General features: G+C 70.1%; 55 protein-coding genes (1 of these 55 cut by a window edge). 30 read left to right on the top strand and 25 right to left on the bottom strand.

Features of this window, described 5'->3' with window-relative positions:
- The 6 genes from TSO221_RS05740 to TSO221_RS05765 form a co-directional block, all read left to right on the top strand.
- On the top strand, window positions 1-1,283 hold a 1,283-nt coding region (locus TSO221_RS05740), incomplete at its 5' end, for a cytochrome c-type biogenesis CcmF C-terminal domain-containing protein (RefSeq protein WP_199229395.1).
- Between the two features lie 19 nt (window positions 1,284-1,302).
- On the top strand, window positions 1,303-1,833 hold the full coding sequence (locus tag TSO221_RS05745) for a DsbE family thiol:disulfide interchange protein (protein WP_109117523.1): 531 nt from the start codon (window positions 1,303-1,305) through the stop codon (window positions 1,831-1,833).
- The gene (locus TSO221_RS05750) at window positions 1,830-2,318 is read left to right on the top strand and encodes a cytochrome c-type biogenesis protein (RefSeq protein ID WP_109117524.1); all 489 of its coding nucleotides are present in this window, start codon (window positions 1,830-1,832) and stop codon (window positions 2,316-2,318) included. Before TSO221_RS05745 ends, TSO221_RS05750 begins: the two co-directional genes overlap by 4 nt.
- Complete coding sequence (ccmI, locus tag TSO221_RS05755) at window positions 2,318-3,709, top strand: c-type cytochrome biogenesis protein CcmI (RefSeq protein ID WP_109117525.1); 1,392 nt, start codon at window positions 2,318-2,320, stop codon at window positions 3,707-3,709. Before TSO221_RS05750 ends, ccmI begins: the two co-directional genes overlap by 1 nt.
- A gap of 57 nt (window positions 3,710-3,766) precedes the next feature.
- Window positions 3,767-4,009 (top strand): hypothetical protein, encoded by a 243-nt coding sequence (locus TSO221_RS05760; RefSeq protein WP_109117526.1) that lies wholly within the window; start codon window positions 3,767-3,769, stop codon window positions 4,007-4,009.
- Window positions 4,006-4,287 carry a GNAT family N-acetyltransferase gene (locus TSO221_RS05765; RefSeq protein WP_109117527.1) on the top strand — a complete coding sequence of 94 codons (282 nt, stop codon included), beginning with the start codon at window positions 4,006-4,008 and terminating at the stop codon, window positions 4,285-4,287. Before TSO221_RS05760 ends, TSO221_RS05765 begins: the two co-directional genes overlap by 4 nt.
- Here the strand turns inward: TSO221_RS05765 and TSO221_RS05770 are convergent.
- The gene (locus TSO221_RS05770) at window positions 4,263-5,285 is read right to left on the bottom strand and encodes an ABC transporter substrate-binding protein (RefSeq protein ID WP_109117528.1); all 1,023 of its coding nucleotides are present in this window, start codon (window positions 5,283-5,285) and stop codon (window positions 4,263-4,265) included. The genes TSO221_RS05765 and TSO221_RS05770 overlap by 25 nt on opposite strands.
- A gap of 104 nt (window positions 5,286-5,389) precedes the next feature.
- The gene (locus TSO221_RS05775) at window positions 5,390-5,827 is read right to left on the bottom strand and encodes a hypothetical protein (protein ID WP_109117529.1); all 438 of its coding nucleotides are present in this window, start codon (window positions 5,825-5,827) and stop codon (window positions 5,390-5,392) included.
- Between the two features lie 160 nt (window positions 5,828-5,987).
- On the opposite strand from TSO221_RS05775, the gene TSO221_RS05780 reads away from it, so the two are divergent.
- From TSO221_RS05780 to TSO221_RS05790, 3 genes are all read left to right on the top strand, one after another.
- Entirely contained in the window at window positions 5,988-6,749 is a 762-nt protein-coding gene (locus TSO221_RS05780; protein WP_109117530.1) for an SDR family NAD(P)-dependent oxidoreductase, read from the top strand.
- A 69-nt stretch (window positions 6,750-6,818) separates the two neighbouring features.
- On the top strand, window positions 6,819-7,208 hold the full coding sequence (locus TSO221_RS05785) for an antitoxin Xre/MbcA/ParS toxin-binding domain-containing protein (RefSeq protein WP_109117531.1): 390 nt from the start codon (window positions 6,819-6,821) through the stop codon (window positions 7,206-7,208).
- A gap of 100 nt (window positions 7,209-7,308) precedes the next feature.
- Entirely contained in the window at window positions 7,309-7,539 is a 231-nt protein-coding gene (locus tag TSO221_RS05790; RefSeq protein ID WP_109117532.1) for a hypothetical protein, read from the top strand.
- Window positions 7,540-7,735: 196 nt separating this feature from the next.
- Here the strand turns inward: TSO221_RS05790 and TSO221_RS05795 are convergent, their stop codons facing one another.
- The 3 genes from TSO221_RS05795 to TSO221_RS05805 form a co-directional block, all read right to left on the bottom strand.
- Window positions 7,736-8,971 carry an argininosuccinate synthase gene (locus TSO221_RS05795; RefSeq protein WP_109117634.1) on the bottom strand — a complete coding sequence of 412 codons (1,236 nt, stop codon included), beginning with the start codon at window positions 8,969-8,971 and terminating at the stop codon, window positions 7,736-7,738.
- 64 nt (window positions 8,972-9,035) lie between these two features.
- Complete coding sequence (locus tag TSO221_RS05800) at window positions 9,036-9,317, bottom strand: hypothetical protein (RefSeq protein ID WP_109117533.1); 282 nt, start codon at window positions 9,315-9,317, stop codon at window positions 9,036-9,038.
- Entirely contained in the window at window positions 9,317-9,550 is a 234-nt protein-coding gene (locus tag TSO221_RS05805; RefSeq protein WP_109117534.1) for a hypothetical protein, read from the bottom strand. Before TSO221_RS05805 ends, TSO221_RS05800 begins: the two co-directional genes overlap by 1 nt.
- 143 nt (window positions 9,551-9,693) lie before the next feature.
- Between TSO221_RS05805 and TSO221_RS05810 the strand changes: the two genes are divergently transcribed.
- Complete coding sequence (locus TSO221_RS05810) at window positions 9,694-12,606, top strand: PAS domain S-box protein (RefSeq protein ID WP_109117535.1); 2,913 nt, start codon at window positions 9,694-9,696, stop codon at window positions 12,604-12,606.
- 29 nt (window positions 12,607-12,635) lie between these two features.
- Entirely contained in the window at window positions 12,636-12,869 is a 234-nt protein-coding gene (locus TSO221_RS05815; protein ID WP_109117536.1) for a plasmid stabilization protein, read from the top strand.
- Between the two features lie 359 nt (window positions 12,870-13,228).
- Here TSO221_RS05815 and rlmN read toward each other — a convergent pair whose 3' ends face one another.
- A complete protein-coding gene (gene rlmN, locus TSO221_RS05820) occupies window positions 13,229-14,398 on the bottom strand; it encodes a 23S rRNA (adenine(2503)-C(2))-methyltransferase RlmN (RefSeq protein WP_109117537.1) in 1,170 nt (389 codons plus the stop codon).
- 234 nt (window positions 14,399-14,632) lie between these two features.
- Window positions 14,633-15,166, bottom strand: a complete 534-nt coding sequence (locus TSO221_RS05825) for an invasion associated locus B family protein (protein ID WP_109117538.1) — start codon at window positions 15,164-15,166, stop codon at window positions 14,633-14,635.
- Between the two features lie 202 nt (window positions 15,167-15,368).
- Between TSO221_RS05825 and TSO221_RS05830 the strand changes: the two genes are divergently transcribed.
- Genes TSO221_RS05830 through TSO221_RS05840 form a run of 3 tightly spaced genes read left to right on the top strand, consistent with a single transcriptional unit; the run spans window position 15,369 to window position 17,522 of the window.
- Window positions 15,369-15,941: a sigma-70 family RNA polymerase sigma factor gene (locus tag TSO221_RS05830; RefSeq protein WP_109117539.1), complete on the top strand. Its 573-nt coding sequence runs from the start codon at window positions 15,369-15,371 to the stop codon at window positions 15,939-15,941.
- Complete coding sequence (locus TSO221_RS05835) at window positions 15,938-16,600, top strand: ChrR family anti-sigma-E factor (protein WP_109117540.1); 663 nt, start codon at window positions 15,938-15,940, stop codon at window positions 16,598-16,600. The genes TSO221_RS05830 and TSO221_RS05835 overlap by 4 nt, the downstream gene beginning before the upstream one ends.
- A gap of 4 nt (window positions 16,601-16,604) precedes the next feature.
- Window positions 16,605-17,522, top strand: a complete 918-nt coding sequence (locus tag TSO221_RS05840; protein WP_158284001.1) for a queuosine salvage family protein — start codon at window positions 16,605-16,607, stop codon at window positions 17,520-17,522.
- A 134-nt stretch (window positions 17,523-17,656) separates the two neighbouring features.
- On the opposite strand, the gene TSO221_RS05845 is transcribed toward TSO221_RS05840, so the two are convergent.
- Window positions 17,657-18,256, bottom strand: coding sequence for an RNA methyltransferase (locus TSO221_RS05845; RefSeq protein ID WP_109117542.1), 600 nt, complete (start codon window positions 18,254-18,256; stop codon window positions 17,657-17,659).
- 76 nt (window positions 18,257-18,332) lie between these two features.
- On the opposite strand from TSO221_RS05845, the gene TSO221_RS05850 reads away from it, so the two are divergent.
- From TSO221_RS05850 to TSO221_RS05860, 4 genes are all read left to right on the top strand, one after another.
- Window positions 18,333-19,460 (top strand): asparaginase, encoded by a 1,128-nt coding sequence (locus TSO221_RS05850; protein WP_109117543.1) that lies wholly within the window; start codon window positions 18,333-18,335, stop codon window positions 19,458-19,460.
- Between the two features lie 318 nt (window positions 19,461-19,778).
- Complete coding sequence (locus TSO221_RS34855) at window positions 19,779-20,030, top strand: hypothetical protein (RefSeq protein ID WP_146208718.1); 252 nt, start codon at window positions 19,779-19,781, stop codon at window positions 20,028-20,030.
- Window positions 20,031-20,096: 66 nt separating this feature from the next.
- A complete protein-coding gene (locus TSO221_RS34860) occupies window positions 20,097-20,696 on the top strand; it encodes a hypothetical protein (RefSeq protein WP_146208719.1) in 600 nt (199 codons plus the stop codon).
- Window positions 20,697-20,787: 91 nt separating this feature from the next.
- Window positions 20,788-22,041, top strand: coding sequence for a class I SAM-dependent methyltransferase (locus TSO221_RS05860; protein WP_109117545.1), 1,254 nt, complete (start codon window positions 20,788-20,790; stop codon window positions 22,039-22,041).
- Between the two features lie 190 nt (window positions 22,042-22,231).
- Here the strand turns inward: TSO221_RS05860 and TSO221_RS05865 are convergent, their stop codons facing one another.
- A complete protein-coding gene (locus TSO221_RS05865) occupies window positions 22,232-23,635 on the bottom strand; it encodes an ammonium transporter (RefSeq protein WP_109117546.1) in 1,404 nt (467 codons plus the stop codon).
- A gap of 532 nt (window positions 23,636-24,167) precedes the next feature.
- Here TSO221_RS05865 and glgC point away from each other — a divergent pair.
- The 3 genes from glgC (at window position 24,168) to lepA (ending at window position 28,913) form a co-directional block, all read left to right on the top strand.
- Window positions 24,168-25,451, top strand: a complete 1,284-nt coding sequence (gene glgC / locus TSO221_RS05870; protein ID WP_109117547.1) for a glucose-1-phosphate adenylyltransferase — start codon at window positions 24,168-24,170, stop codon at window positions 25,449-25,451.
- 12 nt (window positions 25,452-25,463) lie between these two features.
- Window positions 25,464-26,927, top strand: a complete 1,464-nt coding sequence (gene glgA / locus TSO221_RS05875; protein ID WP_109117548.1) for a glycogen synthase GlgA — start codon at window positions 25,464-25,466, stop codon at window positions 26,925-26,927.
- A gap of 183 nt (window positions 26,928-27,110) precedes the next feature.
- Window positions 27,111-28,913 (top strand): translation elongation factor 4, encoded by a 1,803-nt coding sequence (gene lepA / locus TSO221_RS05880; protein WP_109117549.1) that lies wholly within the window; start codon window positions 27,111-27,113, stop codon window positions 28,911-28,913.
- Between the two features lie 32 nt (window positions 28,914-28,945).
- On the opposite strand, the gene TSO221_RS05885 is transcribed toward lepA, so the two are convergent.
- The 3 genes from TSO221_RS05885 to TSO221_RS05895 all read right to left on the bottom strand — a co-directional run bounded on the left by TSO221_RS05885 (window position 28,946) and on the right by TSO221_RS05895 (window position 31,125).
- Entirely contained in the window at window positions 28,946-29,269 is a 324-nt protein-coding gene (locus TSO221_RS05885; protein WP_109117550.1) for a helix-turn-helix transcriptional regulator, read from the bottom strand.
- Window positions 29,266-29,622: a type II toxin-antitoxin system RelE/ParE family toxin gene (locus TSO221_RS05890; protein WP_109117551.1), complete on the bottom strand. Its 357-nt coding sequence runs from the start codon at window positions 29,620-29,622 to the stop codon at window positions 29,266-29,268. Before TSO221_RS05890 ends, TSO221_RS05885 begins: the two co-directional genes overlap by 4 nt.
- A 300-nt stretch (window positions 29,623-29,922) precedes the next feature.
- Window positions 29,923-31,125 carry a GGDEF domain-containing protein gene (locus tag TSO221_RS05895; protein ID WP_158284002.1) on the bottom strand — a complete coding sequence of 401 codons (1,203 nt, stop codon included), beginning with the start codon at window positions 31,123-31,125 and terminating at the stop codon, window positions 29,923-29,925.
- A 179-nt stretch (window positions 31,126-31,304) separates the two neighbouring features.
- Between TSO221_RS05895 and TSO221_RS05900 the strand changes: the two genes are divergently transcribed.
- From TSO221_RS05900 to TSO221_RS05910, 3 genes are all read left to right on the top strand, one after another.
- The gene (locus TSO221_RS05900) at window positions 31,305-32,174 is read left to right on the top strand and encodes a LysR substrate-binding domain-containing protein (protein WP_109117553.1); all 870 of its coding nucleotides are present in this window, start codon (window positions 31,305-31,307) and stop codon (window positions 32,172-32,174) included.
- A 217-nt stretch (window positions 32,175-32,391) separates the two neighbouring features.
- Complete coding sequence (locus TSO221_RS05905) at window positions 32,392-33,333, top strand: SH3 domain-containing protein (protein ID WP_247877927.1); 942 nt, start codon at window positions 32,392-32,394, stop codon at window positions 33,331-33,333.
- 103 nt (window positions 33,334-33,436) lie between these two features.
- Complete coding sequence (locus tag TSO221_RS05910; protein ID WP_109117555.1) at window positions 33,437-35,011, top strand: DUF3369 domain-containing protein; 1,575 nt, start codon at window positions 33,437-33,439, stop codon at window positions 35,009-35,011.
- Window position 35,012: 1 nt separating this feature from the next.
- Here the strand turns inward: TSO221_RS05910 and TSO221_RS05915 are convergent, their stop codons facing one another.
- From TSO221_RS05915 to rpmI, 5 genes are all read right to left on the bottom strand, one after another.
- Window positions 35,013-35,402 (bottom strand): response regulator, encoded by a 390-nt coding sequence (locus TSO221_RS05915; protein ID WP_109117556.1) that lies wholly within the window; start codon window positions 35,400-35,402, stop codon window positions 35,013-35,015.
- Between the two features lie 270 nt (window positions 35,403-35,672).
- Window positions 35,673-38,066: a phenylalanine--tRNA ligase subunit beta gene (pheT, locus tag TSO221_RS05920; RefSeq protein ID WP_109117557.1), complete on the bottom strand. Its 2,394-nt coding sequence runs from the start codon at window positions 38,064-38,066 to the stop codon at window positions 35,673-35,675.
- Window positions 38,067-38,082: 16 nt separating this feature from the next.
- The gene (gene pheS / locus TSO221_RS05925; protein ID WP_109117558.1) at window positions 38,083-39,150 is read right to left on the bottom strand and encodes a phenylalanine--tRNA ligase subunit alpha; all 1,068 of its coding nucleotides are present in this window, start codon (window positions 39,148-39,150) and stop codon (window positions 38,083-38,085) included.
- A gap of 88 nt (window positions 39,151-39,238) precedes the next feature.
- Complete coding sequence (gene rplT, locus TSO221_RS05930; RefSeq protein ID WP_109117559.1) at window positions 39,239-39,607, bottom strand: 50S ribosomal protein L20; 369 nt, start codon at window positions 39,605-39,607, stop codon at window positions 39,239-39,241.
- A 17-nt stretch (window positions 39,608-39,624) separates the two neighbouring features.
- Window positions 39,625-39,825, bottom strand: coding sequence for a 50S ribosomal protein L35 (gene rpmI, locus TSO221_RS05935; RefSeq protein ID WP_109117560.1), 201 nt, complete (start codon window positions 39,823-39,825; stop codon window positions 39,625-39,627).
- A gap of 428 nt (window positions 39,826-40,253) precedes the next feature.
- Here rpmI and TSO221_RS05940 point away from each other — a divergent pair, with 428 nt between their 5' ends.
- Window positions 40,254-40,658 (top strand): nuclear transport factor 2 family protein, encoded by a 405-nt coding sequence (locus TSO221_RS05940; protein WP_158284003.1) that lies wholly within the window; start codon window positions 40,254-40,256, stop codon window positions 40,656-40,658.
- Window positions 40,659-40,784: 126 nt separating this feature from the next.
- Here TSO221_RS05940 and pip read toward each other — a convergent pair whose 3' ends face one another.
- On the bottom strand, window positions 40,785-41,735 hold the full coding sequence (gene pip / locus TSO221_RS05945) for a prolyl aminopeptidase (protein ID WP_109117562.1): 951 nt from the start codon (window positions 41,733-41,735) through the stop codon (window positions 40,785-40,787).
- Window positions 41,736-41,867: 132 nt separating this feature from the next.
- On the opposite strand from pip, the gene nosD reads away from it, so the two are divergent.
- Window positions 41,868-43,112 carry a nitrous oxide reductase family maturation protein NosD gene (gene nosD, locus TSO221_RS05950; protein ID WP_109117563.1) on the top strand — a complete coding sequence of 415 codons (1,245 nt, stop codon included), beginning with the start codon at window positions 41,868-41,870 and terminating at the stop codon, window positions 43,110-43,112.
- 1 nt (window position 43,113) lies between these two features.
- Here the strand turns inward: nosD and TSO221_RS05955 are convergent, their stop codons facing one another.
- On the bottom strand, window positions 43,114-43,929 hold the full coding sequence (locus TSO221_RS05955) for a cytochrome c (RefSeq protein WP_109117564.1): 816 nt from the start codon (window positions 43,927-43,929) through the stop codon (window positions 43,114-43,116).
- Window positions 43,926-44,903, bottom strand: a complete 978-nt coding sequence (locus TSO221_RS05960; RefSeq protein ID WP_109117565.1) for a thermonuclease family protein — start codon at window positions 44,901-44,903, stop codon at window positions 43,926-43,928. The genes TSO221_RS05955 and TSO221_RS05960 overlap by 4 nt, the downstream gene beginning before the upstream one ends.
- A 68-nt stretch (window positions 44,904-44,971) precedes the next feature.
- Here TSO221_RS05960 and TSO221_RS05965 point away from each other — a divergent pair, with 68 nt between their 5' ends.
- A complete protein-coding gene (locus TSO221_RS05965) occupies window positions 44,972-46,384 on the top strand; it encodes a M48 family metalloprotease (RefSeq protein WP_247877928.1) in 1,413 nt (470 codons plus the stop codon).
- On the opposite strand, the gene TSO221_RS05970 is transcribed toward TSO221_RS05965, so the two are convergent.
- Window positions 46,365-47,420 carry a GNAT family N-acetyltransferase gene (locus TSO221_RS05970; RefSeq protein ID WP_158284004.1) on the bottom strand — a complete coding sequence of 352 codons (1,056 nt, stop codon included), beginning with the start codon at window positions 47,418-47,420 and terminating at the stop codon, window positions 46,365-46,367. The two genes, TSO221_RS05965 and TSO221_RS05970, sit on opposite strands and share 20 nt — an antisense overlap.
- Before the next feature lie 150 nt (window positions 47,421-47,570).
- On the opposite strand from TSO221_RS05970, the gene TSO221_RS05975 reads away from it, so the two are divergent.
- A complete protein-coding gene (locus TSO221_RS05975; RefSeq protein ID WP_109117568.1) occupies window positions 47,571-49,442 on the top strand; it encodes an adenylate/guanylate cyclase domain-containing protein in 1,872 nt (623 codons plus the stop codon).
- 77 nt (window positions 49,443-49,519) lie between these two features.
- Window positions 49,520-49,972 (top strand): PRC-barrel domain-containing protein, encoded by a 453-nt coding sequence (locus tag TSO221_RS05980; protein ID WP_109117569.1) that lies wholly within the window; start codon window positions 49,520-49,522, stop codon window positions 49,970-49,972.
- A 129-nt stretch (window positions 49,973-50,101) separates the two neighbouring features.
- Here TSO221_RS05980 and TSO221_RS05985 read toward each other — a convergent pair whose 3' ends face one another.
- The 4 genes from TSO221_RS05985 to fdxA form a co-directional block, all read right to left on the bottom strand.
- Window positions 50,102-50,989: an RNA polymerase factor sigma-32 gene (locus TSO221_RS05985; RefSeq protein ID WP_109117570.1), complete on the bottom strand. Its 888-nt coding sequence runs from the start codon at window positions 50,987-50,989 to the stop codon at window positions 50,102-50,104.
- Window positions 50,990-51,291: 302 nt separating this feature from the next.
- Complete coding sequence (locus TSO221_RS05990; protein ID WP_348770253.1) at window positions 51,292-52,113, bottom strand: hypothetical protein; 822 nt, start codon at window positions 52,111-52,113, stop codon at window positions 51,292-51,294.
- Window positions 52,114-52,233: 120 nt separating this feature from the next.
- Complete coding sequence (locus TSO221_RS05995) at window positions 52,234-52,734, bottom strand: CarD family transcriptional regulator (RefSeq protein ID WP_109117571.1); 501 nt, start codon at window positions 52,732-52,734, stop codon at window positions 52,234-52,236.
- 333 nt (window positions 52,735-53,067) lie between these two features.
- Window positions 53,068-53,406 (bottom strand): ferredoxin FdxA, encoded by a 339-nt coding sequence (gene fdxA / locus TSO221_RS06000; protein ID WP_109117572.1) that lies wholly within the window; start codon window positions 53,404-53,406, stop codon window positions 53,068-53,070.
- 240 nt (window positions 53,407-53,646) lie between these two features.
- Here fdxA and TSO221_RS06005 point away from each other — a divergent pair, with 240 nt between their 5' ends.
- Window positions 53,647-54,592 carry the 5' portion of a YbfB/YjiJ family MFS transporter gene (locus tag TSO221_RS06005; protein WP_109117573.1) on the top strand. The gene runs 254 nt beyond the window's last position, so only the first 946 of its 1,200 coding nucleotides appear in the window; the start codon lies at window positions 53,647-53,649; its stop codon lies off the right edge, out of view.

Consider the following 54,592-nt stretch of genomic DNA (forward strand, 5'->3'; position numbering starts at 1 on the left):
GCTGGGGCGGCTGGTGGTACTGGGACCCGGTCGAGAACGCCTCGTTCATGCCGTGGCTGGCCGGCACCGCGCTGCTGCACTCCTCCATCGTGGTGGAGAAGCGCGACGCGCTGAAGACCTGGACCATCCTGCTGGCGATCATCACCTTCTCGCTGTCGCTGATGGGCACCTTCCTGGTGCGCTCGGGCATCCTCACCTCGGTGCACGCCTTCGCCGTCGATCCGACGCGCGGCGTGTTCATCCTGGTGCTGCTGGCGCTGGCCACCGGCGGCTCGCTGCTGCTGTACAGCGTGCGGGCGCCGACGCTGAAGGCCGGCGGCGTGTTCACGCCGATCAGCCGCGAGGGCTCGCTGGTGCTGAACAACCTGCTGCTGTCCACGGCGACGGCCACGGTGTTCATCGGCACGCTGTACCCGCTGTTCCTCGACGTGCTGAATCTCGGCAAGGTGTCGGTGGGGGCACCCTTCTTCAATTCCACCTTCGTGCCGCTGATGATCCCGATGGTCGCCGCCATGGGCGTCGGCCCGTTCCTGTCCTGGAAGCGCGGCGACCTGCCGGGCGTGCTGGGCCGGCTGTGGGTGGCGCTGGTGGTGACCGCGCTGGCCGTGCTCTACGCCGTGTGGGCGGTGGGCGGCCCGGTGATGGCGCTGGTCGGCGTTGCCATGGGCGCCTGGGCCTTCGTCAGCGCGCTGGCCGAGTTCGCCGAGCGCATCCGCCTGTTCCGCGCCCCGGCCGGCGAGAGCTGGAGCCGCGCCGTCAACCTGCCGCGCAGCGCCTGGGGCATGACCATCGCGCACGCCTTCCTAGGGATCGGCATCATGGGGATGACCGCGACGTCCTCGTGGAACGCCGAGCTGATCAAGGGCATGAAGCCCGGCGACACCGCGACGGTGGCCGGCTACACGCTGCACTTCGAGAACGTCCGCCCCGGCTTCGGCGAGAACTACCGGGCCGAGGTCGGCACCTTCCGCGTCACCAAGGACGGCAAGGTCGTCACCACGCTGGAGCCGGAGCGCCGTTCCTACCCGGTGTCGCGCCAGACCACGTCGGAGACGGCGATCCACACCACGGCCTTCGCCGACCTCTACGTGGCGCTCGGCGACCCGGACTCGCAGGGTCTGTGGGTGGTGCGCATCTACCACCACCCGCTGCTGCCGTGGATCTGGATCGGCGCGCTCGGCCTGGTGTTCGGCGGGCTGGTCTCGCTGTCCGACCGCCGCTTCCGCATCGGCGCACCCGAGCGCCGCCGCAAGGGCGGCCCGGCCCTGCAGCCGGCCGAATAAGAAACGGAACCAAGAAACCATGCGCCGCCTGATCTACATCCTGCCGCTGCTCGTGCTCGCCGTGGTGGCCGCCTTCTTCTTCGTCGGCTTCAACCGCGACCCGAAGCTGGTGCCCTCGCCGATGATCGGCAAGCCGTCGCCGGCCTTCTCGGTCGCCGGCCTGCGCGGCAACGACGGCACGGTGGCGAACGCGACCTACGCGGGGAAGGTCACGCTGGTGAACTTCTTCGCCTCGTGGTGCGTGCCCTGCCGGGTCGAGCACCCGCTGCTGATGGAGCTGTCGCGCACCAAGGCGGTGAACATCGTCGGCGTCGACTACAAGGACAAGCCCGAGGACGCGCTGACCTGGCTGCGCCAACTCGGCGACCCGTACGGGGTGATCGGCGCCGACCGCGACGGCCGCGCCGCCATCGAGTGGGGCGTCTACGGCGTGCCGGAGAGCTACATCGTCGATAAGGCGGGCGTGATCCGCTACAAGCAGGTCGGCCCGATCACCGAGGACGTCTGGCGCACCGAGATGGCGCCGCTGATCAAGGAGCTGTCGCGGTGAAACGCCTGATTCTGGCCGCCGTGCTGGCGGCGGGGCTGGCCCCGGGGATGGTGACTCCGGCCTTTGCCGTGAACCCCGACGAGGTGCTGCCCGACCCCAGGCAGGAGGAGCGGGCGCGCGAGGTCAGCAAGGAGCTGCGCTGCCTCGTCTGCCAGAACCAGTCGATCGACGACTCCAACGCCGACCTCGCCCGCGACCTGCGCGTCATCGTGCGCGAGCGCATCAAGAAGGGCGAGTCGAACGAGCAGGTGCTGCAGTACGTCACCGACCGCTACGGCGACTACGTGCTGCTGAAGCCGCCGTTCAAGGCGACGACGCTGCTGCTGTGGGCCGGGCCGTTCGTCATCCTGGCGTTCGGCGCGCTGGGCACCGTCGTCTACCTGCGCAACCGCCGCGCCGCCGGGGGTGTGTCCGGCGACACCGCGCCATTGACCGAGGACGAGCGCCGGCGCCTCGACGCGCTTCTGCGCAAGGACGGGATCTGATGCTGTTCTGGATACTCGCGGCGGCGCTGACGGCCGTCGTGCTGCTGATCATCGTGCCGCCGCTGCTGAAGGCCCAGAAGGCCGAGGCCGCCGGCCCGTCGCGCGGCGCCTACGACCTGGAGGTCTACCGCGACCAGCTGACCGAGCTGGAGCGCGACCGCGGCCGCGGCCTGATCACCGACGCCCAGATGGAGGCCGCCAAGGCCGAGATCGCCCGGCGCATGCTGGCGCTCGCCGACGAGGCTAGGAAGGGCGCCGCGGGCGCCGGCCCGGTGAACCGCACCAAGGCGGTGGCGGCGCTGCTGGCGGTGGCGATCCCGCTGGGCGCGGTGGTGGTCTACCTGCCGCTCGGCCGGCCGGAGCTGCCGGCGCAGCCGCTGGCGTCCCGCGACCTCGCCGCCGAGGAGCGCCAGATGGCCGGCGGCCCGCCCGCCCCGGTGATGGAGGCGGTGCAGAAGCTCAAGAAGCACCTGGAGGACAACCCCAACGACGCGCAGGCCTGGACCCTGATGGGCCAGACCTACGGCAAGATCGGCCGCTACGAGCAGGCGGCGGAAGCGCTGAAGCGCGCCGCCGACCTGCAGCCGGGCAACCTGGACGCCAAGTCGGCCTACGCCGAGATGTCCACCGCCGCCAACGGCGGCACGGTAACCGAGGAGTCGCTGCGCGTCTTCCAGGCGATGCTGATCAAGGACCCGAAGGACTCCCGCGCCCGCTTCTTCCTGGCGCTGGCCCGGCTGCAGGCCGGCGATGCCAGGGGGGCGCTGGACGGCTGGGTGGCGCTGGTCGCCGACACCCCGGCCGACGCGCCATGGCTGCCGGTGGTGCAGGCCCGCATCAAGGAGGCGGCGACTGCCCTCAAGCTCGACGTCGCCAGCGTCATGCCGAAGCCGGCGCCGCCGCAGAACCACCCGAACGTGGATGGCCAGCAGGGCGGCAACGCCGACCAGGACCGGCAGATCCGCCAGATGGTGGAGCAACTCGACGCCAAGATGCGCGCCAACCCGCAGGATGTGGACGGCTGGCTGAAGCTGGCGCGCTCCTACACCGTGCTGGCCGACCACGACAAGGCGATCGAGGCCGCCAAACAGGCGCTCGACCGCGCGCCGACGCGGGTGGAGGTGCGCATCGCCTACGCCGACGCGCTGCTCGGCCGCGCGCCGGAGGACGGGCCGCTGCCGGCCGACGCCGTGGCGGCGCTGCGCGAGGTGCTGGCGCTCGACCCGGCCAACAAGGAGGCGCTGTGGCTGCTTGGCCTCGACGCCGCGCAGGGCGGCCGGCGCGACGAGGCGGCCGAGCTGTTGAACCGCCTGCTGGCGCAGATGGACCCGAAGGACCCCGACCGCGAGACCGTGCGCCAGCGCCTCGCGTCGCTGAAGAGCGGCGGCTGAGGGAACACCGGCGCGCCGCATCGGTTGTTGATCCTGGGGTAGACCGGGAGGAGCGCCATGGCGGACTCACGTTTCCAGTGGCCGATCAACGTGCCCGAGCCGATGGGCCGGGCCGTGGCCCGCGACATCGGCTTCGTCGAGGGCGAAGACTTCGTCAACGAGGGCCGGAGCTTCTGGTTCGACGGCATCGAGAAGGCGATGCAGTTCAACCGCGCGCTGGCCGACGAGCCGCACAGCGGCCGCGGCTCGCCCGACGACGCCAGGGTCGAGCCCGAAGACAAGACGGTGCCGCACCGGTGAGCGGGGCGGTCACCGACAACGCCGCCGCCAGCCGCTTCGAACTGGCCGAGGACGGCGCCGTCGCCTTCGCCGAGTACCGCGTGCGCGACGGGCATCTGGTCTTCACCCACACCGAGGTGCCGGACAGCCTGTCCGGCCGCGGCGTCGGCTCACGCTTGGCGAAGGGCGCGCTCGGCCTCGCCCGCGCGCGCGGGCTGCCGGTGGTGGCGGAGTGCCCGTTCATCGCGGGCTACATCCGCAAGCACCCGGAGTTTCAGGACCTGCTGGCCGCGTCGTAGAAGCTGAAGTCGAACAGCGTGTCCAGGTCCACCGGCGAGGCGAGCTGGCCGAGGCGCTGCTGGAAGTCCTGCATGCGCCCGGTCCCCTCGACGATGCCGCGCGGGTCGGCCACCAGCGTCGTGGCGTCCGAGGTCAGCGCCCGCTGCAGCACCTCCGGCTCGATCAGTCCCTTGCCAATGTACGCGCCGACGTGCTCCGCCGTGCGGGCGGGCTCGCGCTTGGCGAAGTCGGTCGCGCGGACGTGCAGCCGCACCAGCGCCGCCACCGCGTCGCGCTCGCGGGCGATGGCGTTCTCGGTGACGGCGACCACGGCGCCCGGCTGCCTGGGGAAGAGCTGCCCCGCCGGCACCAGGATGCGCGCGTCGGGCAGGCGCGCGCGCACCACCGTGAGGATCGGTTCGAGGATGGAGGAGCCGTCGACGGCGCCGGACAGCAGCGCCTGCTGCACGTGCTCCTCGCCCATGCCGATCACCTCGACCTCCGCCGCAGGTACCTTCGCCACCTCCTGCAGCCAGTAGCGCAGCACCGTCTCCGGCACCGAGCCGGCAGGCAGCGTGGCGATCTTCGCCGGACGGCCCTGCGCCCGGCGGAACGCCGCGAACCCCTCGGCCGGCGACGGCGCCCCGGCCACCGCCTGGGCCAGCGGGCCGCGGCCGATCAGCGCCACCTGATCGACGATGTTGGCGGCGACGATCTTCACCGGCACACCCTTGGAGCGGGCGATCATCGCCGGGCCGATGCCGACGTAGGCCACGTCAAGCGTGCCCGAGGCCAGCGCCTGGATCATCGCCGGGCCGGACTGGAACCCCGTGGTCTGCAGGTCCAGCCCGGCGTCCCGCGCCCAGCCCTCGCCGAGCAGCACGAAGAGCTGCGTCATCGGGATGATGGGGATGTAGCCGACGCGCAGCCGCGTCGCGGCGGCGACCCCACGCGGCGACAGGGCCAGGCCGCCCAGCGCGGCAGCAGCGGTCAGCAGGGTGCGGCGGGATAGGAGCATCGGCACGGCCTTTCACAAGCACGCCGCCAGAGGCGCGGTGAAAAGCACATTAGCGCACGTCGCAATGACAGGAAATCACAAGAATTTTACGATATTCAGACTCGCTACGGCACTGCCTTCAGCGCGATGTCCACCGTCTCCACCGCGCAGTCCGCCTTGGCGGTGCAATAGCGGTATTCGATGCGCAGCGCGCCGTCGTTGCTGTCGGCGTCGCCGAAGCGCACCTTGCCCGGCCCGTCCAGCGGTAGCGCGGCGCGCACGGTGCCGGCGCGGCCCTTGCCCTCGGCGCGCACGGTGGTCGGGAACTTCACGGCGATGTGCGGGCGCACCAGCGCCGGGGCGTCCACCCGCACCATCGGCGGCTCGATCCGCACGCCGTCGAGCGGATGCACGCTCAGCACCAGCGATTCGCGGTTGCCCTCGCGCTCCAGCGCGGCGCCGATGTCGGCGCTTTTGGTGCGCAACGACCATTCGCGCTCCGCCCCGGCCGCGGCGGCCGGCACGGCACCGGCCAGCAGCGCCGCAACCCACAGTGTCCGCATCGCCCCACCCCGCTTCACCCGTGCCCAAGCCGGCGATGATGGAACCCATCCGACGCCGAGCGCAAGCGACGGGGTGTCGCTGCCCCCCTGTGCCGGGTTCCGCCCGTCGTGCCGCCCTGCTACATAGAACGGCAAACCTGATAATCGGGAGGGACAGCGCATGCAGATCCAGGGACTTTCGGCCATCGTCACCGGCGGCGGCTCCGGCATGGGCGCCGCGACGGCGCGCCACCTCGCCCAGCAGGGCGCCAAGGTCACCGTGCTCGACGTCAACGAGGACGCGGTGCTCAAGGTGGCGCACGAGATCGGCGGCCTGGGGCTCGTCTGCGACGTCACCGATTCCGCTTCGGCCGAGCGCGCCTTCGAGCAGGCCCGCTCCGCGCACGGCGCCGCCCGCATCGCCGTCAACTGCGCCGGCATCGCCCCCGCGCAGCGCATCGTCGGCCGCGACGGCGCGATGCCGCTGGAGAACTTCCGCCGGGTGATCGAGGTCAACCTGATCGGCACCTTCAACATCCTGCGCCTGGCCGCCGCCGACATGGCGAAGCTCGACCCGCTGGACAGCGGCGAGCGCGGCGTCATCGTCAACACCGCCTCGGTCGCCGCCTACGAGGGGCAGGTGGGCCAAGCCGCCTACGCCTCGTCGAAGGGCGGCATCGTGGCGCTGACCATCTGCGCGGCGCGCGACCTCGCCCGCAGCGCCGTCCGCGTGATGACCATCGCCCCCGGCCTGATCGGCACGCCGATGCTGCTGACCATGCCGCAGGAGGTGCAGGACAGCCTCGCGGCCTCCGTCCCCTTCCCCAAGCGGTTCGGCCGCCCGGAGGAGTACGCCCGCCTCGTCCAGCACATCGTCGAGAACGAGATGCTGAACGGCGACGTGATCCGCCTGGACGGCGCCATCCGTATGGCCCCGCAATAAGTTATATGCTCTGATTGACCCGCGGGAGGGCACGCGGCCCTCCCGCCCTTCTTCATCGAAAGAGCCTCCATGCCCCCGAAGCCGTTGCGAAAGGCCGCCGCTGCTCCCGCCTCCCCCGAGGCGCTGGCGATCACCCAGGCGCTGCTGCGCGCCGCCGACCAGCTCGCCATGCCCGACCGGGTGCTGGCGAAGGTGATCGGGGTGCCGGACGCGACGCTCGCCCGCCTGCGCGGCGGCGAGGCGCTGCCCGAGGAGGGCAAGGCGCAGGAGCTGGCGGTGCTGTTCACCCGGCTGTGGCGCTCGCTCGACGCCATCGTCGACGGCGACGGCAAGGCGGCGCGCGAGTGGATGAACCACCACAACCCGGTGCTCGACGGCACGCCGATGGAGACGGTGCAGACCATCACCGGTCTGGTCGAGGCAATCCACTACCTCGATGCGCCGAAGCCGATTTTCTGAGGGAACCTCCGGGTGCACCGCAGCATTCTTTGACTCAGGTCAAAGCCGGCCCCTGGCGGCTCGGCCTATGCTGTTCGGCAGATAGCCACGAGGTGCACCGATGAAGCCGGCCCGTTCCCAGACCACCCGCCCCGCGTCGCGCACCCAGCGCGCCCTGGCGCAGATGGCGCCGGCGATCAGCAGCATCCTGATGGGCATGGCCTGCGTCGGCGGCGGCGCCGGGCTGGTGGCCTCCTTCCTGGAGCAGAACGGCGTGGGCCTGGCGTTGTCCGCCACCCTGCTGGTGGTCGCGGCGGAACTGTACTTCAGCAGCCGCCCGCGCGAGGCGTGAGGGCATAGTGGCACTGCTTCTGCCCCTCCCCCAGCCCCGCTGGGGGAGGAAGGGGCCCGCGCCGCAGGCGTGGGAAGGTGGGGGCAGCGGCGTAGGCGGCAGGCGTTGATTCTCGTACACGCCGCTGCCCCCACCCTCCCGCTGCGCGGGTCCCTCCCTCCCCCGCCTGAGGCGAGGGAGGGGGTGATAGGCTTGCTTACTTCAGGTTCCCCTTCGCCATGGCGCCCAGGCGCAGGCGGAGCGCGTTCAGCTTGATGAAGCCCTCGGCGTCCTTCTGGTTGTAGACGCTGTCCTCCTCGAAGGTCACGTAGTCCAGGCGGTACAGCGAGTTCGGCGACTGGCGGCCGACCACCGAGACGCTGCCCTTGAACAGCTTCAGACGCACCGTGCCGTTCACCACCTCCTGCGTCTGGTCAATCAGCGCCTGCAGCGCCAGGCGCTCCGGGCTCCACCAGTAGCCGCAGTAGATCAGCTCGGCGTAGCGCGGCATCAGCTCGTCCTTGAGGTGCGCCGCACCGCGGTCCAGCGTGATGCTCTCGATGCCGCGGTGGGCGGCCAGCAGGACGGTGCCGCCCGGCGTCTCGTAGATGCCGCGCGACTTCATGCCGACGTAGCGGTTCTCGACCAGGTCCAGGCGGCCGATGCCGTTCTCGCCGCCCAGGCGGTTCAGCTCGGTCAGGATCTGCATCGGCGACATCGCCTTGCCGTCGATCGCCACCGCGTCGCCGCGCTTGAACTCGACCTCGACGTAGGTGGGCGTGTCCGGCGCCTTCTCCGGGGCGACGGAGCGGGTGTACATGTCCTCGTCCGCCTCCTGCCACGGGTTCTCCAGGGCCTTGCCCTCGTAGGAGATGTGCAGGAGGTTGGCGTCGGTGGAGTACGGCGCCTCGCCGCGCTTGTCCTTGGCGATCGGGATCTGGTGCTTCTCGGCGTAGTCGATCAGCGTGGTGCGGCTGTTCAAGGTCCACTCGCGCCACGGCGCGATGATCTTGATGTCCGGACGCAGCGCGTAGTAGCCCAGCTCGAAGCGGACCTGGTCGTTGCCCTTGCCGGTGGCGCCGTGCGCGACCGCGTCGGCGCCGACGAGGTTGGCGATCTCGATCTGGCGCTTGGCGATCAGCGGCCGGGCGATCGAGGTGCCGAGCAGGTAGACGCCCTCGTACACCGTGTTGGCGCGGAACATCGGGAATACGAAGTCGCGCACGAACTCTTCGCGCAGGTCGTCGATGAAGATGTTCCCGGGCTTGATGCCCAAGAGCTCGGCCTTCTTGCGCGCCGGCTCCAGCTCCTCGCCCTGGCCGAGGTCGGCGGTGAAGGTCACCACCTCGCAGCGGTAGGTCTCCTGCAGCCACTTCAGGATCACCGAGGTGTCCAGACCGCCGGAGTAGGCGAGCACGACTTTCTTGATCTCTTTGCCGGGAGCGACGCTCATGGGAAGGCTCATGCACAAGGAAGGGGTATGGGGTGCCGGACCTTATCCCCGCCGCGTCCCCGAATCAATCGGCGTCGGAAACCGGCTCCGCCGCCCTGGCGCCGTCGACGAACGGCCAGCGCACGTAGGCGAAGACCCACAGCGCCACGATGTCCGCCCCGTTGATCAGCAGCACCAGCACCCACAGCGGGCTGCGCCCGGCCTTCGCCAGCATCCAGCCGCCGAACACCATCTTCAGCATCAGCAGGATCGCGATGATCAGGTTCGCCCACCACAGGTCGAGCGTCAGGATGGCCTGCCACGGCTCCCAGTAGACAGCGCGCAGGAGATCGGTCAGCGCGTCCATCACGCGGTCCTCCGCGGCTTGCGCACGCGCGGCGCTTTCGGCGGCAGCACCGGCCAGCGGCGCACCGTCAGCATCCCCCACACCAGCAGCAGCCCGACCACCGGCACGAACACCAGGAACGCCCACCACGGCGCGAAGCCGGCGCGCCGGCAGATCCGCGCCAGCGGCCACACCGCCAGCACGTTGAAGACGAACAGCACCAAGCCGGGATCGACGGCGAACTGCGCCTGCACGGACGGACCCTCCCTGAACGCCGCGCCTACATGCCTCGCCCCTCCCGGCTTGTCGAGGACGAAGTTGCGACCGCCGCGTGCCGCCCGTGCATCGCGAGGCCCACTGGTGCTACCATGCACGCTTTCCACCACACGCCCGCCCCGTGAACACCCTCACCGCGCCTCCGTCCCTGGCCGTCACCACCGCGCCGGCCGTCTTCGTCCGCTTCCGCATCGGCCTGATGGTGCTGGTGCTGCTGGCGGCGCTGGGGCTGACCGCCGCCGCCGTCACCGAGATCGTGCACGCCCGTGCCCAGGCTGACGACGAGGCGCTGCGCCATGTCCAGAACCTCGCCAAGACGCTGGAGCTGCACGCCCGGGGCACCTTCCGCACCGCCAGCCTGGCCGCCGCCGCGGTCACCGAGGCGGTGACCCCGCGCCCCGGCGCCGAACCGCCCGCCGACGAGGAGGTGCAGCGCCTGATGACGCGGCTGATGGCCGGCGACGGCGCCATCCGCAACCTGACGGTGGCCGACGCGGACGGCTGGGTGCGTCTGGACGCGGTGCCGCCGGTGCGCGGGATCCGCGTCGCCGACCGCGAGTACTTCAAGGCGCACCAGGGCCCGGAGGACCGCGGCCCCTTCGTCTCGGCGCCGATGATCAGCCGGGTCTACCGGGACTGGGCCATGGTCATCAGCCGGCGCGTCTCCGACCCCGCCGGCGGCTTCGCCGGCATCGTCTACGCCACCATCGACCTCAGCACGGTCCGGCAGTTCTACGCCTCGCTGGACGTCGGCCCGCAGGGCAGCGTCACGCTGTGGACGCCGGAAGGCTACCTGCTGGCCCGCCACCCGGAGAGCACCGAACCGCGGTTCAGCCCGTCGCAGCTCGCCGCCGCAACCCGCGAGGCCCTCGCCGGCCGGCGCGAAGGCGTGATCACCGGCCCATCGACGATCGATGGCGTCAACCGTGTCGCCGCCTTCCGCGCCGTGGAGGGGCTGCCGCTCTACGTCTCGGTGCGGCTGGCCGAGCAGGACTACCTGGCCGGCTGGCGCGCCTCGGCCCGGCAGTCCATGCTGGTGCTGGCCGCCGAGATCGCGGTGGTGCTGGCGCTGACCGCGCTGCTGCTGCGCTACCTGCGGCGGCTGGAGGCGACGGCGCGCGCGCTGCAGGACAGCGAGAACCGCGCCCGCGCCATCTTCGACAGCACCTTCCAGTACATGGCGCTGCTGGAGCCGGACGGACGCATCCTGGCGGTCAACCGCGCCGGCCTCGACTTCGGTGAGGAGCGCTTCGACGACGGCGATCTGTCGACCGTCGCGGGCTGCCCCGCCTGGAAGATGCGCGCGTGGCGCCGCCGCCCCGAATCGGTGGAGCGCATGCGCGACGCGGTGGAACGCGCGGCAGCCGGCACCCTGGTCCGCTTCGAGGCGGAGTTGCAGGGGCTGGACGGGGTCCACACGGTGGACTGCTCGGTCAAGCCGGTGCACGACGGCGACGGGCGCGTCGTCCTGCTGATCGCCGAGGCGCGCGACATCAGCGAGCGCAAGCGGATCGAGAACAGCCTGCGCCAGAGCGAGGCGCGGCTGCGCTCCTACCTGGACGCGGCGATGGAGGGGATCCTCGTCACCGACTGCACCGGGCGCTACGTGGACGCCAACCCCGCGGCCTGCGAGATCCTCGGCTACACGCGGGACGAGCTGCTGACGCGCAGCGTGCGCGACATCCTGACCGAGGCGCCGCGCACCGCGGACGGGCTGCCCGACATCTTCGCCACGCTGTTGTACACCGGCGAGTTCCGCGGCGAGACGGTGATGCGGCGCAGGGACGGCGAGCTCCGGCTGGCCGAGGTGACCGCCGTGCGGCTCGACGACGACCGCAACCTGAGCGTCATCCGCGACGTCACCGAGCGCCGCGCCGCCGAGGAGGCGCTGCGCACCAGCACCGCCCGCCTCGGTGCGCTGGTGCAGGCGTTGCCGGACATCGCCTTCATCCTGGACGGCGAGGGCCGTTACCGCGAGGTGCTGGCCGCGCACGACGATCTGGTAAGCGTCCCGCCCCGGCAGGTGATCGGCCGCCACATCACCGAGGTGCTGCCGCCCGAAGCCGCCCGCCGGATGGCCGAGGTGATCGCCCGCACGCTGCGCAGCGCCCAGCCGCAGGCGGTGGAATACGTCCTCCAGGTCCCGGCCGGCCGCCGCTGGTACGAGGCGCGCACCGCGGCGCTGCCGCCCGACTTCGGCTCGCGCTCCATGGTGCTGGTGCTGGCCCGCGACATCACCGAGCGCGTGCTGGCGGCGGAGCGGCTGGCCCAGGCCAAGGAGCAGGCGGAAAGCGCCAGCCGCATCAAGAGCAACTTCCTCGCCACCATGAGCCACGAGCTGCGCACGCCGCTGAACGCCATCATCGGCTTCTCGGAGATCATGGTGCACCAGGTGTTCGGCCCGATCGGCAGCGACCGCTACGCCGACTACGCCCGCCATATCCAGCAGAGCGGCAGCCACCTGCTGGAGCTGATCAACGACGTGCTGGACATGTCGAAGCTGGAGGCCGGCCGCTACACGCTGGAGGACCGCGTGATGAAGCTGGACGCGGTGCTGGACGCCTGCCTGACGGTCAGCACGGTGCCGGCGGAGGCTGGCGGCGTGGCGCTCGTCCCGGCGTTCATCCAGCCGCTGCCGCGCCTGCGCGGCGACGAGCGGGCGGTGCGGCAGGTGGTGCTGAACCTGCTGGCCAACGCGGTGAAGTTCACCCCGCCCGGCGGCCAGGTGACGCTGTCGGCGGCGCCGGCGCCGGGCGGCGGGCTGGATCTGGTGGTCGCCGACACCGGCATCGGCATCGCGCCCGAGGCCCTGCGGACCATCACCGAGCCGTTCCAGCAGGCCGACAACTCGATCAGCCGCCGCTTCGGCGGCACCGGCCTGGGGCTGGCGATCAGCCGCAACCTGGTGGAGTTGCACGGCGGCTCGCTGAGCATCGCCAGCGAGCCCGGCCGCGGCACCACCGTCACCGTGCGCTTCCCGGCGGATCGGGTGGTGCGGGAGGCGGCCCTTGAAGCGGCGGCTGACCCGGCCTAACCTTCCCTGCAAGCGGATGGAGGCGCGGCATGGGGCGGCAATTGCTGATCCGGGATCTGGACGAGATGGTGGTCGGCCGCCTGGAAGCGCGCGCCCAGTCGGCGGGAACCTCCCTGGAGCAGGAGGTACGCCGCATCCTGACCGAGGCGGCCGGCTCCAATCCCGACGATTTTCAGGCCATGTCGGCGGCGTGGCGGAAGCGCTTCAAGCCGTTGCCGGGGTTCGACGTGGTCGAGGCGATCCGCGAGGACCGTGACCGGTGAGGCTTGTCGTGGATGCAAGCGTAGCGGCGCTCTGGTTCCTGGACGAGCCTCTGAGTGAACGCGCGGCCGAACTCCCCAAGAACCACGACTTGTTGGCGCCCGCTCACCACACTTTGCACTTTTTTGGCCGTCATCCCCGCGCAGGCGGGGATCCAGGATGAGCCCCAACAGGGGCGACATGACTCATATAGCTCGTGGACGCGAGCACTGGATCCCCGCCTGCGCGGGGATGACGGTTTGGAACGATGATTGCCAGCCGCAAAAGGTGTTCGCGCGCTTAATCATGAGCATAGCGAGCAAGTCCAGGCATGACGATAAGGGTATGATGTACCAGTTCGTGCGCCTTGCGGTAACAGGCCTCACCCCGCCAGCTCTGCGTCCTTCTCGGCGATGACCTGCTGGATCTGCGCCCGCTCGGCCGCGCTCAGCTTCATCGACTCGCTCTTCAGCTGGCCGCACGCCGCCATGATGTCCTCGCCGCGCGGGGTGCGCACCGGGCTGGCGTAGCCGGCGTGGTTGACGATGTCGCCGAACACCTGGATCGCCCGGTCGGTCGAGCGCTCGTAGGGCGCTCCCGGCCACGGGTTGAACGGGATCAGGTTGATCTTCGCCGGAATGCCCCGCAGCAGGTTGACCAGCGCGCGGGCGTCGGCCGGGCTGTCGTTCAGGCCCTTCAGCATCACGTACTCGAAGGTGATGCGGCGCGCGTTGTTGACGCCGGGGTAGTTCCGGCAGGCGTCGATCAGCTCCCGCAGCGGGTACTTGCGGTTGATCGGCATGATGACGTCGCGCAGTTCGTCGGTGACGGCGTGCAGGCTGACCGCGAGGTTGACGTTCAGCTCCTCGCCGCAGCGCTTCATCATCGGCACCACGCCGGAGGTCGACAGCGTGATGCGCCGCTTGGAGATCGAGATGCCGTCGCCGTCCATGACGATCTTCAGCGCCTTGGCGACGTTCTCGTAGTTAAACAGCGGCTCGCCCATCCCCATCATGACGATGTTGGAGACCATGCGGCCGTCCGGCGGCGCCGGCCACTCGCCCAGGGCGTCGCGCGCCAGCATCACCTGCGCGACGATCTCGGCGGCGTCCAGGTTGCGCACCAGGCGCTGCGTGCCGGTGTGGCAGAAGCGGCAGGTCAGCGTGCAGCCGACCTGGGAGGAGACGCACAGCGTGCCGCGGTCCTCCTCGGGGATGTGGACGCTCTCCACCTCCTGGCCATCGGGCATGCGCAGCAGCCACTTGCGGGTGCCGTCCACGGACTTCAGGTCGCGCACCACGCTCGGGCGCAGCACCGCGTAGGCCTCGGCCAGCTTGTCGCGCACCGGCTTGGCCAGCGTGGTCATCACCGCGAAGTCGGTGGCGCCGCGGTGGTAGATCCAGTGCCAGAGCTGGCGGGCCCGGAACTTCTCCAGGCCGAAGCCGAGCATCTCGGCCTCCAGCTCTTCGCGCGAGAGGCCGACGAGGTTCTTCCGCCCGTCCGCGTCGATTCGCGGCAGGGGGGACAAGGCAGCGGTGCTGATGGCGTTCATGGCCGCATTACATAGGCCCGGACGCCCGAAGAGTCAAAGTGACGCAGGGAAATGTTTGCGGGCACCGGCACACGCGTCCCCAACCCGCATCCCCCTTCCAACCGTCATCCCCGCGAAGGCGGGGATCCATACCTTCCATGGCATGCCGCTTCGGACATTATGGATCCCCGCCTTCGCGGGGATGACGCTGTGGGGAGTGTCTGTCCCCCCGCGACGCCCGACAAAGGAAGGGGATCAGCGCTTCACGCTGCACGCCGTGTTGATGGCGTTGTAGGCGTCCGCCATGCCGTCCAGGCTGTAGCTGTCGGCGGTCTTGGTGCCGCGGCCCGACATGCCCTTCATCACCATGAGCTTGCCCTTGGCGTCCTTCATGGCGGCGACCAGCGCCTTGTCGGTGTCGGCATCGCGCGCCCAGGCGGTCTCGCCGTCGGTGAACAGCTTGAAGGCCTTGGGGCCGACGTCCACCGTCGCCTCGCTCTCCTTCTTGAAGGAGTAGCCGGCGATGAAGCTCACCACGTCGAAGCTCTTCTCGCCCGGGCGGTGCGTGACCAGCACGTAGATGTCGCCGCGCTTGGCGCCGGCCGGCTCCTTCTTCTTGGGCTGGCTGGACATGTAGCAGACCTTGTGCCCGCCCTCGTCGAGGGCGAAGGCGTTCCAGTCCTTGAACGAGCCCAGGGCCTTCGGGTCGGCCGCCAGGGCGCCGGTGGCAACGGCGGAAAGCGCCAGCGCCGCGACGGCGGCACGACGAACGGTGCGGGGAAGCGACATCGTTGTGCGACTGCGAATTGGTTTCGGGATGCCGGGACACTATCCGAATTCGGCGGCGGTTTGAAGGGGGTGGACGCACGTGATCCACCGATCGAAAGTGTGCGTACAAGCCGTCATGGAACGCGCCCTCTCATCCTTTTTTCCGAGCCCCGGCCGCCACGCGCGGCTTGTGTGCGGGCGCGCGTTCGCCTTCAATGCAGCCATGCAGGATCCGCTTCCCCCGGCCGCGGCGGCCATGTCGCCCGACGATCTGCTGCTCGCGGTCGGCCGTGCGCGCGACCGGGCGGCCTTCGCCGCGCTGTTCGGCCACTTCGCCCCGCGCCTGAAGGCCTACCTGCGCCGGCTCGGCGCCGACGCGCAAGGAGCGGAGGAGCTGGTGCAGGAGGTGATGCTGCTGGTCTGGCGCCGCGCCGAGACCTTCGATCCCGCCCAGGCCTCCGCCGCCACCTGGGTGTTCACCATCGCCCGCAACCGCCGCATCGACGCGCTGCGCCGCGAGCAGCGGCCGGAGATCGACCCCGACGATCCCGCCCTCGTCCCCGATCCGGTCGAGCCCGCCGACCGCACGCTGGAGACCGCGCAGGACAGCGGCCGGCTGCGCGCCGCCATCCGGGCGCTGCCGCCGGAGCAGGCCGAGCTGCTGCGCATGGCCTATTTCGAGGACAAGCCGCACAGCGCCATCGCGGTGGAGCGCGGGCTTCCCCTCGGCACCGTGAAGTCTAGATTGCGTTTGGCGCTCGACCGCCTGCGCAAGGCCCTGAGAGACCCGTCATGAGCCTTCCCCTCCACCATCCCGGCGACGCGTTGCTGATGGACTACGCCGGTGGGTGCCTGGGCGAGGCCGGCGGGCTGGTCGTCGCCACGCACTTGGCGCTGTGCCCCGGCTGCCGCTGCGCGGTGGCCGAGCTGGACGCGGTCGGCGGCGCGCTCCTGGAGGAGTTGGAGCCCGACGCGCTCGCCCCCGGCGCGCTCGACCGGCTGTTCGCCCGCCTGGACGAGCCGCCCCCGTACGAAGAACCGCCGACGCCGCCGCGCATCGCGCCGCCCGCGGTGCCTTCGCTGATCCCCGAGCCGTTGCGCCGCTACGTCGGCGGCAACCCGGCGGCGATGCGCTGGCGGATGATGGCGCCGGGCTTCCAATGCGTCGACATCCCGCTGTCGCGCGGCGAGCGGGCGCGGCTGATCCGCATGAAGGGCGGCGCCGCGGCGCCGCGGCACAGCCACGAGGGGCTAGAGCTGGCGCTGGTGCTCGACGGCGGCTTCAGCGACGCCCTGGGGCAATTCGCGCGGGGCGACGTGGCGGTCGGCGATGGCAGCATCGACCACAAGCCGGTCGCCGATCCGGAGGGCTGCCTGTGCCTGTCGGTGACGCTGGGCCGGCTGCGGCTGACCGGTGCGGTCGGGCGCTTCCTCAACCCGTTTATGCGGCTGTGACGCAGTGAGCTTCTTCAACATCGTCCGCGGCGCCTGCGCCCGCATCGTCCGCGACTCCCGGCACGTCCGCGTCGAGGCCGACCGCATCGAAGCCTACGCCCAGGCGCTGGCCCCGGCCCTCGCCGCCACGCCGCTGGCCCTCGACCCCGCGCTGCACTACGTCGAGCCGGAGACCGACCCGGAGGGCACCGCGGCCTTCGTGCTGACGCTGGATTCGGTGAACTTCGGCTCCGGCTGGTTCCCCGACATCGTCGGCCCGACCGCCTCGGGCTACGGCGCGATTGCCGGCCGGCTGGCGCGGCACTTCCGCGAGCACGGCGCCATCCCCGCCGACCGGCTGGCCGGCGCCACGCCGCAGGACGCGCTGGACCTCTTCGGCTTCGACCCGGCCAACCCGGCGGCGGTCGAGCTGGCCGAGCTGTATGCGCAGGCGCTGAGCGACCTCGGCGGCTTCGTGCTGGACAACCACGACGGCCGCTTCCTCGACCTGGTGAACGCCGCCGACGGCTCGGCCGAGCGGTTGACGACCATCCTCTGGCGCATGCCGCTGTTCGAGGATTCGCCCTTCTACAAGCGCGCGCAGATCACCGCCGCCGACTTGGCGCTGGCCGGCATCACCGCCTTCACCGACCTCGGCCGGTTGACGGCGTTCGCCGACAACCTGCTGCCGCACGTGCTGCGCCACGACGGCGTGCTGACCTACGATCCCGAACTGGCCGGGCGCATCGACCGCGGCGACGTCATCGAGTCCGGCAGCCGCGAGGAGACCGAGCTGCGCGCCGCCGCGGTGCACGCGGTGGAGCTGCTGGCGGCGGCGCTCAACACCCCGGCGGTGCTGATCGACCGCGTGCTCTGGCACCGCGGCCAGCAGCCCGAGTACCGCGCAAAGCCGCGGCACCGGACGAAGACCGCCTACTATTGAGGCTCTGCTGAGCGCCGACAGCCTATTTCACCACGAAGGCACGAAGACACGAAGGTGAGGAGCGCGCGCCCGCCGCCTTCGTGTCTTCGTGCCTTCGTGGTGACTCCCTTGCCCGGTTGCCGCCCCTCCCCCGCTCACTCCCGCGGGATCTCCCCCCGCCCCAGCGTCGCGGCGCGGCGGCGGCGCTCGGCGCGGTTGCGCACCTTCTGGGCGCCGTGCTTGTGGACCGGCGGGCCCTCGACCGGACCGCCGGTGCGCACCGGGCGCTCGGCGAAGCGGCCCAGGCTGATCATCCGGTCGTACATCACCAGCGCGCCCGCTACGCCGACGTTCACGCAGAACTTCATCGGGATCTTGATGATGAAGTCGCAGCGCTCCTGCAGCTCCGGCGACAGGCTGCCGCGCTCCGGCCCCAGCACGTAGGCGGCGCGCAGCGGGTGGCGGAAGCTCGGCAGCTCGACGGCGTCCTCGGTCAGCTCGACGCCGACCAGCATGCAGTCCTTCGGCAGCTTCAGGTCGGCCAGCCCGTCGTAGATGTAGAAGGGCAGATGCTCCGGCGCGCCCGAGGTGTCGACATAGTGCATCTCGCGGATGTCCGGCGCCGGATCGATGGCGAAGAAGAACGACGCGCCGAAAGCGTGCGCCGAGCGGATCAGGTTTCCGACGTTGCCCGGCTTGCTGATGCGCTCGACGCCGACGGCGAAGTAGCCGCGCGGGGTGCTGGCGGTATCCATGACACGGCCTAAAGTGAGATCCGAAATTCGGGGCCGCACCTTGCACCGGACCGGCGGCGGAGGCAAGTTCTCGCCCATGAGCCACGATCACCACCACGACGGCTGCTGCGGCGGCCATGCCCATGACCATACGCCGGCCGAGGGCCGCGCCGACCTCTCCGGCCCGGCCGAGGCGCCCATCGCCGTCGAGGTGACGCGCGGCGGCATGGTGGAGTCCCGCCACCGCGCGCACGCCGTCATCGTCGACGCCGGCGGCCGGGTGCTCGCCCGCTGGGGCGACATCGACCGGCCGACCTACGCGCGCTCCGCCGTCAAGGCGCTGCAGGCGATCCCGCTTGTCGAGACCGGCGCGCTGGACGCGTTCGCCCTCGGCGACGAGGAACTGGCGCTCGCCTGCGCCTCGCACGCCGGCGAGCCGGCGCACACAGACTTGGCGGCGCGCTGGCTGGCGCGCATCGGCTGCACGGTGGACGATTACGAGTGCGGCGCCCACCTGCCCACCGACGAGCCGACGGCGCACGCCCTGCTCCGCCGCGGCGAGGCGCCCAGCGCCCTGCACAACAACTGCTCCGGCAAGCACGCCGGCTTCCTGACCACCGCGCGCCACAAGGGCGAGCCGACCAAGGGCTACGTCCGCTGGGAGCACCCGGTGCAGCAGCGCATCCTCGGCGTGCTGGAGCAGATGACCGGCCAGGACCTCTCGCGGGCCCCCTGGGGCGTGGACGGCTGCGCCATGCCGACCATCGGCATTCCGCTGGGCGCCATCGCCTACGCCATGGCGCGCATCGCCGATCCGCAGGACCTGCCCGACCGCCGGGCCGAGGCGGTGACCCGCATCCGCACCGCCTGGGGCCGGCATCCTTACCTGGTCGGCGGCCGCGGCACCTTCGACACCCGGCTGATGCAGGCGGCCGGCGGCGCGGTTCTGACCAAGATCGGCGCCGAGGGCGTCGGCTGCGCCGTGCTGCCCGAGCAGGGCGTCGGCATCGCGCTGAAGGTCGAGGACGGCGCCGAGCGCGCCCGCCACGTCGCGCTGGCGGCGCTGCTGCGCGCGGCGGACGCGCTGACCGAGGCGCAATGGGCGGCGGCCGGGTCGCTGCTGGCCGAGCCGGTGACCAACCGCAACGGGCTGCGGGTCGGCGAGGTGCGGCCGGCGGAGGGATGGCCCGCGGCATTTCCCGGGTCGTCGCCGGAGAATGGATGACCGGAGTTCACGCACTGCGGACGCCAGTGGCAAAGACAGAGCCCAATGTTGCGGTGCCGCAACATCGGCAGGAGAACCGCTGCGACAAAGGCGGCGCATTGCTGATCGTGGACTTGGGCGGCAATCCGTCGCCGCTTACGCGACGAATTGAATCACCGTTGATTTTCAGCCTCTTGAAGCGTCCCCGATTGATTGCCACATACACAAGTATATGGAAATCTATGACTCCAGACGCGAGTCATATTAAGTGTTTACCCTTGCACGGAACAGGCTGCATCCTATAAGTAGGAAGCTTGAGATTCCGAGGGGACCGCAAGCATGTCCAGAAAACCCAAGGAGGAAACCGCCTTAGCCGCATCGCCGGCCTATCGGTTTCCGTCTCACTTGGTTGATGCCGAAAGCCAGGGGCCAGCTTACGACGCCTTCCGCTCCTACCCAAAGAGCAACTCCGCCAGCGCTTTCAGTGAGCAGACTGAAGGCTACCCGGTGATGAATGAAATTTCGGACGGCTTTGCCGCCATTGCTGGAAAAGCGATCGCGAGCATGAAGAAGCCCACATCCACGAAGTAAGCATTCTGTTATGACTGCTCCGCCGCTCGGCGGAGCAGTATTTTTTTGCCAAAAAAATGGTACACTATGAATTACGTGTCTGCTGACGAAAAGGACCAGCGCGCCGACTATTTGAATGCCGTGGCGGCGCGATCCATCGAGCATACATTGCAGTTTATAACGCTGGAACTCGGCATTGATCACAGGGCGACAGCGGCCAGATGCCTGTCGGTAGACCCAGCAAAGATCAATGCCACGGTCGATTATTATTACGACGACCTCCTCCATAACTACAAGAAATACAACGGCTATTATAAAAATGAGCGCCTTTCAGGGCGAGATAAGATGGCCGCACTCACTGCCATCGCAATTCTGACATTTCAGCCTATCAGGGTGACCAATTACGACGGCACATCGGCAGCGATGGCGATGACCAACGAGAATTTCGCATTGTTCTTTGCGTCCATCGTCCTTCATGTGGATCACAGAAAAACACTGGAAAGCCAGCATGTTCCGGTAATCCTGACACGGAACATGCTGCTGAATCTCAGGGACCTCGGCATCACGGCACGGGCGCGGGCGCGGCAGCAGAATCCCATGCAATCCACCGAGTCCTTGGCGGACTGGGTGATTCAGGCCATGCAACTCTACGCCCTCGCCTACGGTAAGATCGACCTTCGTCTCTGAGCCGAGCGCGCGGCCCGGTGAACTCGCTCGCCGTGGTCGGCGATGCCCCTGATCTTGTGGTCCTGCCCACGACATCGTACAAGTCGCTCCCATGAGCACCGACGACCTGCGCGCCCAGTACGAAGCCTACCCCTACCCGGCGCGCGACCCGGCGGACGAGAGGAAGCGTCTGGTCACCGGCTCCCCCAGCCACCTGGACGAGGTCAACCACTTCGTCTTCGGCGGCCGGCTGGACTTCGCCAAGCCGCTCGACGTGCTGGTGGCCGGCGGCGGCACCGGCGACGCGACGATCATGATCGCCCAGCAGCTCGCCGACGCCGGCAATCCCGGCACCGTCACCTACATCGACCTGTCCGACGCCTCGCGCGCCATCGCCGAGGCGCGGGCCAAGGCGCGCGGCCTGACCAACCTGCGCTTCCTGCGCGGCTCGCTGCTGGAGTTGGAGGGGCCCGATCAAGAAAAGCTGGGCAGCTTCGACTACATTGACTGCTGCGGCGTGCTGCACCACCTGGACAGCCCGCCGGCCGGGCTGGCCTCGCTGGAGCGCGCGCTGAAGCCCGGCGGCGGCCTGGGCATCATGGTCTACGCGCCGCTGGGGCGCACCGGCGTCTACCCGATGCAGGCGGCGCTGCGCGCCATGACCCAGGGGATGACGCCACAGGACAAGGTGGCGCTGGCCCGCCGGCTGCTCGGCGCGCTGCCGCAGACCAACTGGCTGAACCGCAACCCGTTCCTGACCGACCACCGCACGTCGGACGCCAATCTCTACGATCTGCTGCTGCACTCCTGCGACCGCCCCTACACGGTGCCGGAGCTGGCGGAGTTGGCCGAGGGCGCCGGCCTCGCCGTCAGCGCCCTGATCGAGCCGGCGCGCTACGAGCCGTCCACCTGGGTCAAGGACCCGCGCCTCCTGAAGCGGCTGGACGGCCTGTCCTGGCTGGAGCGCGCCGCCTGGGCCGAGCAGGTCAGCGGCGGCATGACCAAGCACATCGCCTACCTCGTGCGCCCCGACACGTTGGACGGCGCGGTGGCCCGCCCGGACGGGCCGGAGGCGGTGCCGGTGCTGCGCGACCTCGACGGCCCGGCAACGGCGAAGGCGATCCCGCCCGGCGGCGTGCTGGAGGCGGAGCTGGCCGGCGCCGTGGTGCCGCTGCCGCTGCCGCGCCTCGCCGGTCCGATGCTGGCGCGCATCGACGGGCGGACGAGCCTGGGCGACCTGCACGCGGCGGTGGCCGCGGCCACCGGCGGGACGCTGCCGTGGGAGACCTTCAAGACGCAGTTCGACCAGCTGTTCGCCGCGCTGAACGGCGTGGGGAAGATGCTGCTGCGGCGGCCGACGGCCTGACGCCTTGCCCCCCCACCCCATCCCTCCCCCGCTGTCGCAGGGGAGGGAACTTCGCCGATCTGCCCCCTCCCCTGCGCAGCGGGGGAGGGATGGGGTGGGGGCAATACCCCCCCAAAAAAGAAAACCGCCGCCGGGTGGGGCCCGGCGGCGGGAGTCAGGATAGGAGGAAACGCACCAGAACAAACCGACCTTAGTGAATGGTCTCGCCGTGCAGGGCGAGGTCCAGGCCGTCGCGCTCGATGTCCTCGTCCACGCGCAGGCCGACCACCAGGTCGATGGCCTTCAGCAGGACGAAGGTGACGACCGCGCACCAGCCGATGGTCCAGGCGATGCCCTGGAGCTGGATGATCACCGCCGAGGCGTTGCCCTCGAGCAGGCCCAGCGTGGTGTCCGGGGCGTCCTTGAGGACCGAGGCGAAGGCACCCTCGACGTTGGCGACCGACATCTTGGCGAACACGCCGGTCAGCAGCGCGCCGATGAAGCCGCCGACGCCGTGCACGCCGAACGCGTCCAGCGAGTCGTCGTAGCCGAGCATGCGCTTCAGGCTGGTGGCCGACCAGAAGCAGACCACGCCGGAGACCGCGCCGATGACCAGGGCGCCCTTGCCGTCCACGAAGCCCGAGGCCGGGGTGATGGCGACCAGACCGGCGACCGCACCCGAGATGATGCCGAGCACCGACGGCTTGCCCTTGGCGATCCACTCCGCGAACACCCAGGCCAGCGCGGCGGCGCCGGTGGCGACCTGCGTGACCAGCATGGCCATGCCGGCGCGCGGGCCCGCGGTCAGGGCGGAGCCGGCGTTGAAGCCGAACCAGCCCACCCACAGCAGCGAGGCGCCGATCAGCGACAGCACCAGGTTGTGCGGCATGAAGTTCTGCTCGGGGTAGCCCTTGCGCTTGCCCAGCACCAGGGCGGCGACCAGACCGGCCACACCGGCGTTGATGTGCACCACGGTGCCGCCGGCGAAGTCGAGCACGCCCAGGCTGAACAGGAAGCCGTTCGGCTGCCACACCCAGTGCGCGATCGGCGCGTAGACGACCAGCGACCACAGCGCGGTGAAGATCAGCAGGGCCGAGAACTTCATGCGGTCCGCGAACGCGCCGGCGATCAGCGCCGGGGTGATGATCGCGAACGTCATCTGGAACATGAAGAAGACCGGCTCGGGGATGGTGTTGGTCACCGCCGCGGCCAGCCCGTCGCCGATGACGAAGGGCTTCGCCATGTCCATGCCGCCGAGCAGCAGGCGGTCGAGGCCGCCGACATAGGCGTTGCCGTTGGTGAAGGCGAGGCTGTAGCCGATCACGAACCACAGGACGGTGATCAGGCAGGTGATGGCGAAGCTCTGCATCACCGTGGCCAGCACGTTCATCTTGCGGACCATGCCGCCGTAGAACAGCGCCAGGCCGGGGATGGTCATCAGCAGGACGAGCGCCGTCGAGGTCAGCATCCAGGCGGTATCGCCGTTGCTGATGGTCGGCGCCGGGGCCGCCGCCGCGGCGGCCGCCGCGTCTTGCGCAAGGGCTTCGCCAGGCAGGCCGGCCAAGCCCAGAGTCACCGCCATGATCGGTGCAGCGAGAAGTGTCAGACGGCTCATCGAGGCTCCTCTCTCAAAAAAACGCTCCGGCCCGGTCGGTCCCTTCGTGCGTCGGGCGGGGCTCAAGCTCGCCGTTCCAACTACAAGTTCCGTGCCAACCGCTAAGCCCTGGGAATCGCTGGATTCCGCACGGCGCGCCGATTGACGGGACTCGCGGCGACTCCGGTGCCGCACCCGCGATATGCACAAATCTTGAGCAGCCTCCGATAACCATGGACTCCTTGCCGAGCCTGGAGATTCTCCATCGAAGGGAGTAGGCGGAGGGGCGGAGCATGCCCCTGTCGGCCGATCCGCCGCTTGTCTGCCGTATTTTTGTGCAGAATTCTGCCCGCGCGCCGCCCTGAAATGAGGCACTCCGCTCCGCGCCCCCGCCGGCCGGCGCCTCTGGCCCGCCGGCTGGATCTGTGGCACGGTCAAGGCCTAGGCCGGTCGGCGGAGCCCTTGACCTTCCTCCGATCGGCCGTCCTCGGACTGGCATGCCACGCGCGGCGCAGATCATAAGAAGACGAACGACGACAAAGGGGTGCATCCTATGCCCGACAAACGGGATCTGCGTCTGGCTCCGCGGCGCGCCGTGGCGCTGGTGCTGGCGGGAGGGCGCGGCAGCCGGCTGAAGCAGCTCACCGACCGGCGCGCCAAGCCGGCCGTCTATTTCGGCGGCAAGTTCCGCATCATCGACTTCGCGCTTTCCAACTGCATCAACGCGGGCTTCCGCCGCATCGGCGTGCTGACGCAGTACAAGTCGCACAGCCTGCTGCGCCACCTGCAGCGCGGCTGGGGCTTCCTGCGCGGCGAGATGAACGAGTTCGTCGATCTCCTGCCCGCGCAGCAGCGCATCGACGAGACCAGCTGGTACCAGGGCACCGCCGACGCGGTGTACCAGAACCTCGACATCATCCGCGCGCACCGGCCGGAGTACATCCTGATCCTGGCCGGCGACCACATCTACAAGATGGACTACGGCGCGCTGCTGCTCGACCACATCGCCCGCAAGGCCGACCTGACGGTGGCCTGCATCGACGTGCCGCGCGAGGAGGCCAAGGGCTTCGGCGTCATGCACATCGACGCGGACAAGCGCGTCGTCGGCTTCGTCGAGAAGCCCGCCGACCCGCCCTGCATCCCCGGCCGCCCCGACCGGTCGCTGGCCAGCATGGGCGTCTACGTCTTCAACGCCGAGTTCCTGTACGAGCAGCTGGAGCGCGACTTCAACACCCCCGGCTCGACCCGCGACTTCGGCAAGGACATCATCCCGCACCTGGTGCCGCGCGCCCGGGTGATGGCGCACGACTTCGCCGATTCGTGCATCGCCGGCACGCCGGGCGACCCGCCCTACTGGCGCGACGTCGGCACCATCGACGCGTACTGGGAGGCCAACATCGACCTCACCCGCGTCACGCCGCAGCTGAACATGTACGACCGCAACTGGCCGATCTTCACCTATCAGGAGCAGCTGCCGCCGGCGAAGTTCGTCTTCGACGACGAGGACCGCCGCGGCACCGCGGTGGACAGCGTGGTGTCGGGCGGCTGCGTCATCTCCGGCTCGGTGGTGCGGCAGTCGCTGCTGTTCTCCTCGGTGCGGGTGAACTCGTACTCCGAGCTGAACCAGTGCGTGGTTCTGCCGGAGTGCGACATCGGCCGGCGTTGCCGTCTGACCAAAGTCGTCATAGACCATGGCGTGGAGATCCCCGAGGGGCTGGTGGTCGGCGAGGATCCGGAGCTGGACGCCAGGCGCTTCCACCGCTCCGAGGGCGGCGTCTGCCTGATCACCCGCGAGATGATCGACCGCCTGCTGGCGCAGGGCGAACTCAACAGTTAAGAACGGGTCCCGATGCGAGTCCTCTTCGTCACGCCGGAATGCTTCCCGCTGGTCAAGACCGGCGGGCTCGCCGACGTCAGCGCCGCCCTGCCCGCCGCCCTCACCCGGATCGGCGTGGACGTGCGGCTCCTGCTGCCCGGTTACCCGGCGGTGCTGGACGGGTTGAGCAACGCGCACGAGGTCGGCGACCTGATCACCGACCTGCCGGGCACCGAGCGGGCGCGCCTGCTGCTCGGCCACATGCCGGACGGCACGCTGGCCTACGCGCTGGACGCGCCGGCGCTGTACGCCCGCCCCGGCAACCCGTACCTCGGCCCCGACGGCAAGGACTGGCCGGACAACGCCCAGCGCTTCGCGGCACTCTCCTGGGCGGCGGCCGGCTTCGCCGCGCACGAGTCCTACGACCCGTGGTGGCGGCCGGACGTGATCCATGGGCACGACTGGCAGACCGGGTTGATGCCGGCCTACCTGCGCGTCCGTCCCGACCGCTTCGGCGGGCCGTTCCGGCCGGGCACGGTGATGACCATCCACAACATCGCCTACCAGGGCCAGTTCAGCCCGCACCTGCTGGGCGAGGTGCAACTGCCGGCCTCCTGCTACGCCATGGACGGCGTCGAGTATTACGGCGGCCTCGGCTACCTGAAGGCCGGGTGCTGGTACGCGGATCGCCTGACCACGGTCAGCCACACCTACGCGCACGAGATCCAGACCGACGAGCAGGGCATGGGCCTGCAAGGGCTGCTGTCCTACCGCACGCACGACTTGAGCGGCATCGTCAACGGCGTCGATTACGGCATCTGGGACCCGGCCGCCGACCCGCACATCGTGGCCCGCTACAGCCCGGAGAACCCCTCGGGCAAGGCGGCGTGCAAGACCGACCTGCAGGCCGCCTTCGGCCTGGAGCCGCGCCCCGACCGGCCGCTGGCCGGCATCATCAGCCGCCTGACCTGGCACAAGGGCCTGGACATGGTGCTGGAGAACGCCGCGGCCTGGGTGGCGGCCGGCGGCCAGCTGGCGGTTCTGGGCACCGGCGAGCCGTGGATGGAGGGCGGCTTCCGCCACCTCGCCGACTGGTACCCCGGCTCGGTCGGCGTGCGCATCGGCTACGACGAGGCGCTGTCGCACCGCATTCAGGCCGGCAGCGACCTGCTGCTGGTGCCGTCCCGCTCCGAGCCGTGCGGGCTGACGCAGATGTACGCCATGAAGTACGGCACCCTGCCGCTGGTCCGCCGCACCGGCGGGCTGGCCGACACGGTGATCGACGCCACCCCGGCGGCGCTCAACGACGGCGTGGCGACCGGCTTCGCCTTCATGAACGCCACCGGCCAGGAGCTTGGCTTCGCGCTGCGCCGGGCGATGAGCATTTACCGCAAGCCCGAGCTGTGGAATGCCATGCGGACCCGGGCGATGGGCCGGGACTTCGGCTGGGAACGGCCGGCGCGGGAGTACCTGGAGCTGTACGAGGGGATCCAGTAACCCTCTCCCGCCCCGGGAGAGGGTGACGCCGAAGGCATCGGGTGAGGGTACCGTCAAGGATCCTCGGCTTTACCCTCACCCGGCCGCTGCGCGGCCCCCTCTCCCGGGGCGGGAGAGGGAAACGTTGCTTCCCCACCCCGTCCGCCCTATGTTCCGGGCGCAAATCCAGCGCTCCGGGTTCCGATGACCGACCTCTCGCACATCCGCAACTTCTCCATCATCGCGCACATCGACCACGGCAAGTCGACGCTCGCCGACCGGCTGATCCAGCAGTGCGGCGGCCTCGACGCCCGCGAGATGCGCGAGCAGGTGCTCGATTCCATGGACATCGAGCGCGAGCGCGGCATCACCATCAAGGCGCAGACCGTCCGCCTGCTCTACAAGGCGCAGGACGGCATCCAGTACACCCTCAACCTGATGGACACGCCGGGCCACGTGGACTTCGCCTACGAGGTCTCGCGCAGCCTCGCTGCGTGCGAGGGCTCGATCCTCGTGGTGGACGCCAGCCAGGGCGTCGAGGCGCAGACGCTCGCCAACGTCTACCAGGCGATCGACAACAACCACGAGATCATCCCCGTCCTCAACAAGATCGACCTGCCTGCCGCCGAGCCCGACCGCGTCAAGCAGCAGATCGAGGACGTCATCGGCCTCGACGCCTCCGACGCGGTGGAGATCTCCGCCAAGACCGGCCTGAACATCGACGCGGTGCTGGAAGCGGTCGTCACGCGCCTGCCGCCGCCGCAGGGCAATGCGGACAGCGAGCTGAAGGCGCTGCTGGTCGATTCCTGGTACGACCCGTACCTGGGCGTGGTCATCCTGGTGCGCGTGGTGGACGGCAAGCTGAAGGTCGGCCAGAAGGTCCGCTTCATGTCCACCGGCAGCGCGCACGACGTGGACCGCGTCGGCGTGTTCACGCCCAAGGCGCTGCTGACCGGCGAGCTGGGCCCCGGCGAGATGGGCTTCATCACCGCCGCCATCAAGGACATCACCCAGACCAAGGTCGGCGACACCATCACAGAGGAGCGCCGCCCGGCGCCGCAGCCGCTGGCTGGCTTCAAGCCCTCGATCCCCGTGGTGTGGTGCGGCCTGTTCCCGGTGGACGCCGCCGACTTCGAGCGCCTGCGCGATTCCTTGGGCAAGCTGAAGCTCAACGACGCCAGCTTCCATTACGAGGCCGAGACGTCGGCGGCGCTGGGCTTCGGCTTCCGCTGCGGCTTCCTCGGCCTGCTGCACCTGGAGATCATCCAGGAGCGGCTGGAGCGCGAGTTCAACCTGGACCTGATCACCACCGCGCCCTCGGTGGTCTACAAGCTGACCATGACCAACGGCAGTGTGATCGATCTGCACAACCCGGCGGACATGCCGGACGTGATGAAGATCGACCACATCGAGGAGCCGTGGATCAAGGCCACCATCATGCTGCCCGACGAGTACCTGGGCGGCGTCCTCCAGCTGTGCACCGAGCGGCGCGGCCAGCAGATCGAGCTGACCTACGCCGGTGCGCGCGCCATGCTGGTCTACCGCCTGCCGCTGAACGAGGTGGTGTTCGACTTCTACGACCGGCTGAAGTCGATCAGCCGCGGCTACGCCAGCTTCGACTACCAGATGGACGGCTACGAGGAAGGCGACCTCGTGAAGATGTCGATCCTGGTGAACGGCGAGGTGGTGGACGCGCTGTCGATGATCGTGCACCGCAGCCAGTCCGAGCGCCGCGGCCGCATGCTGTGCGAGCGCCTGAAGGAGCTGATCCCGCGCCAGCTGTTCAAGATCGCCGTGCAGGCCGCCATCGGCGGCAAGATCATCGCCCGCGAGAGCATCAGCGCCATGCGCAAGGACGTGACCGCCAAGTGCTACGGCGGCGACATCAGCCGCAAGCGCAAGCTGCTGGACAAGCAGAAGGAAGGCAAGAAGCGCATGCGCCAGTTCGGGCAGGTCGAGATCCCGCAGAGCGCCTTCATCGCGGCGCTCAAGATGGGGGATGAGTAAGGGTATCCGCTGACGCGGGCGAAGGGGCCGGTTTACGCCGCCTTGGTGTGCACCTCGCACCGCGCCGCCTCGCCGGCCGGCGGTTCGGCAAGCGTGATCTCCACGCTGCAGCCGAGCAGCATCAGCCAGCGGATCAGCCGGTCCAGCGTGATGCTGGACAGACGCCCGCTCAATGCCTTCGACACCGTCGGCTGGTCCACGCCGACAAGCTGCGCAAGCTGCTCCTGCGTCAGCCCGTGCTCACCCACGATGCGCTTCAGCTCGACGATCATCTTGGCCTTGGCCAAGGCGGTGTCCGGGTCCGGCGCGCCGATGTCGGCGAAGACGTTGCCGCTGCCTTCCGTGAAGTCGGTCATTCGCCACTCTCCCGGTCGATCTCGATGGCGCGTTTCAGGCGTTGCTCGATCACCTCAACCTCGTGCCGCGGTGTTTCGATGCCCCGGCGCGACTTCTTCTTGAACGCGTGCAGCACGTACACCGCGCTCTTGAGCCGGACGACGTAAACGCCGCGGTAGGCCGCCCCGTCCTCGTCGGTGTCGCGCAACTCCCAGACGCCGGGGCCAAGCCCCTTCCACGGCTTGGCGATGTCCGGCGTTCCGCCCAGTTCCACCTCGTACAGCGCAACGCCGAAAACGTCCTTGACGTCCTGCGGGAAGCCGCTCAGCACATCCTTGCTGTCGCCCATCCAGCGGAGCTTGCGCGGCGCCATCCCCGCCTCATGACAAATTTGCCATACCGAGGTTAAGTCAAGGGGGCACAAACCGCAACAAGCAGGGCGATCCGCCCCACGAGCCCCCACCCGCCCGCTGCGCGGGCACCCTCCCCCGCTGGGCAGGGGAGGGTTGGACGAGCCTCCCCACACGGCACCCGCGCCGCCTCGCACACCACCGCCTGCATCGCCCCGAACAGCGTCATCGCCGCCTCCCTCGTCAGGGCCCCACCCTGCCGGTTCCGGCGATCCGTTTGAAACGAATAGGTTTTATGGCCTCATCACGATCCGTGATGCGGTTCACACGGCCAGCGCCGGCTCGGTCACCATCACGCAGTTGCGGCCGCCCCGCTTGGCGCGGTAGAGCGCGGTGTCGGCGCAGGCGACCATGCTGTCGAGGTCGGGAGTCGACACGTCGATCTCCGCCACGCCGATGCTGACGCTGATCGACAGCACCGTGCCCTGGTGTTGGACTTCCATCGCCGCCACGTCGCGGCGCAGGCGTTCCGCCACGGCCGCCGCCTGCTGCCGGTTGGCGCCGGGCAGCAGGGCGCAGAACTCCTCGCCGCCGTAGCGGCCGAGCAGGTCGCCCTCGCGCAGATGGCCGGCGCAGCGGCGGGCGAAGGCCGCCAGCATGGCGTCGCCGACCGCGTGGCCGAAGGTGTCGTTGACCCGCTTGAAGTGGTCGAGGTCCATCAGCAGGATCGAAAAGGCGCTGCCCGAGCGCCGCCAGCGGGCGAACTCCTTCTCCGCCAGATCGACGAAGGCGCCGCGGTTGAACACCCCGGTCAGGCGGTCGTAGGTGGCGGAGCGGCGCAGCTCACTCTGCAAATGTTCGGTGGACACCACCGCCATGCAGATGCCCACGGTCACCAGCAGCATGTTGGCGTACAGGAAGTGCGTCGTCTGCGCGGGTCCGGTGTCGAGCACGCCGTCCCCCCCACCGACGGTCAGCAGGTAGGCAAGGCGCACCCCGTTGACCACGGCGACCAGCCCGTACAGCGCTGCCAGCACGGTGAGGGCGGACACCCAGCCGTCCCGCCTGGCGCGGAACAGCTCGGTGCTGGCCAGCCCGGCGGTGACGGTGGTGAACAGGGCATACGCGGCATAGCGCCTCGAGAAGTCCGGCTCGACCAGCAGGAAATAGAACCATGCGGCGACCAGCGCGACCAGCCCCAGCCCCCCCGGCCGCCACGGCACGCTCTTGCCGGACAGGCTGCGCGAGCCGAACAGGACGAGCAGGTGGGCGGTCCCCAGCAGCGTCACTCCCAGCGCGTTCCACGCCTGCACCGGCCCCTCGCCACGCAACGCCAGTTCGGCCAGACCGGCGGCGTAGAACATGAACGCACCCGACCAGTAGCGCAGCGCCGACAGGGAGCGGTTGATCGACCACGTCATCAGCAGCACCAGCCCGATGACCCCCGCGGTCAGCAGGGAGACGACGATGAGCGTGCGGGTGTCCAGCGGCATGGGTGTCCTGGCGGTCGGCTTCGTCGTGCGCACCGGCGGGCGTCCCGGTACGCGTACCATATGATGATATTCCCCGTCCGCGCTTTTGCGACCCATGGCGGGCGTCTTTCCGGGACGCACGGCGGATCCCCACGAAACGCGCGGTTCTCACGCCCGCCATCACGGTCCGTGATGCGGTTGCCGCCGCGCCCGCGCTCTGCTTGAATGCCGGCATGGCCGCCAACCTCGACACCGATCTGCTGCGCGCCTTCGTCGCCGTGGCCGACGCGCGCAGCTTCACCCGCGCCGCCGACGCGCTGTTCCGCACCCAGGCCGCCGTCAGCCAGCAGGTCAAGCGCCTGGAGGAGGCCGTCGGCACCCGGGTGTTCGAACGCGACACCAAGGGCGTGCGCCTCACCGGCGACGGCGAGGTGCTGCTGACCTACGCACGCCGCATGCTCACCCTCAACGACGAGGCGGTGGCGACGCTGCGGCATGGGCCGGCGCCGGCCTCCGTCCGCATCGGCACGCCGGACGACTACGCCACCATGCTGCTGCCCGACGTGCTGGCACGCTTCGCCGCGTCCTACCCCGGCATCACCGTGGAGGTGGTGTGCGACAACAGCCCCGACCTCGTCGCCGAGATCGAGAAGGGCCGCTACGACCTGGCGCTGGTCACCCGCCGCGCCGACGACCCGGCCGGCGAACGGGTGCGGGCCGAGCCGGTGCTGTGGGTCGCCCCGCCCGCCTCGGGGCCCAATGGAGGTATAGAGGCGCTGGACCCGCTGCCGCTGGCGCTGTTTCCCAAGGGCTGCGTGGTGCGCGACCTCGCGGTGGCGGCGCTGGAGGGCATGGGCCGGGCGTGGCGCGTCGCCTTCACCTCGAAAAGCGTGGTCGCCGTGCATGGCGCGGTGCTCGGCGGGCTGGGGCTGACGGCCATGGAGGCGTGCACCGTGCCGCCCGCCCTGCGCACGCTGACGCCGGCCGACGGCTTCCCGGAGCTGCCGGTGGTGGACATCGCCCTGCACCGCGCCCCCGGCGCCACCTCCGCCCCGGTGCGCACGCTGGCCGACGCCATCCACGACCTGCTGCGCGCCAGCTGAGCGCCGGCACCCCGCTCGCGACGCTGGACAAGGACACCAATCCTTGATAGGATTTTTGTCATTCAAGGCAAGCGCAAGGCGGATGGCGAACTGAACACCCCCTGCACACTGTTCCACGGTGTTCCACGATGTTCCACACGCCGCCACCCGCCCCAGCGGGTTGCCCCGAACGGGGGAAGCGGGGCAGAATGCCGCCATGAGTCGGGGGATATTGGGCATGGTGGCGGTCGGGCGTTTCTCAATCCTGTGGGTGGCGGCGCTGCTGGCACTCTTCACCGCCGGGACTGTCGGGACCGCCCGCGCCCAGAGCCCGGTCGCCATCGGCGCGCCGCTGGAAGGCCCGGTGGTGCTCAACCGCGACGTCGAGGTGCGCATCGGCCCCAACCAGGACGCCCGCATCATCATGACCATGAAGAGCGGCCGGGCGGTCAACGCGCTGGGCACGCCGCGCGGCACCACCTGGACGCAGGTCGCCATCGGCGGCCAGCCGGTCGGCTACGTGCCGGCGGACTCGCTCGACCCCGTCTACGTGCCGCGCCCGGTGCCGGTCGCCCCGCCGCCGCCCAAGGCCGAGGCCGCGGATAAGGGCGGCAAGACCGCGCCCGACCTGCCGCGGCGCGGCGTCGGCGCGCTGGTGCCGCGCGCGGCGTGGGAGGCGGCGGCGCCCGCCCCGATGGCCGGCTACGTCGTAGCCACCCGCGCAGTGCGCGCCACCGAGGTGCTGGACGCCCGCAAGCGCGTCGGCTTCACCCTCAAGAAGGGACACGTTGTCGCACTGGCCGGCATCGAGCAAGGCCGCGCCGAGCTGTCGGTGCCCGGCCGCGGCAAGGTGGTGGCCGACCTGGACGGCTTCCTCGGCGTCGCCTCGCCCTACCCGCTGCCCGGCGAGCCGGCGCTGCCCAGCGGCCCGGTCTACGCGGTGAAGCTGGGCGAGTATCTCAGCTACGCCGAAGGCCTGCGCGCCTGGGGCGAGTTCACCGGCGGCCCCGGCACCCAGTACCGCGAGCGCCCGGCCATGGTCTGGCCGGTGTTCCGCGAGGGGCGGGTGAACTGGACCATGGCGATCGGCCCCTTCTCCCGCCTGCAGATCGACACCGCGTGCAGCACGCTCGCGCAGCGCGGGCGCGATTGCTCGGTGATCGAGTTGGAAGCATTTTAACTTTTTTACGATTTGCTCCCAAAGTGTGTGGGTATGCGGCGTAGGAACGCGCCGCATGCCGTGCTAGTGTGCCCTGCAACACGGACCGGAGAGAGCCTCCGTCATGACCAGCGCCGACGACGATCTGCTGTTTTTCGATGAGCAGGACACGAAGTCCGAGCCCCCGTCGCCGACCTCGTCGCCCCGCTGGAAGATGCTGATCGTCGATGACGAGCCGGAGGTCCACTCGATCACCAAGCTCGTCCTGGCCGACTTCTCGTACAAGAGCCGCCCGGCGCAGTTCCTCTCCGCCTACTCCGCGGCCGAGGCGCGCGAGGTGCTGGCGCGCGAGGACGACATCGCCATCATCCTGCTCGACGTGGTGATGGAGACCGACGACGCCGGCCTCAAGCTGGTCCACCACATCCGCGAGGAGCTGAAGAACCGCCATGTGCGCATCATCCTGCGCACCGGCCAGCCCGGACAGGCGCCGGAGCGGGCGGTGATCCTCGACTACGACATCAACGACTACAAGGCCAAGACGCAGCTGACCGCGCAGCAGCTGTTCACCACCACGGTGGCGGCGCTGCGCTCCTACGAAGACATCATGGCGATCGAGACCAACCGGCGCGGCCTGGTCAAGATCATCGAGGCGTCGTCGTCGCTGTTCAAGGCGCGCTCGATGAAGCTGTTCGCCGCCGGCGTGCTGACGCAGCTCTCGGCCATCCTCGGCGTCGGGCCCGACGCCATCCTGTGCGTGCAGCGCGGCCGGGTGTTCGGCCGCACGGAGGACGGGCTGTACGTGCTGGCCGGCTCCGGCCGCTTCGAATCGCTGATCAACGAACCGGCGACCGAGCACATCGATCCGGGCGTGCTGGCGTCCGTGCTGGCCTGCCTGGAGAAGCGGCGGCACTCCTACGAACCGGACCACTGCACGCTCTACATCCGCACGCCGAACGACCGCGAGAACGTCGTCTACCTGCGCTCCGACCGGCCGCTGTCCGAACTGGACCGCGACCTGATCGAGCTGTTCTGCGGCAAGATCTCGGTCGGCTTCGACAACCTGTTCCTCTACGAGCAGCTGCGCCGGGCGCAGGAGGGCACGCTGGCCCTGCTCGCCAACCTCGCCGAGCGCGGCCACGGCGAGCGGGTCGAGCCGACGCTGCGCATCGCCGTGGTGGCGGAGCGCGTCGCCCGCCGCCTGCACGCCGACGGCCACCACCGCGCCCTGCTGGACGAATCGTTCCTGGAGACAGTGGGCCTCGCCTGCGTCATGCACGACGTCGGCAACGCCACGGTCGACCCGGAAATCCTCGGCAAGCCCGGCCCGCTGGAGCCCCACGAGCACGAGGCCATGCGCGCCCACACGCTGGCCGGCGGCAAGCTGCTGGAGCGTGCGACGCCGGTGGCGGAGAGCCGCACCTACCTGCATCTGGGCATGGAGATCGCCCGCTACCACCACGAGAACTGGGATGGCACCGGCTATCCGGACCGCCTGAAGGGCGACGCCATCCCGCTGGCGGCGCGCATCGCCGCGGTGGCCGACGCCTACGACGCCATGACCTCGCCCCGCCCGCACCGCCCGGCGCTCAGCCACGCGGCGGCGGTGGCGGAGATCCGGCAGGGCAGCGGCCTCCGCTTCGACCCCACCGTGGTCGACGCGTTCCTCGCCGTGGCCGACGAGGTGGCGCGGGTCTAGCTCAGCTCTTGAACAGTTCTTCCACCGCCGCGCGCAGCGCCGGCACCTGCACCGGCTTGTGCAGCAGGCGGTAGCCCGCCGCGGCGGCCTCGGCCTGACGCTCGGGGGTGGTGTCGCCGGTCAGGATGATGGCCGGCACCGGGCGGCCGACATGGCCGCGCACCAGCTCGACCACCTCCGCACCGGTGCGGTTCCCGGGCAGGAAGTGGTCGGCGAGCACCAGCCCGGGCGCTCCCGGCATGTCGGCCAGGCGGCGCGCCAGATCGTCCACGGTCAGCGCCGTGAACACCTGGAAGTCCCAGGCCTCCAGGACCATCGCCAAGCCTTCGACGATCGACGGGTCGTCATCGACGACCACGATCAGCCGGCCTTGCGCTTCCGATGCGGTCATGCCTTGTTCATCCCAACCGTTCCCAGAGCATCGCCCTTCTACGCCGATCAACCCTGTCAAAACAGGGCAAATAAAAAACCGCGGATCCGCGCAAAATACAGCCGAAACCCCACAAAAAGGCCGCGCGCAGCAACACAACACCGACGGCCACTCTTCCGCTTTATCGGAGCGGCGGCGACGTCTCAACTCGGCAAAACTGCATATGCGGGAACACAGTACGACCAATGCGGGCCACAGACGCCGGTGCAGGCCGGCGTCCGTGATCCTGCATCAGGCGCGCAAGCTGCCCCCCGTCGCCTTGGCGACCGCGGCGACGATCTTCTGGCCGATGGCCTCGATGTCCTCCTCGGTCAGCGTACGGTCGGTGGGCTGCAGGGTGACCGACACCGCCACCGACTTCCGCCCCTCGCCGACGCCGGCGCCCTGGTAGACATCGAACACGCCGACGTCCTTGATCAGCGCCTTGTCCGCACCCTTGGCGGCGCGGGCGATCTTGTCGGCCTCGACACCGGCGTCCACCACGAAGGCGAAGTCGCGCTCGACCGGCTGGAACGGCGAGAGCTGGAGCAGCGGCTTGGCCGTCCCGCCCTTCTTCTTGGGCTGCGGCACGGCATCGAGGAACACCTCGAAGCCGACCGCCGGGCCCTTCACCTTCAGCGTCTCCAGCACCGACGGGTGCAGCTCGCCGAAGCGCGCCAGCACCGTGGGGCCGAGCCGCAGGACGCCGGAGCGGCCGGGGTGATACCAGCCCGGCGCGTCGGTGGTGACCTGCAGGTTGGCGGTCGGCGCCCCGGCGGCTTCCAGGACGGCCAGCGCGTCGGCCTTGGCGTCGTAGGCGTCCACGGTGCGGGTCTTCTCCGCCCAATGGCGCGGCACCGCGTTGCCGGCGCGCACGCCGGCCGCCACGAGGTCCTGCCCCTTCGGCGTCGGGTCGCGGTAGGCCGGACCGACCTCGAACAGGCCGACGTCGGGGAAGCCGCGGTCGGCGTTGCGCCCCGCCGCCTGGATCAGGTTCGGCAGGATCGACGGCCGCATGACGTCGAGGTCGGCGCTGATCGGGTTGACCAGCCGCAGCCCCGGATCGAGATCGCCGAACAGCCCGGCCACCTCGGACGGCATGAAGGACCACGTCACCGCCTCGAACAGGCCGCGCGCCGCCAGGGTGCGCCTGGCGGTGACGGCGCGGCGCTGGCCGGCAGTCAGTGCCGGCTTCGCCACAGTGCCGTCGCGCTCCATCGGCGTCGCCGGGATGGCGTCGTAGCCGTGGACGCGCAGCACCTCCTCGACGAGGTCGGCCTCGCCGTGCACGTCGGCGCGCCAGGACGGCACCTCATAGGTGGCACGGTCGGCCTGGCTCTCCACGGTGCGGAAGCCCAGCGCCTCCAGGATGCGGTGCTGCTCGGCGACCGGCACGTCGACGCCGCCCAGACCGAGCACGCGGCCGTGGCGCAGGGTCAGCGTGCGACGCCACGCCGGTTCCTGCCCGGCGATCACCAGCTCCGACGGCTCGCCGCCGCACAGTTCGAGGATCAGGCGGGTGGCGCGCTCGGCGCCCGTCACCACGGCGGCCGGATCGACGCCGCGCTCGAAGCGGTAGCGGGCATCGCTCTCCGCGCCCAGGCGGCGGCCGGTGTGCGCGGTGCGCGTCGCGTCGAACAGCGCGGCTTCCAGGAAGACGTTCACCGTCGCCTCGGTGCAGCCGGTCTCCTCGCCGCCGACGATGCCGGCCAGCGCCTCGGCCTTGTCATGGTCGGCGACGACGGTCATCTCGCCGTCCAGCTCGTACGCCTTGCCGTTGAGCGCCTGGAGCGTTTCGCCCGGGCGGGCCATGCGCACGACGATTCCGCCGTGCACCTTGTCGGCGTCGAAGACGTGCAGCGGGCGGGCGGCGTCGAAGGTCAGGTAGTTGGTGATGTCCACCAGCGCCGAGATCGGCCGCAGCCCGATGGCCAGCAGCTTGTCCTGCAGCCACTTCGGCGACGGGCCGTTCTTCACGCCGCGGATGTACCGGCCGACGAACATCGGGCAGGCGTCGGTGCGCTCGATCTGCACGCCGAACGGGCTCTTGAAGGCGCCCTTGACCGGCTCGGCGGCGAGCGGCTTCAGCGTGCCCAGGCCGGCGGCGGCGAGGTCGCGGGCGATGCCGCGCACGCCGGCGCAGTCGGCACGGTCGGGGGTCAGGCTGATGTCGATGACCGGGTCGTTGAGCCCGGCATACTCGGCGAAGGAGGCGCCCACGGGCGCGTCCTCCGGCAGATCGATGATGCCGTTGTGCTCGTCGGAGAGCTTCAATTCGCGCTCCGAGCACATCATGCCCTGGGACTCGACGCCGCGGATCATGCCCTTCTTCAGCGTGATGTCGGAGCCGGGGATGTAGGTGCCCTCGGTGGCGAAGACGCCCTTCAGGCCGGCGCGCGCGTTGGGGGCGCCGCAGACGACCTGCACCTTCTCGGTGCCGGTGTCGACCACCAGCACGCGCAGCTTGTCGGCGTCCGGGTGCTTCTCGGCGGAGACCACGTGGGCGATGCGGAAGGCCGCCAGTTCCTTGGAACGGTCATGCACGCTTTCGACCTCGAGGCCGAGGCTGGTCAGCGTCTCGACGATGCGCTCCAGCGGGGCGTCGGTGTCGAGGTGGTCCTTCAGCCAGGACAGGGTGAACTTCATGGGTCCGGCTCCTGGATCAGCGGGTCAGGCCAGAGGCGAGCGACGGCACGTCGAGCGGCACGAAGCCGTAGTGCTTCAGCCAGCGCAGGTCGGCCTCGAAGAAGGTGCGCAGGTCGGGGATGCCGTACTTCAGCATGGCGATGCGCTCGATGCCCATGCCGAAGGCGAAGCCCTGGTAGCGCGTGGAATCGACGCCGCAGGCCTCCAGCACGTTCGGGTGCACCATGCCGCAGCCGAGGATCTCCAGCCAGTCGCCGAAGTTGCCGAGCTTGAGTTCCCCGCCCTTGCGCGAGCAGCCGATGTCCACCTCGGCCGACGGCTCGGTGAAGGGGAAGAAGCTCGGGCGGAAACGCAGCGGCAGGTCGTCCACGTCGAAGAAGGCGCGGCAGAAATCGATCAGGCAGCCCTTCAGGTGCCCCATGTTGGTCGTCTCGTCGATGACCAGCCCCTCCACCTGGTGGAACATGGGGGTGTGGGTCATGTCGTAGTCTGACCGGAAGGTGCGGCCGGGGATGATGACGCGGATCGGCGGCTTCTTGGACAGCATCGTGCGCACCTGCACCGGCGAGGTGTGCGTGCGCAGCAGCATCTTCTTGTCCCCCGCGTCGGGGAGATAGAAGGTGTCGTGCATGTCGCGCGCCGGGTGGCCGGGCGGGAAGTTCAGCGCCGTAAAATTGTGGAAGTCGTCCTCGACGTCCGGGCCATCGGCGACGGTGAAGCCCATCTCGGCGAAGATCGCCACGATCTCATCGATCGTCTGGCTGATCGGGTGGATGCGGCCCTCGACCTCCGGGCGCACCGGCAGCGTCACGTCGATGCGCTCGGCCTCCAGCCTGGCCTTCAGGTGCGCCGTGTTGAGGTCGGCCTTGCGCGCGTCGATGGCGGCGGCGATCTCGTCCTTCAGCAGGTTCAGCGCGGCGCCGCGCTCGCGGCGCTCGTCCGGCGACAGGCCGCCCAGCTCCTTCATCAGGCCGGTGACGCGGCCCTTCTTGCCCAGCGCCGCGACCCGCACCTCTTCCAGCGCGGCGAGGTCGGGCGCATCGGTGACCAGCTGCAGCAGTTCGTTCTTCAGCGCGTCCGGCATGAGTAACCCCGAGAGAAGCAAAAAGGGGAGCCGGCCCGTAGGCCCGGCTCCCCTTGTCTGTGAGGCGCGGTGATCCGCTGAAGGCGGATCAGGCGGCCTTGGCGGAGAGAGCGGCCTGGGCCCGGTCGACCAGGGCCTTAAACGCCTCCGGCTCGCGCGCAGCGAGGTCGGACAGCACCTTGCGGTCCATCTCGATGCCGGCGAGCTTGATGCCGTTGATGAAGCGCGAGTAGGTCAGGCCGTACTGGCGGACACCGGCGTTGATGCGCTGGATCCACAGGCCGCGGAAATCGCGCTTCTTGTTGCGGCGGTCGCGGTAGGCGTAGCGGAGCGCCTTCTCGACCTTCTCGATCGCGATGCGGAAATTGGTGGAGTTGCGACCCCGGTAGCCCTTGGCGAGCTTCAGGATCTTGCGGTGACGGGCGTGGGTGGTGACGCCGCGCTTAACACGAGCCATAGGTCAGGTCCTTCCGATCAGGCGTTGCGCAGCCAGTTCTTGATCACCGTGCGGCCGTTGGCCTCGCACAGCGTCATCATGCCGCGCGCCTTGCGCTTCATCTTCGGGCCCTTGGCCGTCAGGCAGTGGCGCTTGTAGGCGGCCTGCGCGCGCACCTTGCCGGTGGCGGTCACCTTGAAGCGCTTCTTGGCGCCGCTCTTGGTCTTCAGCTTGGGCATTTTCGATCCTTGGTTTAAGGGTTCGAACGGATGGCGGTTGGGCATGCCCCGGGCGCACAGCCCGGCCTCGCCGCCATGTGGAGCGCGCGTTATACGCGCCCGCTCCGACCGACGCAAGGGGAAGCGGTGGCGGGAAATGGCAGTCATGAGTCTGTTTCCGGCGTGCGAGGACGGGGATCGCGCATGGACCGGATGCCTCCCCCCGACCACGTCCTGGTGAGAGCCCGAAGGCACCAAGGCCATCAGCGGTTCCACTGGTGGCCGCAATTCGCGCAAAACCAGATCAATGGAACCTTGCAAGCACCGACCGCATCACCGGATGCGGGATATCAAAGTCCTGGTGCACACAACCGGAATGCGCCACGCTCCACCGGTGGCGGCCGGACACCGGCTGCCGCGTCGCCATGTTCCTAACCGGAGGGTTTGTCATGTCGTCGCCCGATATCGCGTGGCTCAGGACTCTGTATGACGGCTACGTCAAAGGTGAAATCGAGCCCATCTTCGACCGTCTGGCCGGGGACGTCGAATGGATATCGGCGCTCGACGCTCCCACTGCCAAGCCGTTCGCCGGCACCTTTCACGGGGCCGAAGAGGTGCGACGCTTCTTCCACACCATAGCTCAGGACTGGCTCATCACCCGGTACGAGGTCCAGCAGATGATCGCCAACGGCGATTTGGTGGTTGTCAGCATCGCGGCAAGCGCGCGCAACAGGCGCACTGGGAAGACGGCCGAACTCACCACACAGCATGCAATGATCTTGCGCGACGGAAATATTCAACGTTTTGTGGAGTGGTGCAACGACAGTGCGCCCCTCGAAGCGGCCTGCCGTTGACGGCGGATACCCGCTGGAACGACCGGGGGCGTTGGGATGCACATCGGCAAGGGCGGTGCTCGGCCATGAGCCCCTCGCCGCCGAGTCCGTCGCCTGCTGCGCCCAACGCCTCGGCGCCCAGTCCGCCTACCACACGTCCTTGAAGCGTTCCGTCGCCTGCACCAGCGCGGCGCGGATGCCCGGTTCCATGGCGGAATGCCCGGCGTCGGCGACGATGCGGTAGTCGGCCTCGGGCCACGCGCGGTGCAGTTCGTCGGCCGAGGTGATCGGGCAGACGATGTCGTAGCGGCCCTGCACGATCACCGCCGGCAAATGGCGGATGCGCGGCAGGTCGCGCAGCAGCCGGTCCTCCGGCGTGAAGCGGTTGGCGCGAAAATAGTGCGCCTCGATGCGCGCGAGGCCCAGCGCGTGGTTGTCCTCGCCGCTCGCCGCGATCAGCTCCGGCGACGGCAGCAGCGAGGAGCAGGCGCCCTCATAGATGCTCCAGGCCCGTGCCGCGGCCATGCGCACCGCCGGCTCGCGGGCGTCCAGGCGGCGCCAGTAGGCCTCCAGCAGGTCGTCGCGCTCGGCCGGCGGGATGTGGTTGACGAAGGACTGCCACGCCTCGGGGAAGATCACCTTCATGTGGTAGAGGAACCAGTCGATCTCCTGCCGGCGCATCAGGAAGATGCCGCGCAGCATCAGGCCCAGGCAGCGCTCCGGATGCGCCTGCGCGTACGCCAGTGCCAGCGTCGATCCCCAGGAACCGCCGAACAGGTGCCAGCGCTCGATCCCTAAGTGGTGGCGCAGCCTCTCCAGGTCCTCGATCAGCAGGTCGGTGTCGTTGCGCCGCACCTCGCCCAGCGGAGTCGAACGGCCGGCGCCGCGCTGGTCCATGATGAGGATGCGGTAGTGCTGCGGGTCGAAGAAGCGCCGGTGCGTCGGCGACGCCCCCGCGCCCGGCCCGCCGTGCAGGAACACCACCGGCACGCCCCGCGGGTTGCCGCACTGCTCCCAATAGACGGTGTGGATGTCGTCCACCGCCATGCGGCCGGTGGCGTAGGGATCGATGGGCGGGAAAAGCTCGCTGCGCGGCATGAACGGGTCCTGTGATCGGGCCAGGGAGTGTAGGGCGTGCATACCCGCCCCGCCAAGACGTTTGGGCGGAGTGCACCATTCGCACGCAGAGGTCTCTTGCTCCGCCGAACGCCCGGGGAGAAGAATGCGCGCATGACGACGCGCATTCTCCCCCTTCTGCTCGCCCTCCTCCTCGCCGGCACGGCGCAGGCGGCGCCGCGCCCGCTGCAGCCGCTGATCGACGCCACGCCGCTCGGCGGCACCCTGGTGCTGGAGCCCGGCACCTACGCCGGCCCGGCGGTGATCGCCCGCCCGATGACGCTGGACGGCGGCGGCGGCGCGACGCTGGACGGCGGTGGCAGCGGGACGGTGCTGAGCCTGGAGGGCACCGGCGTCACCGTGCAGAACCTGCGCGTCGTCAATTCCGGCCGGCATCAGGACCTGCTGGATTCCGGAATCCTGGTGCGTGGGCGCTACCACATCGTCAAGGACAACGTCTTCGAGGACTGCCTGTTCGGGGTGAACCTGCAGCAGGCCGACCATTCGGTGGTCCGCCGCAACCGCTTCGACGCCCGCGACGACGACCCGGCGGAGCGCGGCGACGCCATCCGGCTGTGGTACAGCATGGACAACGTCGTGCAGGACAACGTCGCGGTCGGCACGCGCGACCTCTCGGTCTGGTACTCCAACGACAACCGCATCGTCGGCAACCGGTCGACCGGCGCGCGCTACGGCCTGCGCTTCATGCACGCCAAGCGCAACGTGGCGGAGCGCAACGTGCTGGAGCGCAACATGGTCGGCATCTTCGCCATCCACAGCGAGGGCATCCAGATCCGCGGCAACCGCATCGCGCGCAGCGGCGCGGCGCCCGGGGGCGGGATCGGGGGCATCGGCATCGGGCTGAAGGAGTCGGACGCCATCACGGTCACCGGCAACGAGGTACTGGCCAACGCCACCGGACTGTACATCGACGTCTCGCCCAACGACCCGGAGTCGCCCAACACCATCGAGGGCAATCGAGTCGCCTACAACGGCGTCGCCGTGCGCTTCCACAGCGACGGCGAGGGCAACCGCATCCGCGGCAACGACTTTCTCGGCAACTTCGGCGCGGTGGCGGTGGAGGGCGGCGGCTCCGCCCTGCGGCACGAGTGGGCCGGCAACCACTGGGACACCTACGAGGGCTTCGACCGCGACGGCAACGGCGTCGGCGACAGCCCGTTCGAGGTCTACGCGCACGCCGACCGGCTGTGGATGGACCTGCCGGTGACGCAGTTCTTCCGCGCCTCGCCGATGCTGGAGATGCTGGACTTCATGGAGCGGCTGGCCCCCTTCGGGAGCCCACGCCTGCTGATGCGCGAGACCGCCCCGGCGGTGCGCCCGGTGACCGGCGCCTCCTGAGCTATTTCCCCTTCCGCCCCGCCATGTGCCCGAGGTAGGCGACGAGCCGGTCGAGGTCGGCGTCGCTCAACGCCGCCTCGGCGAAGGCGGGCATGCGCTGCTCCGGCCAGCTGCGCACCGAAGCCGGGTCGCGGATCAGGCGCTTGAGCGCGTCGGGCTTCAGATACTCGGTCGGGTTCATCGGCCGGTTGAGGTCCGGCCCGACGTTGGCCCCACCCCCGCCGTTCAGCGTGTGACACGGCAGGCAGTTGGCGAGGAACAGCGCCTGGCCCGCGCGCGCCGGGTCGTCGGCCGGCAGCGTCTCCGCCACGCCCAGCGCCGGCCAGCGCGCCAGCGGCGAATCGGCGCTGAGCAGACGGGCCAGTTGGTAGGGCCACTGCTCGGCCGAGATGCCGGACGCCTCCGGCTTCAGCCACACCACGTAGAACGGCCCGGCCGACATGCCCTTGCCCGGCAGCGGCGGCCACAGCGCTTCCGGCGGCTCGACGGCGACGTAGGGTTCGGCGCCCGCGGTCTGCGCCAGCAGCGTGCTCGGCAGGTGGGCGACGAAGCCGTCGGACGCCACCGCCTCCAGCACCCCGTCGCGCGGCAGCGCGTCCATCGGCACCAGCGCCCGCAGCGGCACCGCCCGGTAGGTCATGGCGCCGCCGTAGGAGGCGTCCTTCGGCACGGCGATGGTCACCACGTCCGGGCGGGCCAGCAGGGTGGAGGGCGTGTACACGCGCTCGGCACCGCCGACGGCCACGGTCAGCGCCGGCTCCGCCGCCGCGGGGAGAGCCAGCAGAGTCAGCAGGACGGCCAGCACGCGTGCGATCATTCGGTGTCCTCCTCGTTGGATTCAGCGTCGTCTTGCTGTTGCCCCCACCCCATCCCTCCCCCGCTTCGCAGGGGAGGGGGTAGAGCGGCGGAGTTCCCTCCCCTGCGAAGCTCTCGCGCAAGCTTCGCTTGCGCTGATGCGGCAGGCGGATCCTTCGGATCCGCCGAGAGCAGGGAAGGGTCAGGGTGGGGGCCAGCGGCCTCCACCACCTCCACCTGCTCCGGGTGCGTCGCCTCGATCATCGGCCCGTTGCGTTGCGAGACCCATCCTCGCACACGAACGATCGCCCCTTCCAGCGTCAGCGGGTCCAGCCCGGCCCGCGCGAACAGCTTCAGCGCGTCGCGCCCGACGTGCACCGAAACGTCGCTGCGCCAGTCCTCGCCGAAGTTCAGGTAGACCTGCCCCTTCACCTTGCTGGCCTTCAGCACCCGTCCCTCGACCAGCTGCACGCTGTCGCGGTCGCGCCGCAGCCGGTCGAGGTCGTCGGCGCTCCGCACCGCGTAGACCCGCGTGCCCCAGACCCCGCGCTTCGCCGCGCGCGCCTCGGCCTCGAGGACCAGCATCTCGGGCGCGAGGTCCCGGGCGTCCGGCCGGGTCAGCACGCGGGCATGGCCACGTTTCAACAGCTCGCCCTGCAGCCACAGCCCGTCCTCGCGCACCGCGTGGACCAGCAGCCGGCCATAGCGGTCCTCCACCCCGGCACCGCGCAGCTCGACCGTGCGCCCCTGCGCCAGATCCCTGAGCGTCCGCGTCGCCCCGTCGGCCAGCGGCCAGCGCCGCTCCTGCTCGCGGCCCGGCGGCGGCTTGGCGGCCTCAATGCCCGCAAGCCGCACGCGCCGGCCGTCGTCGAGGTCGAGCGTATCGCCGTCCGGCACCGCCGCCACGCGCCCGCGCCCGACCGACGCCAGCCGGTCGGCCGGCGCGGCGGCCAGCAGCAGCAGGGCGGAGAGCACCACGAGGAGTCGGACAAGCATGGGCGGAACAATCCGCGGCGCGGCGCGGTTCACCGTGGTTGGAAGTCACCCTTCAGGGTATGCCCGCCATGCCGTCCCTCCGCAACCGGATCGTGAGTTTCCTGGCCGCCGCTTCCCTCTTCGCGTGGATCGGCCCCGCTCCCGCTCAATCACAGGAGGAGGCGCTGGGCGCGCAGGAGCACCCGAAGCTGGTCCAGCAGTACGGCGGCGAGTACCGCGACCCCAGGCTCAACGCCTTCGTCCAGTCCGTCGGCCGCCGTCTGGCGCAGGCGGCGGGGACGAACGTGCCCTGGTCGTTCACCGTGCTGGACAGCGACGTGGTCAACGCCTTCGCGCTGCCCGGCGGCTACGTCCACCTGACGCGCGGCCTGATGGCGCTCGCCAAGGACGAGGCGGAGGTCGCCGGCGTCATGGCGCACGAGATGGGCCACGTGCTGGAGCACCACTCCACCGAGCGCGTGAACCGCTCCACCCTCGCCGAACTGCTGGCGATGGGGGTGGGCGCGGTGCTCGGCAGCCCGGAGATCGCGCAGGTGCTGGGCATGGGCTCCAACCTCTACATCGCTAGCTACTCGCGCGGGCAGGAGACCGAAGCCGACGAGGTCGGCGTCCGCCTCCTCCAGGCCGCCGGCTACGACCCGATGGCGATGGCGACCTTCCTGGAGACCATGAACCGCTACAGCCAGTACGAGGCGCTGAAGAGCGGCAAGAAGAAAAGCGAAGGCTTCGACATGATGGCCAGCCACCCGCAGACCGAGGAGCGCGTGCGGCACGCCGCCGACTTGGCGCGCAAGGCGCCGCGCGGCGCCCGCCCGGTCGAGCCCTACATGGCCGCCATGGAGAACGCCATCTGGGGCGACAGCCCGGAGAACGGCTTCGTTCGCGGCAACGCCTTCGTGCACCCGGGCCTCGGGATCGGCTTCACCGTGCCGCAGGGCTTCAGCCTGCTGAACGGCGCCGAGCAGGTGGCAGCCAAGGGGCCCAACGGCGCCATCATGCTGTTCGACGGCGGCCGCTCGCCCGCGGCGCGCGACCCCGCGTCGTTCCTGGCGCAGGCGCTGCAAGGCAGCCGGACGCAGGCGGTGCAGCGGCTGGACATCAACGGCCTGCCCGCCGCCACCGCGGTCACCCAGGCGGAGACCGAGCAGGGACAAGTGGACGCCCGGCTGGTGGTGGTGTCGGTCGGCAACGACACGCTCTACAAGTTCACCTTCATCGCCCCCGCCGGCAGCCTGCAGCGCCACGATCCGGCCTTCGAGCAGACGGCGCGGAGCTTCCACCGCCTGTCCCAGCGCGAGGCGGCGGGCTACCGGCCGGAGCGCATCCGCACCCTGCCGGTGCGCCCCGGCGACACGGTGGAGGGCTTCGTCGCCCGCATGCCGGGGCAACCCTACGCCGAGGAGCTGTTCCGCATCATCAACGACCTCCCGCCCGGCACCCCGGTGCAGGCGCGGCCGGTGGTCAAGGTGATCGTCCAGTAGCGGCACCCAGCGCATCGACGCCGATCTGATAGGTGACCAGCACCTTGTGAACGGCGTAGCCGAGCCGCGCGTTGATCGCCAGCATCGGCGCGTTGGCCTCGGCGTTGCCGGTCAGCATCAGCTGGACCGTCGGCAGGGTGCTGCGGACATGGCGCAGCACGGCGGCCTTCAGCCCCTTGCCGAGGCCCAGGCCACGCAGGTCGCGGCGCACCCCGGTGAAGACCTGGAAGGTGCGGTCCGGAGCGCCCGGCCGCCACACGACGTCGCTGACGCCGGCCACCGCTCCCGCGGCGTCGCGCAGCAGCACCAGGTGATGCTGGCCCTGCACGACGTCGAGGTCGCGGTACCACTCCTCGATCATGCGCATGTCGTTCTCGACGATGGGAAAATCGAGCCGGTCGCGCGGGACGTCGCGGATCAGGGCGTTGATGGCCGGCAGGATGCCCTCGAACTCCGCCGCCGGGACCCGCCCGGCGTGGATGGTCCGGGTAAGGCCGGGCACCGCGCGCAGGGCGGCGTGCCAGCGCTCGACCATTTCCCAATCGACGGCGTCCAGCGCCAGCCGGTTGTCGACGTTCCGCACCTTCTCTCCGGCACCAAGGTGGCGCAGGAAGGCATGGCCGTCCGGCTCCTCCGCAGTCAGGGTCGCCGTCGCCTTGCCGTTGGCGACCATCAGGCCGTGCAGTTCGGCAAGCAGCCGGGTGCCGACACCGTGGCGGCGCCAATTCTTCATCACGCCCCCGCCGGCGGCGAGGTGCCGCTCCACGACCGCCATGCCCGGCACAGTGGTGTCGGCGACGAAGGTGCTCAGCATACCGACCACCCGCCCGTCCACCCGCGCCATCCAGGCGACGCGCCGGCCGAACCGGCTGGGCTTGCGCTCCATCGCCTCGTATTCGGCGTCGGCCAGCAGCGGATCCTCGGGGAAGGATTCGGCGTGCCGGACGCGGCGGAAGGTGTGCAGGCCGGTCCACTGCTCGGACGGCGCGTTCGGCGGGTCGAAGGGCAGGATCTCGATGGCGGGGGTCGCGGTCATGGCGATTCGGTTTAGCATTGCAATCGGACATTTCATACAGGCTGCCTCACCCAACGGTTGCGTCCGAGCGTCGCAACGCCGAGGTGACATTCCAACGAATCCGGCCATCCGCCATTGCCCCGGCGAAATTGCGCGGATACCTTGCCGGCCATGGCCGACTCCGCCGATTCCCCCGTCACCAGCGCGCGCCCGCGCCGCCGGCTGCGCCTGCCCATTGCGGCGGTGCTGGTGGCCGGCTTCGGCTCGCTGATGCTGGCGGCGGTGGCGAGCGTACTGGTGCTCGGGCTGGTCAGCGCCGGGCGCAACACCTTCGCGCTGCTCGCCGACAAGGCCGACCTGGCGCTGGCCGGCGTCGAGGTGCGGGTGCGCCACCAGCTCGACCCCGCCGCCGCCATGGCGAAGTTCGTCGCCCGCCTGATCGAACGCGGCGAGTTGGACCCCGCCGACACCAGCCGGCTGGCGGACACGCTGCGCGGCGCGCTGGCCGGCGCGCCGGACGTCACCGGCGCCGCCTTCATCGCCGCCGACCTGACCGGCGTGCGCGCCGGCCGGCAGGACGGCGCGCTGACGGTGCACGGGCTGAACCTGCAGGGGGCCCCCGACGTCCCGGCCGAGGTGTTCAGCGGCGCCGACCGCAGCACCCCGCAATGGGCCGAGCCGCTGTGGAACAAGGAGTCCCGCACCAGCTTCATCAGCCTGTTCCACCCCGTGCGCAAGGACGGCCGCTACCTCGGACAGGTGGCGGTGGGGGTGTCGCTCGGCGACCTGTCGCGCTTCCTGTCGAACCTCTACGTCGAGCAGGGCGTCAACGCCTTCGTCCTGTACGACGGCGAGCACGTGCTGGCCCACCCGTCGCTGGCGGTGCTGAAGTTCGACTTTTCGGCCAAGACCGACGGGCCGCCGCTGCCGCGCCTGGACCAGTTGCAGGATCCGGCGCTGTCGGCGCTGCGCACCCGCGGCCAGCCGGCCGGCGCCATGAAGAACCGCGCCGAGGGCCGCATGGTCCGCGTCGGCGGCGAGGACATGCTGTTCCTCACCCGCGCGATGACCGGCTACGGCCGCCAGGAATGGACGGTCGGCATCGCCGTGCCGGCGGCGCAGATGGGCGGCGAGGTGGAGCGGCTGTACAAGACCGGCATCATCGGGCTGGGCATCCTGCTGGTGTCGGTGGCGGTGGCGCTGCTGGTGGGGCGGCGCATCAGCCGGCAGGTCGGCCGGCTGGCCGAAGCCGCCGACCGGGTGCGCGCCTTCGACTTCCGCAACGTGCAGGATCTGCCGGACTCGCGCCTCCAGGAACTGAGCCGCGCCGCGAACGCCTTCAACGCCATGGTCGCCGGGCTGCAATGGTTCGAGACCTACGTGCCGAAGGCGCTGGTGCTGCGGCTGATGCACCGGCGCGACACCACGGCGGCCGGCCTGACCTCGGAGGAGCGGGTGGTGACGGTGCTGTTCACCGACATCCGCGGCTTCTCGCGCCTGGCCGAGCACCTGGGCGCGGCGGACACGGCGGCGCTGCTCAACGACCACTTCACCCAGGTCGCCGCCTGCATCGAGGCGGAGGACGGCACGGTGGACAAGTTCATCGGCGATTCCATCATGGCGTTCTGGGGCGCCCCGGACGAGCAGGCCGACCACGCCGCCCGCGCGCTGCGCGCCGCGCACGCCATCGCCCGCGCCATCCGCGCCGACAACCGGGAGCGCGCGGCCCGCGGCCAGCCGCCGATCCGCGTCAGCATCGGCCTGCACTCCGGCCCGGTGGTGGTGGGCAACATCGGCTCGGCCAGCCGCATCAACTACACCATCGTCGGCGACACGGTGAACGTCACCGCCCGCGTCGAGGAACTGGCGTCGCGCGTGCAGGGCGAGGACGAGATCAGCGTGCTGGCCAGCGCCGCCACCGCCCGGGCCGGCGCCGGCGCCGCGCCGCTGGAAAGCCTGGGGCCGCACCGCCTGCGCGGCCGGGCCGGCACCATGGAGGTCTGGCGCCTGACTCTGCCGGCCGAGGAACCCGCGCTGGGGTAGCCTGGGATGGGTATGGGCGGACTCCGGCGCGCCCCTACCCTCACTGGCCGTGAGACGCCGAACCCGGAGGCCCGCCGATGCGCCGCCTGCTTCCCGCCCTGCTTCCCCTGGCCGCCCTGCTGCCTCTGGCCGCCTGCGCCAGCGGCGGCTATGAGGTGATGAACCCGCAGCCGGTCGCCACCCTGACGCCGTTGGAGCTGCAGGGGCGCGAGGTGCTGTCATCCACCGGCCGCGATGTCGGGCAGGTCGACGACGTGGTGCTGGGAACGGATGGCCGGCCGGCGCAGATCATCGTCGGCGTCGGCGCGCCGATGAGCATGGTGCGCCGGCACGTGGCGGTGGGCGTGAACGAGGGGCGCATCTCGGCGCCGCAGAACGCCATCGTGCTGAACGGCGGCCTGACGCCGGAACAGGTCGCCAGCCGGCCGGACCTCGGTACGGAGGACCGGATGGTGGCGCTGAACCGGCCGGTGGTGGGAAGCGGGAGGGCGCCGACGAACTGGTACCGGGCGACGGAGCCGACAAGATAACCCTCTCCCGTCCCGGGAGAGGGTGGCCGCGCAGCGGCCGGGTGAGGGTTGTGCGAGGATCCTTGTGTCACCCCTCACCCTCCCACGCTTCGCGTGGGCCCCTCCCTCTCCCGGGGCGGGAGAGGGCCTTTAAGCCTCCACCAGCAGATCCTCGTACCCCTCGACCCGCTTCAGCATCGACTGGCGCAGCTTCAGCAGCGCGCGGTGCTCCAGCTGGCGCACGCGCTCCTTGCTGACGCCCAGCTCGCGGCCGAGCTCCTCCAGGGTGGCGCCTTCCTCGCGCAGGCGGCGCTCCTGGATGATGGTGCGCTCGCGCGGAGACAGCTCGCCCAGCGCGTCGGCCAGCCACGCCGTGCGGGTGCGGGAGTCGCGCATGCCGATGACGACCTCTTCCGGGCTCGGCCGCTGGTCGGCCAGGAAGTCCTGCCAGTCGTCGTCGGAGCCGTCGGCGACCGGCGCGTTCAGCGACTGGTCGGTGGCGGCGAGGCGCATCTCCATGGACTCCACCTCGGTCACGTCGACCTGCAGCTCGGTGGCGATCCACTCGCGGCCCTCGCGGGTCAGGCCGGAGCCGGCGTTGGCGTTCTCGATGCGGGCGCGCAGGCGCCGCAGGTTGAAGAACAGCGACTTCTGCGCGGCCGTCGTGCCGGTGCGCACGATGGACCAGTTGCGCAGGATGTAGTCCTGCATGGCGGAGCGGATCCACCACGCGGCGTAGGTGGAGAAGCGAACCTCGCGGTCCGGTTCGAAGCGGCTGGCCGCCTGCATCAGGCCGACGTTGCCTTCCTGCACCAGGTCGCCCATCGGCAGGCCGTAGTTGCGGAAGCGGGCGGCGGTCGCCACCACCAGCCTGGTGTAGGCGCGCACCAGCTCGTGCAAGGCCCGTTCGTTGCCCTTCTCGCGCCACTGGCGGGCAAGGTCGAACTCATGGTCGCGCGTGAGCAAAGGCTCGCGCATCGAGGCCTTGATGAAGCTCAGATTGGCCTTTTGAGTTTCCGGATCGTCGATGTACGCCATCCCGTATCCCTTCCCTCCGTCCCGGCGGCTCCCTCTTCGGGGAATTTGTATGAATGCCGCTCCGTTTAGGGAGCCCGACGGTTTGCACAACAGCCGGGTACCCGCCCTGTTACGTTCCTATACGAACAGAACGGGGATGGTGGATCACAGGTGCGTGACGAAAAAGTACGACCTCCGTCGCCGTCCACCCCCCAACCGGGCGGAGTGGCGGATTCCGAATGTCCGAGCGCAAAGCTAGGCCATATTCGTGCGCCGGCAAGGCCAGAGCATGGCTGCCATGCGTCTTATGAATTGAGCGCAAATCAGGCCTGGAACATCTCCAGGACGTCTCCGGTGTGGGTGAAGGCACCACAGACCAGCGGCCCGCCGAATCCGCAGCCGGCGTCCAGCGTGGCGGTGACATCGGTCACCTGCACGCCCTGCCTGGCCGGGTCGTAGCCGCGCACCACCCGGTGGAAACCGCCATAGGGCTGGTCCAGCCGCGCGAAGGCGCCGCCCGCCCACCAGAAGCTGTCGCCCTGATGCCCGAAAGGCCGGGACGGGTCGATGCCGGCGTTGACGAACAGCACGCCGCCCGGCTGGGGCGCGTCGGGGGTGCCGGTGTAGGCGGCGCGGCGCACCGCGTTGAACAGCGTGGCGTGACCGGGCCGCGCCTGCATCGTCGCCCGCAGCCCCGCCGTCCAGCGCCCCAGCGACACCGCCCCGCCGCGCGCCGCGGCGAAGCCCTGCTCGGCCGAGCCGCCGTAGGCCGCCAGCGTCGTCTCCACACCCTGGCGCATCATCCAGTCCAGCACCTCGCGCGGGTTGGGCGCGAACTGCAGCTGGAGCAGCTTCTGCCACATCTCCTCCTGGCTGCCGCGCAGGTAGACGATGTCGGTCGGGAACATGCCGCGGATCGACAGCAGCGCACGGCGGAACGCCAGCAGCGCGTCGATGGTCTCCAGCCCCGGGGCGCCCCAGCCCACCAGATTGCCCAGGTAGACCAGCCGGTCACCGGCCTGGAAGCGGGACCACACGGCCTCGTGGATGGCGTGCAGGCGATCGAGCTGGGCGTGCACGGACCCGATCGCCCAGATGCGGCGCGGGCGTCCCAGGTCGGCGAACTTGTGCGTCTCGGCCATCATGGGCGCATGTAAGCAGCGCACGGCCGGCAGGGGAAGCGGCAAACGGACGCAACCGCGGAAAAAGCCCCAACGAAAAAGGGCGGCCGAAGCCGCCCCTCGTCGTCGCGTGGAATCACCGGATCAGGCGGCCTTCTTGAGGACCTGCTCCAGCCGCTCGGTGGCCTTCATCTCGTCGATCTTCTCGACGGCGGCCAGCTCGCGGGCCAGACGCTCCAGCGCGGCCTGATAGATCTGGCGCTCGCTGTAGGACTGGTCGGACTGGTCGGTGCCGCGGTACAGGTCGCGCACCACCTCGGCGATGGAGACCGGGTCGCCGGAGTTGATCTTGGCCTCATACTCCTGGGCGCGGCGGCTCCACATGGTGCGGCGGATGCGCGAGCGGCCCTGCAGGGTCTCGAGGGCCACCTTGATGCGGTCCTTCGTGGACAGCCGGCGCAGGCCCGAGTTCTTGGCCTTGGTCACCGGGACCTTGAGCGTCATGCGCTCTTTCTCGAAGGTGATCGCGTAAAGCTGAATCTCCTGGCCGGCGATGACGTGGGTTTCAATCCCCTCGACACGACCGACGCCATGGGCCGGGTAGACCACGAAGTCACCCGCCTCGAACTCAAGCTTGTTCGACATCTTGGTTGGCTCTCACTCTCGCGACCATGCCATTTTGCCGCCCCGGTGGAAGGGGCGAAAAAGGCCCTGACACCACCACCTCGCCGCGGGAATGGATTCCGACACGGCTGCGATGGGGGCGAGGAGCCTCTTTGTCTGAGGGAGCACCGGCAATGGCGCAGGGGCCGGCTTCCGGGCGCCGAGTATACCGATGTTACGCCCGAGTTACAAAGGTTACGCGCAGCCAACCCGTCGGATTCTTTTGCTGCCGAGCCATGGCTGCCCCGATTTTTTTGCAGAGCAGCAAAAGGCGCCCGCACTTATGCGCGGGCGCGACTCGCGAGTCGATACGGCTCAGTTCCCCCCGCCCGGCTTCGGGCTGAAGAACTTCTCGAACTTGCCGTCGACGCCCTTCATGGCGTCGGCGTCGGCCGGGGCGTCCTTCTTGCGGGTCAGGTTGGGCCACTTGGCCGCGTACTCGCGGTTCAGCTCCATCCACTTGTCGGCGGCACCGTCGGTGTCGGGGACGATGGCTTCGGCCGGGCACTCCGGCTCGCACACGCCGCAGTCGATGCACTCATCCGGATGGATGACGAGCATGTTCTCGCCCTCGTAGAAGCAATCCACGGGGCAGACCTCGACGCAGTCCGTGTACTTGCACTTGATGCAGGCTTCGGTGACGACGTAGGGCATGCTTTGTTCTCCGCTGATCCCGCCTGTTCCGTCGCCGTTCGCGCGGCAAGCTCCCGAGTCGCGATACAGCGGCAATTCCTTGGCGTTGCCTAGCACGCCGCCCCCCCGCCTGCAACCCTGCCGACAACGTGGGCAATTCCGCGTGCGTTCGCACCGGGAGATAGGAGGCATCGGAACATTTCATTGGTGACGATTGGTGGCACGCGCGATGCTGTCGGCCAACGATTTGGGAACGGAACGATGGCGCGGGTGCTGCTGGGCGGGTTGCTGACTCTGGTGATCGCGATGGGCATCGGCCGCTTCGCCTACGCGCCGATCCTGCCGGCCATGCAGTCGGCCACCGGCCTGGGCGGCGACGGCGCCGGGCTGCTCGCCTCGCTCAACTACCTCGGCTATTTCCTGGGCGCGGCGGCGGCCGGCTGGGTGCCGCACGGCGCGGTGCGCACCTGGACCTTCCGCGCGGCGCTGGTGGCCAGCGTCGCCACCACCGCCGGGATGGGACTGACCGACGATTTCCTGACGTGGTCGGTGCTGCGCTTCCTCTCCGGCCTCGCCAGCGCCGGCATGTTCATCCTCGGCATCGCCATGGTGCTGGACGCGCTGGTGCGGATGGGGGCGGAGTCCCGCGCCGGCTGGATGTACATGGGCGTGGGCGCCGGCATCGCCGGGTCCGGCCTGTTCGTCGCGCTGTTCGGCGGCCGGCTCGGCTGGGACGGCGACTGGCTGGCGCTGGGCGCCGTGTGCGTGCCGATGGCGGTGCCGGTCTGGCTGTGGGTGCAGGACCACGCGCCGAAGCACGCCGCGATCGCCGCGGCCGCAGCCGGCGGGCTGTCGGCGCCGCTGCTGCTGCTCACCGCCGCCTATTTCCTGGAGGGGGCGGGCTACATCGTCACCGGCACCTTCCTGGTGGCGCTGCTGAAGCGCATGCCCGACACCGCCGCCATCGGCGAGGCGGCGTGGACCGTCGCCGGGCTGGCCGCCGTGCCCTCCGGCCTGTTCTGGGCGGCGATGAGCCGGAAGCTCGGCGGCTGGCGGGCGCTGATCGCGGCGCATCTGGCGCAGGCGGTGGGCATCGTGCTGCCGCTGGCCGGGCTGGGCGCGGTGGGCGGCTTCGCCTCGGCGGCGCTGTTCGGCGGCACCTTCGTCGGCATCGTGTCGATGGCCTTCATGCTGGGCCGCCAGCTCT

Origin of the sequence: Azospirillum sp. TSO22-1 (assembly GCF_003116015.1) — a bacterium.
GTDB lineage: Bacteria > Pseudomonadota > Alphaproteobacteria > Azospirillales > Azospirillaceae > Azospirillum.

What these genes read in the sequence shown, in the direction of transcription:
- TSO221_RS05745 (WP_109117523.1), top strand. Translation starts at nt 1,303, where the DNA reads ATGCGCCGCCTGATCTACATCCTGCCGCTGCTCGTGCTCGCCGTGGTG.
- ccmI (WP_109117525.1), top strand. Translation starts at nt 2,318, where the DNA reads ATGCTGTTCTGGATACTCGCGGCGGCGCTGACGGCCGTCGTGCTGCTG.
- TSO221_RS05760 (WP_109117526.1), top strand. Translation starts at nt 3,767, where the DNA reads ATGGCGGACTCACGTTTCCAGTGGCCGATCAACGTGCCCGAGCCGATG.
- TSO221_RS05770 (WP_109117528.1), bottom strand. Translation starts at nt 5,285, where the DNA reads ATGCTCCTATCCCGCCGCACCCTGCTGACCGCTGCTGCCGCGCTGGGC.
- TSO221_RS05775 (WP_109117529.1), bottom strand. Translation starts at nt 5,827, where the DNA reads ATGCGGACACTGTGGGTTGCGGCGCTGCTGGCCGGTGCCGTGCCGGCC.
- TSO221_RS05780 (WP_109117530.1), top strand. Translation starts at nt 5,988, where the DNA reads ATGCAGATCCAGGGACTTTCGGCCATCGTCACCGGCGGCGGCTCCGGC.
- TSO221_RS05785 (WP_109117531.1), top strand. Translation starts at nt 6,819, where the DNA reads ATGCCCCCGAAGCCGTTGCGAAAGGCCGCCGCTGCTCCCGCCTCCCCC.
- TSO221_RS05790 (WP_109117532.1), top strand. Translation starts at nt 7,309, where the DNA reads ATGAAGCCGGCCCGTTCCCAGACCACCCGCCCCGCGTCGCGCACCCAG.
- TSO221_RS05795 (WP_109117634.1), bottom strand. Translation starts at nt 8,971, where the DNA reads ATGAGCGTCGCTCCCGGCAAAGAGATCAAGAAAGTCGTGCTCGCCTAC.
- TSO221_RS05800 (WP_109117533.1), bottom strand. Translation starts at nt 9,317, where the DNA reads ATGGACGCGCTGACCGATCTCCTGCGCGCTGTCTACTGGGAGCCGTGG.
- TSO221_RS05815 (WP_109117536.1), top strand. Translation starts at nt 12,636, where the DNA reads ATGGGGCGGCAATTGCTGATCCGGGATCTGGACGAGATGGTGGTCGGC.
- rlmN (WP_109117537.1), bottom strand. Translation starts at nt 14,398, where the DNA reads ATGAACGCCATCAGCACCGCTGCCTTGTCCCCCCTGCCGCGAATCGAC.
- TSO221_RS05825 (WP_109117538.1), bottom strand. Translation starts at nt 15,166, where the DNA reads ATGTCGCTTCCCCGCACCGTTCGTCGTGCCGCCGTCGCGGCGCTGGCG.
- TSO221_RS05830 (WP_109117539.1), top strand. Translation starts at nt 15,369, where the DNA reads ATGCAGGATCCGCTTCCCCCGGCCGCGGCGGCCATGTCGCCCGACGAT.
- TSO221_RS05835 (WP_109117540.1), top strand. Translation starts at nt 15,938, where the DNA reads ATGAGCCTTCCCCTCCACCATCCCGGCGACGCGTTGCTGATGGACTAC.
- TSO221_RS05845 (WP_109117542.1), bottom strand. Translation starts at nt 18,256, where the DNA reads ATGGATACCGCCAGCACCCCGCGCGGCTACTTCGCCGTCGGCGTCGAG.
- TSO221_RS05850 (WP_109117543.1), top strand. Translation starts at nt 18,333, where the DNA reads ATGAGCCACGATCACCACCACGACGGCTGCTGCGGCGGCCATGCCCAT.
- TSO221_RS34855 (WP_146208718.1), top strand. Translation starts at nt 19,779, where the DNA reads ATGTCCAGAAAACCCAAGGAGGAAACCGCCTTAGCCGCATCGCCGGCC.
- TSO221_RS34860 (WP_146208719.1), top strand. Translation starts at nt 20,097, where the DNA reads ATGAATTACGTGTCTGCTGACGAAAAGGACCAGCGCGCCGACTATTTG.
- TSO221_RS05860 (WP_109117545.1), top strand. Translation starts at nt 20,788, where the DNA reads ATGAGCACCGACGACCTGCGCGCCCAGTACGAAGCCTACCCCTACCCG.
- TSO221_RS05865 (WP_109117546.1), bottom strand. Translation starts at nt 23,635, where the DNA reads ATGAGCCGTCTGACACTTCTCGCTGCACCGATCATGGCGGTGACTCTG.
- glgC (WP_109117547.1), top strand. Translation starts at nt 24,168, where the DNA reads ATGCCCGACAAACGGGATCTGCGTCTGGCTCCGCGGCGCGCCGTGGCG.
- glgA (WP_109117548.1), top strand. Translation starts at nt 25,464, where the DNA reads ATGCGAGTCCTCTTCGTCACGCCGGAATGCTTCCCGCTGGTCAAGACC.
- lepA (WP_109117549.1), top strand. Translation starts at nt 27,111, where the DNA reads ATGACCGACCTCTCGCACATCCGCAACTTCTCCATCATCGCGCACATC.
- TSO221_RS05885 (WP_109117550.1), bottom strand. Translation starts at nt 29,269, where the DNA reads ATGACCGACTTCACGGAAGGCAGCGGCAACGTCTTCGCCGACATCGGC.
- TSO221_RS05890 (WP_109117551.1), bottom strand. Translation starts at nt 29,622, where the DNA reads ATGGCGCCGCGCAAGCTCCGCTGGATGGGCGACAGCAAGGATGTGCTG.
- TSO221_RS05900 (WP_109117553.1), top strand. Translation starts at nt 31,305, where the DNA reads ATGGCCGCCAACCTCGACACCGATCTGCTGCGCGCCTTCGTCGCCGTG.
- TSO221_RS05905 (WP_247877927.1), top strand. Translation starts at nt 32,392, where the DNA reads ATGGTGGCGGTCGGGCGTTTCTCAATCCTGTGGGTGGCGGCGCTGCTG.
- TSO221_RS05910 (WP_109117555.1), top strand. Translation starts at nt 33,437, where the DNA reads ATGACCAGCGCCGACGACGATCTGCTGTTTTTCGATGAGCAGGACACG.
- TSO221_RS05915 (WP_109117556.1), bottom strand. Translation starts at nt 35,402, where the DNA reads ATGACCGCATCGGAAGCGCAAGGCCGGCTGATCGTGGTCGTCGATGAC.
- pheT (WP_109117557.1), bottom strand. Translation starts at nt 38,066, where the DNA reads ATGAAGTTCACCCTGTCCTGGCTGAAGGACCACCTCGACACCGACGCC.
- pheS (WP_109117558.1), bottom strand. Translation starts at nt 39,150, where the DNA reads ATGCCGGACGCGCTGAAGAACGAACTGCTGCAGCTGGTCACCGATGCG.
- rplT (WP_109117559.1), bottom strand. Translation starts at nt 39,607, where the DNA reads ATGGCTCGTGTTAAGCGCGGCGTCACCACCCACGCCCGTCACCGCAAG.
- rpmI (WP_109117560.1), bottom strand. Translation starts at nt 39,825, where the DNA reads ATGCCCAAGCTGAAGACCAAGAGCGGCGCCAAGAAGCGCTTCAAGGTG.
- TSO221_RS05940 (WP_158284003.1), top strand. Translation starts at nt 40,254, where the DNA reads ATGTCGTCGCCCGATATCGCGTGGCTCAGGACTCTGTATGACGGCTAC.
- pip (WP_109117562.1), bottom strand. Translation starts at nt 41,735, where the DNA reads ATGCCGCGCAGCGAGCTTTTCCCGCCCATCGATCCCTACGCCACCGGC.
- nosD (WP_109117563.1), top strand. Translation starts at nt 41,868, where the DNA reads ATGACGACGCGCATTCTCCCCCTTCTGCTCGCCCTCCTCCTCGCCGGC.
- TSO221_RS05955 (WP_109117564.1), bottom strand. Translation starts at nt 43,929, where the DNA reads ATGATCGCACGCGTGCTGGCCGTCCTGCTGACTCTGCTGGCTCTCCCC.
- TSO221_RS05960 (WP_109117565.1), bottom strand. Translation starts at nt 44,903, where the DNA reads ATGCTTGTCCGACTCCTCGTGGTGCTCTCCGCCCTGCTGCTGCTGGCC.
- TSO221_RS05965 (WP_247877928.1), top strand. Translation starts at nt 44,972, where the DNA reads ATGCCGTCCCTCCGCAACCGGATCGTGAGTTTCCTGGCCGCCGCTTCC.
- TSO221_RS05970 (WP_158284004.1), bottom strand. Translation starts at nt 47,420, where the DNA reads ATGACCGCGACCCCCGCCATCGAGATCCTGCCCTTCGACCCGCCGAAC.
- TSO221_RS05975 (WP_109117568.1), top strand. Translation starts at nt 47,571, where the DNA reads ATGGCCGACTCCGCCGATTCCCCCGTCACCAGCGCGCGCCCGCGCCGC.
- TSO221_RS05980 (WP_109117569.1), top strand. Translation starts at nt 49,520, where the DNA reads ATGCGCCGCCTGCTTCCCGCCCTGCTTCCCCTGGCCGCCCTGCTGCCT.
- TSO221_RS05985 (WP_109117570.1), bottom strand. Translation starts at nt 50,989, where the DNA reads ATGGCGTACATCGACGATCCGGAAACTCAAAAGGCCAATCTGAGCTTC.
- TSO221_RS05990 (WP_348770253.1), bottom strand. Translation starts at nt 52,113, where the DNA reads ATGATGGCCGAGACGCACAAGTTCGCCGACCTGGGACGCCCGCGCCGC.
- TSO221_RS05995 (WP_109117571.1), bottom strand. Translation starts at nt 52,734, where the DNA reads ATGTCGAACAAGCTTGAGTTCGAGGCGGGTGACTTCGTGGTCTACCCG.
- fdxA (WP_109117572.1), bottom strand. Translation starts at nt 53,406, where the DNA reads ATGCCCTACGTCGTCACCGAAGCCTGCATCAAGTGCAAGTACACGGAC.